At 42.2% G+C, this 57,671-nt stretch carries 58 protein-coding genes and 4 pseudogenes (1 of these 62 running past the window's edge); 47 read left to right on the top strand and 15 right to left on the bottom strand.

Annotated elements, in window-relative coordinates; all coding sequences use genetic code 11:
* Together ACWA2B_RS09855 and glnA are read left to right on the top strand one after the other, a co-directional pair.
* Positions 1 to 34: the 3' portion of a MerR family transcriptional regulator gene (locus ACWA2B_RS09855; protein WP_007430683.1), read on the top strand. 380 nt of this gene lie to the left of the window's left edge; the window shows 34 of its 414 coding nt (coding positions 381-414); its start codon lies beyond the left edge, outside the window; the stop codon is at positions 32 to 34.
* A 116-nt stretch (positions 35 to 150) separates the two neighbouring features.
* Positions 151 to 1,479 carry a type I glutamate--ammonia ligase gene (glnA, locus tag ACWA2B_RS09850; RefSeq protein ID WP_013310575.1) on the top strand — a complete coding sequence of 443 codons (1,329 nt, stop codon included), beginning with the start codon at positions 151 to 153 and terminating at the stop codon, positions 1,477 to 1,479.
* Between the two features lie 248 nt (positions 1,480 to 1,727).
* On the opposite strand, the gene ACWA2B_RS09845 is transcribed toward glnA, so the two are convergent.
* Both ACWA2B_RS09845 and ACWA2B_RS09840 read right to left on the bottom strand, forming a co-directional pair.
* On the bottom strand, positions 1,728 to 2,132 hold the full coding sequence (locus ACWA2B_RS09845; protein ID WP_449291983.1) for a hypothetical protein: 405 nt from the start codon (positions 2,130 to 2,132) through the stop codon (positions 1,728 to 1,730).
* Complete coding sequence (locus ACWA2B_RS09840; protein ID WP_318627208.1) at positions 2,084 to 2,554, bottom strand: tyrosine-type recombinase/integrase; 471 nt, start codon at positions 2,552 to 2,554, stop codon at positions 2,084 to 2,086. Before ACWA2B_RS09840 ends, ACWA2B_RS09845 begins: the two co-directional genes overlap by 49 nt.
* Positions 2,555 to 2,904: 350 nt before the next feature.
* Between ACWA2B_RS09840 and ACWA2B_RS09835 the strand changes: the two genes are divergently transcribed.
* The 10 genes from ACWA2B_RS09835 (at position 2,905) to ACWA2B_RS09790 (ending at position 10,481) form a co-directional block, all read left to right on the top strand.
* Positions 2,905 to 3,060: a hypothetical protein gene (locus ACWA2B_RS09835; protein WP_449291982.1), complete on the top strand. Its 156-nt coding sequence runs from the start codon at positions 2,905 to 2,907 to the stop codon at positions 3,058 to 3,060.
* A 206-nt stretch (positions 3,061 to 3,266) separates the two neighbouring features.
* Positions 3,267 to 3,872 (top strand): hypothetical protein, encoded by a 606-nt coding sequence (locus ACWA2B_RS09830; protein ID WP_069010607.1) that lies wholly within the window; start codon positions 3,267 to 3,269, stop codon positions 3,870 to 3,872.
* A gap of 336 nt (positions 3,873 to 4,208) precedes the next feature.
* A complete protein-coding gene (locus tag ACWA2B_RS09825) occupies positions 4,209 to 4,802 on the top strand; it encodes a chloramphenicol phosphotransferase CPT family protein (RefSeq protein ID WP_449292240.1) in 594 nt (197 codons plus the stop codon).
* Positions 4,803 to 5,088: 286 nt separating this feature from the next.
* A complete protein-coding gene (locus tag ACWA2B_RS09820; RefSeq protein WP_318627212.1) occupies positions 5,089 to 5,343 on the top strand; it encodes a hypothetical protein in 255 nt (84 codons plus the stop codon).
* Between the two features lie 179 nt (positions 5,344 to 5,522).
* A complete protein-coding gene (locus tag ACWA2B_RS09815) occupies positions 5,523 to 5,678 on the top strand; it encodes a hypothetical protein (protein WP_245231628.1) in 156 nt (51 codons plus the stop codon).
* Positions 5,679 to 5,937: 259 nt separating this feature from the next.
* Positions 5,938 to 6,276, top strand: coding sequence for a phage terminase small subunit-related protein (locus tag ACWA2B_RS09810; protein ID WP_449291981.1), 339 nt, complete (start codon positions 5,938 to 5,940; stop codon positions 6,274 to 6,276).
* A 78-nt stretch (positions 6,277 to 6,354) separates the two neighbouring features.
* On the top strand, positions 6,355 to 6,615 hold the full coding sequence (locus tag ACWA2B_RS09805; protein WP_340932382.1) for a hypothetical protein: 261 nt from the start codon (positions 6,355 to 6,357) through the stop codon (positions 6,613 to 6,615).
* Between the two features lie 305 nt (positions 6,616 to 6,920).
* The gene (locus tag ACWA2B_RS09800; RefSeq protein ID WP_449291980.1) at positions 6,921 to 7,334 is read left to right on the top strand and encodes a nuclear transport factor 2 family protein; all 414 of its coding nucleotides are present in this window, start codon (positions 6,921 to 6,923) and stop codon (positions 7,332 to 7,334) included.
* 1,254 nt (positions 7,335 to 8,588) lie between these two features.
* Positions 8,589 to 8,987: a YmaF family protein gene (locus ACWA2B_RS09795; protein ID WP_449291979.1), complete on the top strand. Its 399-nt coding sequence runs from the start codon at positions 8,589 to 8,591 to the stop codon at positions 8,985 to 8,987.
* A 415-nt stretch (positions 8,988 to 9,402) separates the two neighbouring features.
* Positions 9,403 to 10,481 (top strand): IS3 family transposase gene (locus tag ACWA2B_RS09790; protein ID WP_152526729.1). Its coding sequence is split into 2 segments (ribosomal slippage): positions 9,403 to 9,604 and positions 9,604 to 10,481, totalling 1,080 coding nucleotides; the frame shifts between segments, so codons are not numbered across the junction.
* 715 nt (positions 10,482 to 11,196) lie between these two features.
* On the opposite strand, the gene ACWA2B_RS09785 is transcribed toward ACWA2B_RS09790, so the two are convergent.
* A complete protein-coding gene (locus tag ACWA2B_RS09785; RefSeq protein WP_029517855.1) occupies positions 11,197 to 11,631 on the bottom strand; it encodes a hypothetical protein in 435 nt (144 codons plus the stop codon).
* Positions 11,632 to 11,870: 239 nt separating this feature from the next.
* Between ACWA2B_RS09785 and ACWA2B_RS09780 the strand changes: the two genes are divergently transcribed.
* Positions 11,871 to 12,614, top strand: a complete 744-nt coding sequence (locus ACWA2B_RS09780; protein ID WP_340955641.1) for a BclA C-terminal domain-containing protein — start codon at positions 11,871 to 11,873, stop codon at positions 12,612 to 12,614.
* Positions 12,615 to 13,508: 894 nt separating this feature from the next.
* Here ACWA2B_RS09780 and ACWA2B_RS09775 read toward each other — a convergent pair.
* From ACWA2B_RS09775 to abc-f, 4 genes are all read right to left on the bottom strand, one after another.
* Positions 13,509 to 14,606: a GerAB/ArcD/ProY family transporter gene (locus tag ACWA2B_RS09775; RefSeq protein WP_165146704.1), complete on the bottom strand. Its 1,098-nt coding sequence runs from the start codon at positions 14,604 to 14,606 to the stop codon at positions 13,509 to 13,511.
* Positions 14,607 to 14,635: 29 nt separating this feature from the next.
* Entirely contained in the window at positions 14,636 to 15,862 is a 1,227-nt protein-coding gene (locus tag ACWA2B_RS09770; RefSeq protein WP_029517852.1) for a Ger(x)C family spore germination protein, read from the bottom strand.
* A 12-nt stretch (positions 15,863 to 15,874) separates the two neighbouring features.
* Positions 15,875 to 17,491 carry a spore germination protein gene (locus ACWA2B_RS09765; protein ID WP_029517851.1) on the bottom strand — a complete coding sequence of 539 codons (1,617 nt, stop codon included), beginning with the start codon at positions 17,489 to 17,491 and terminating at the stop codon, positions 15,875 to 15,877.
* 937 nt (positions 17,492 to 18,428) lie between these two features.
* Positions 18,429 to 19,916, bottom strand: coding sequence for a ribosomal protection-like ABC-F family protein (gene abc-f, locus ACWA2B_RS09760; protein WP_449291978.1), 1,488 nt, complete (start codon positions 19,914 to 19,916; stop codon positions 18,429 to 18,431).
* A 622-nt stretch (positions 19,917 to 20,538) separates the two neighbouring features.
* Here abc-f and ACWA2B_RS09755 point away from each other — a divergent pair.
* The 3 genes and pseudogenes from ACWA2B_RS09755 (at position 20,539) to ACWA2B_RS09745 (ending at position 22,261) form a co-directional block, all read left to right on the top strand.
* Positions 20,539 to 20,931, top strand: a complete 393-nt coding sequence (locus ACWA2B_RS09755) for a phage holin family protein (protein WP_238794834.1) — start codon at positions 20,539 to 20,541, stop codon at positions 20,929 to 20,931.
* Positions 20,909 to 21,861, top strand: a pseudogene (locus ACWA2B_RS09750) (GH25 family lysozyme). Before ACWA2B_RS09755 ends, ACWA2B_RS09750 begins: the two are co-directional and overlap by 23 nt.
* 64 nt (positions 21,862 to 21,925) lie before the next feature.
* A complete protein-coding gene (locus ACWA2B_RS09745) occupies positions 21,926 to 22,261 on the top strand; it encodes a hypothetical protein (RefSeq protein ID WP_449291977.1) in 336 nt (111 codons plus the stop codon).
* 967 nt (positions 22,262 to 23,228) lie between these two features.
* Here ACWA2B_RS09745 and ACWA2B_RS09740 read toward each other — a convergent pair.
* Entirely contained in the window at positions 23,229 to 23,546 is a 318-nt protein-coding gene (locus ACWA2B_RS09740; protein ID WP_449291976.1) for a hypothetical protein, read from the bottom strand.
* A 36-nt stretch (positions 23,547 to 23,582) separates the two neighbouring features.
* On the opposite strand from ACWA2B_RS09740, the pseudogene ACWA2B_RS09735 reads away from it, so the two are divergent.
* The 7 genes and pseudogenes from ACWA2B_RS09735 to ACWA2B_RS09705 form a co-directional block, all read left to right on the top strand.
* A pseudogene (locus ACWA2B_RS09735) lies at positions 23,583 to 23,717 on the top strand (NucA/NucB deoxyribonuclease domain-containing protein); the annotation flags it as partial.
* A gap of 170 nt (positions 23,718 to 23,887) precedes the next feature.
* Entirely contained in the window at positions 23,888 to 24,691 is an 804-nt protein-coding gene (locus ACWA2B_RS09730) for a discoidin domain-containing protein (RefSeq protein ID WP_449291975.1), read from the top strand.
* Between the two features lie 253 nt (positions 24,692 to 24,944).
* Positions 24,945 to 26,081, top strand: coding sequence for a hypothetical protein (locus ACWA2B_RS09725; RefSeq protein ID WP_342424936.1), 1,137 nt, complete (start codon positions 24,945 to 24,947; stop codon positions 26,079 to 26,081).
* Between the two features lie 50 nt (positions 26,082 to 26,131).
* Positions 26,132 to 26,491 (top strand): hypothetical protein, encoded by a 360-nt coding sequence (locus tag ACWA2B_RS09720; protein ID WP_449291974.1) that lies wholly within the window; start codon positions 26,132 to 26,134, stop codon positions 26,489 to 26,491.
* A gap of 441 nt (positions 26,492 to 26,932) precedes the next feature.
* Positions 26,933 to 27,031 (top strand): IS3 family transposase, encoded by a 99-nt coding sequence (locus tag ACWA2B_RS09715; RefSeq protein WP_416145682.1) that lies wholly within the window; start codon positions 26,933 to 26,935, stop codon positions 27,029 to 27,031.
* A gap of 139 nt (positions 27,032 to 27,170) precedes the next feature.
* A pseudogene (locus ACWA2B_RS09710) lies at positions 27,171 to 27,275 on the top strand (YjcZ family sporulation protein); the annotation flags it as partial.
* A 404-nt stretch (positions 27,276 to 27,679) separates the two neighbouring features.
* Positions 27,680 to 27,838, top strand: coding sequence for a hypothetical protein (locus ACWA2B_RS09705; protein WP_203055923.1), 159 nt, complete (start codon positions 27,680 to 27,682; stop codon positions 27,836 to 27,838).
* Positions 27,839 to 28,274: 436 nt separating this feature from the next.
* Here the strand turns inward: ACWA2B_RS09705 and ACWA2B_RS09700 are convergent, their stop codons facing one another.
* Positions 28,275 to 28,595 (bottom strand): hypothetical protein, encoded by a 321-nt coding sequence (locus ACWA2B_RS09700; protein ID WP_029517409.1) that lies wholly within the window; start codon positions 28,593 to 28,595, stop codon positions 28,275 to 28,277.
* Positions 28,596 to 29,173: 578 nt separating this feature from the next.
* On the opposite strand from ACWA2B_RS09700, the pseudogene tet reads away from it, so the two are divergent.
* Positions 29,174 to 30,576: pseudogene (gene tet, locus ACWA2B_RS09695) on the top strand (Tet(L)/Tet(K)/Tet(45) family tetracycline efflux MFS transporter).
* A gap of 221 nt (positions 30,577 to 30,797) precedes the next feature.
* Here the strand turns inward: tet and ACWA2B_RS09690 are convergent.
* From ACWA2B_RS09690 to lexA, 5 genes are all read right to left on the bottom strand, one after another.
* A complete protein-coding gene (locus ACWA2B_RS09690) occupies positions 30,798 to 31,337 on the bottom strand; it encodes a GNAT family N-acetyltransferase (RefSeq protein WP_449291973.1) in 540 nt (179 codons plus the stop codon).
* Positions 31,338 to 31,565: 228 nt separating this feature from the next.
* A complete protein-coding gene (locus tag ACWA2B_RS09685) occupies positions 31,566 to 31,706 on the bottom strand; it encodes a hypothetical protein (protein WP_165146693.1) in 141 nt (46 codons plus the stop codon).
* Positions 31,707 to 31,746: 40 nt separating this feature from the next.
* Entirely contained in the window at positions 31,747 to 31,911 is a 165-nt protein-coding gene (locus ACWA2B_RS09680) for a hypothetical protein (protein WP_013310546.1), read from the bottom strand.
* Positions 31,912 to 32,146: 235 nt separating this feature from the next.
* On the bottom strand, positions 32,147 to 32,449 hold the full coding sequence (locus ACWA2B_RS09675; protein WP_449291972.1) for a hypothetical protein: 303 nt from the start codon (positions 32,447 to 32,449) through the stop codon (positions 32,147 to 32,149).
* A gap of 283 nt (positions 32,450 to 32,732) precedes the next feature.
* Positions 32,733 to 33,359, bottom strand: coding sequence for a transcriptional repressor LexA (gene lexA / locus ACWA2B_RS09670; RefSeq protein WP_013310545.1), 627 nt, complete (start codon positions 33,357 to 33,359; stop codon positions 32,733 to 32,735).
* Between the two features lie 186 nt (positions 33,360 to 33,545).
* Here lexA and ACWA2B_RS09665 point away from each other — a divergent pair, with 186 nt between their 5' ends.
* The 4 genes from ACWA2B_RS09665 to ACWA2B_RS09650 all read left to right on the top strand — a co-directional run bounded on the left by ACWA2B_RS09665 (position 33,546) and on the right by ACWA2B_RS09650 (position 35,809).
* Entirely contained in the window at positions 33,546 to 33,914 is a 369-nt protein-coding gene (locus tag ACWA2B_RS09665; protein WP_039271343.1) for a LysM peptidoglycan-binding domain-containing protein, read from the top strand.
* Between the two features lie 108 nt (positions 33,915 to 34,022).
* On the top strand, positions 34,023 to 34,229 hold the full coding sequence (locus tag ACWA2B_RS09660) for a DUF896 domain-containing protein (RefSeq protein WP_029517413.1): 207 nt from the start codon (positions 34,023 to 34,025) through the stop codon (positions 34,227 to 34,229).
* 120 nt (positions 34,230 to 34,349) lie between these two features.
* The gene (locus ACWA2B_RS09655; protein ID WP_025724118.1) at positions 34,350 to 34,859 is read left to right on the top strand and encodes a hypothetical protein; all 510 of its coding nucleotides are present in this window, start codon (positions 34,350 to 34,352) and stop codon (positions 34,857 to 34,859) included.
* 155 nt (positions 34,860 to 35,014) lie between these two features.
* Positions 35,015 to 35,809 (top strand): HAD family hydrolase, encoded by a 795-nt coding sequence (locus ACWA2B_RS09650; protein WP_029517414.1) that lies wholly within the window; start codon positions 35,015 to 35,017, stop codon positions 35,807 to 35,809.
* Between the two features lie 99 nt (positions 35,810 to 35,908).
* Here ACWA2B_RS09650 and ACWA2B_RS09645 read toward each other — a convergent pair whose 3' ends face one another.
* On the bottom strand, positions 35,909 to 36,451 hold the full coding sequence (locus ACWA2B_RS09645) for a 1,2-dihydroxy-3-keto-5-methylthiopentene dioxygenase (protein ID WP_341070920.1): 543 nt from the start codon (positions 36,449 to 36,451) through the stop codon (positions 35,909 to 35,911).
* A 281-nt stretch (positions 36,452 to 36,732) separates the two neighbouring features.
* On the opposite strand from ACWA2B_RS09645, the gene metH reads away from it, so the two are divergent.
* The 19 genes from metH (at position 36,733) to ACWA2B_RS09550 (ending at position 57,497) form a co-directional block, all read left to right on the top strand.
* Positions 36,733 to 40,173: a methionine synthase gene (gene metH / locus ACWA2B_RS09640; protein ID WP_449291971.1), complete on the top strand. Its 3,441-nt coding sequence runs from the start codon at positions 36,733 to 36,735 to the stop codon at positions 40,171 to 40,173.
* Between the two features lie 79 nt (positions 40,174 to 40,252).
* Positions 40,253 to 41,182 carry a ribonuclease Z gene (gene rnz / locus ACWA2B_RS09635; protein WP_029517417.1) on the top strand — a complete coding sequence of 310 codons (930 nt, stop codon included), beginning with the start codon at positions 40,253 to 40,255 and terminating at the stop codon, positions 41,180 to 41,182.
* Between the two features lie 464 nt (positions 41,183 to 41,646).
* Positions 41,647 to 42,495, top strand: a complete 849-nt coding sequence (locus tag ACWA2B_RS09630; protein ID WP_080658623.1) for a TIGR01457 family HAD-type hydrolase — start codon at positions 41,647 to 41,649, stop codon at positions 42,493 to 42,495.
* Positions 42,496 to 42,568: 73 nt separating this feature from the next.
* Entirely contained in the window at positions 42,569 to 43,387 is an 819-nt protein-coding gene (locus tag ACWA2B_RS09625; protein WP_025724124.1) for an Fpg/Nei family DNA glycosylase, read from the top strand.
* Complete coding sequence (locus tag ACWA2B_RS09620; protein WP_185156338.1) at positions 43,377 to 44,225, top strand: deoxyribonuclease IV; 849 nt, start codon at positions 43,377 to 43,379, stop codon at positions 44,223 to 44,225. Before ACWA2B_RS09625 ends, ACWA2B_RS09620 begins: the two co-directional genes overlap by 11 nt.
* Positions 44,226 to 44,296: 71 nt before the next feature.
* Positions 44,297 to 44,635: a cyclic-phosphate processing receiver domain-containing protein gene (locus ACWA2B_RS09615; protein WP_029517420.1), complete on the top strand. Its 339-nt coding sequence runs from the start codon at positions 44,297 to 44,299 to the stop codon at positions 44,633 to 44,635.
* Positions 44,632 to 44,946 carry a thioredoxin family protein gene (locus ACWA2B_RS09610; protein ID WP_029517421.1) on the top strand — a complete coding sequence of 105 codons (315 nt, stop codon included), beginning with the start codon at positions 44,632 to 44,634 and terminating at the stop codon, positions 44,944 to 44,946. The genes ACWA2B_RS09615 and ACWA2B_RS09610 overlap by 4 nt, the downstream gene beginning before the upstream one ends.
* Complete coding sequence (locus ACWA2B_RS09605; RefSeq protein WP_029517422.1) at positions 44,943 to 45,716, top strand: ABC transporter ATP-binding protein; 774 nt, start codon at positions 44,943 to 44,945, stop codon at positions 45,714 to 45,716. The genes ACWA2B_RS09610 and ACWA2B_RS09605 overlap by 4 nt, the downstream gene beginning before the upstream one ends.
* Before the next feature lie 22 nt (positions 45,717 to 45,738).
* On the top strand, positions 45,739 to 46,797 hold the full coding sequence (locus ACWA2B_RS09600) for an SAM-dependent methyltransferase (RefSeq protein ID WP_029517423.1): 1,059 nt from the start codon (positions 45,739 to 45,741) through the stop codon (positions 46,795 to 46,797).
* Positions 46,798 to 46,976: 179 nt separating this feature from the next.
* Complete coding sequence (locus ACWA2B_RS09595) at positions 46,977 to 48,470, top strand: protein kinase domain-containing protein (protein WP_449292239.1); 1,494 nt, start codon at positions 46,977 to 46,979, stop codon at positions 48,468 to 48,470.
* A 42-nt stretch (positions 48,471 to 48,512) separates the two neighbouring features.
* Positions 48,513 to 49,499 carry an SAF domain-containing protein gene (locus ACWA2B_RS09590; protein WP_449291970.1) on the top strand — a complete coding sequence of 329 codons (987 nt, stop codon included), beginning with the start codon at positions 48,513 to 48,515 and terminating at the stop codon, positions 49,497 to 49,499.
* Between the two features lie 22 nt (positions 49,500 to 49,521).
* Positions 49,522 to 50,235, top strand: a complete 714-nt coding sequence (locus ACWA2B_RS09585; protein WP_341039423.1) for a hypothetical protein — start codon at positions 49,522 to 49,524, stop codon at positions 50,233 to 50,235.
* A complete protein-coding gene (locus ACWA2B_RS09580) occupies positions 50,232 to 51,089 on the top strand; it encodes a hypothetical protein (RefSeq protein ID WP_449291969.1) in 858 nt (285 codons plus the stop codon). Before ACWA2B_RS09585 ends, ACWA2B_RS09580 begins: the two co-directional genes overlap by 4 nt.
* Positions 51,090 to 52,925: an ATPase, T2SS/T4P/T4SS family gene (locus tag ACWA2B_RS09575; RefSeq protein WP_069011706.1), complete on the top strand. Its 1,836-nt coding sequence runs from the start codon at positions 51,090 to 51,092 to the stop codon at positions 52,923 to 52,925.
* Positions 52,915 to 54,999: a hypothetical protein gene (locus ACWA2B_RS09570; protein ID WP_449291968.1), complete on the top strand. Its 2,085-nt coding sequence runs from the start codon at positions 52,915 to 52,917 to the stop codon at positions 54,997 to 54,999. The genes ACWA2B_RS09575 and ACWA2B_RS09570 overlap by 11 nt, the downstream gene beginning before the upstream one ends.
* A gap of 50 nt (positions 55,000 to 55,049) precedes the next feature.
* Positions 55,050 to 55,529 carry a hypothetical protein gene (locus ACWA2B_RS09565; RefSeq protein ID WP_023988985.1) on the top strand — a complete coding sequence of 160 codons (480 nt, stop codon included), beginning with the start codon at positions 55,050 to 55,052 and terminating at the stop codon, positions 55,527 to 55,529.
* Positions 55,530 to 55,569: 40 nt separating this feature from the next.
* Positions 55,570 to 55,965: a hypothetical protein gene (locus tag ACWA2B_RS09560; RefSeq protein ID WP_029517431.1), complete on the top strand. Its 396-nt coding sequence runs from the start codon at positions 55,570 to 55,572 to the stop codon at positions 55,963 to 55,965.
* Between the two features lies 1 nt (position 55,966).
* Positions 55,967 to 56,521: a hypothetical protein gene (locus ACWA2B_RS09555; RefSeq protein ID WP_449291967.1), complete on the top strand. Its 555-nt coding sequence runs from the start codon at positions 55,967 to 55,969 to the stop codon at positions 56,519 to 56,521.
* On the top strand, positions 56,508 to 57,497 hold the full coding sequence (locus ACWA2B_RS09550) for a hypothetical protein (protein WP_449291966.1): 990 nt from the start codon (positions 56,508 to 56,510) through the stop codon (positions 57,495 to 57,497). The genes ACWA2B_RS09555 and ACWA2B_RS09550 overlap by 14 nt, the downstream gene beginning before the upstream one ends.
* Positions 57,498 to 57,671 lie beyond the last annotated feature (174 nt).

Genomic DNA, 57,671 nt, shown 5'->3' with positions numbered 1-57,671 from the left:
AGGCGAATTATCACGGTTCTTTAATAAGAGATAATGCTTGACTTAACTCTTGGTATAAGGTCGCCTTACATTAAAACCAGGTCTCATCATTTAAGTAATTTATAGAACAACGGATTCGTATATAGTCGTTACAGAAAGGGAGAGGTTAGAGTGAGTTATAGCAGAGAAGATATCCTTCGGATTGCGAAAGAAGAAAATGTTCGTTTTATTCGTTTGCAATTTACAGATTTGCTGGGCACTATTAAGAACGTTGAAATTCCGGTTAGTCAACTGGAAAAAGCATTGGATAATAAAATGATGTTTGACGGATCTTCCATAGAAGGTTATGTGCGTATTGAAGAATCTGATATGTATTTATATCCGGATTTGGACACTTGGGTTGTATTCCCTTGGGTAACCTCGGATCGTGTAGCTCGTTTGATCTGCGATATTTACAAGCCGGATGGAGTCCCGTTTGCAGGTGACCCGCGGGGCATCTTGAAACGTGTACTTAAGGAAGCCGAAGAGCTGGGATACACTTCGATGAATGTCGGACCGGAGCCTGAATTCTTCTTGTTCAAAACGGATGAAAAAGGCGAGCCAACTACAGAACTGAATGACCAAGGCGGGTATTTTGACCTGGCTCCGATGGATCTGGGTGAAAACTGCCGTCGTGAAATTGTACTTAAGCTTGAAGAGATGGGCTTCGAAATTGAAGCATCCCATCATGAAGTTGCACCTGGTCAGCATGAGATTGACTTTAAATATGCAGACGCGATTAAAGCTGCGGACCAGATTCAAACGTTCAAGCTCGTTGTTAAGACGATTGCTCGTCAGCATGGTTTGCATGCTACCTTTATGCCAAAACCTTTGTTTGGTGTAAATGGCTCCGGTATGCACTGCAATCAATCGTTGTTTAAGGACAATGAAAACGTATTTTATGATGAAACGGACGAACTCGGATTAAGCCAGACGGCCCGCCACTATATGGCTGGTATTCTGAAACATGCACGTGCAATGGCAGCGATCACGAATCCAACAGTAAATTCCTACAAACGTCTCGTACCTGGTTATGAAGCGCCTTGTTATGTGGCTTGGTCTGCAAGCAATCGCAGTCCAATGATTCGGATTCCCGCGTCTCGTGGTCTGAGTACTCGCGTCGAAGTTCGTAACCCTGACCCAGCGGCGAATCCTTATTTAGCCTTGGCAGTGATGCTGAGAGCTGGTTTGGATGGTATCAAACGTCAGTTGGCTCTGCCAGCTCCGATTGATCGTAACATTTACGTGATGTCTGAAGAAGAGCGGATTGAAGAAGGCATTCCAAGTCTGCCTGCAGACTTGAAAGAAGCTTTGTCTGAACTTATTCGGAGCGAAGTTATCTCTGACGCACTGGGTGACCATGCATTGGCCTACTTCTATGAGCTTAAGGAAATTGAATGGGATATGTACCGAACCCAAGTTCATCAATGGGAACGTGATCAATATCTGACGCTTTACTAAAATGGGAAATCCCTTGGCGCTCTAAGCGTTGAGGGATTTTTGCTTTGGGGGTAGTATATGGATATTATGAAGTTGAATTATAAAGCGCCCCCAAATTGCCCCCAAACTTTTTATTATCGAAATAAATTCTCAGTAAAAGACTCATATTTCCCCATGTTATTCGATTCTATTTTTTTTGAAATATGAGCATAGATGTCTGATGTTACTTGGATGCTACCATGTCCCAAGCGTTCCTGCCATATTTCATATCAGCACCAGCTTCTAAATGCAATACTGCGTGCGTATGTCGAAGAGAATGGATAGGTAAGGGGGGGGAGTGCCGTTCGTTTTAATATCCTAGAAAATGAATTGAACAAAGACGATTTCGGGATCGGACTTCCATCTGTACGACACATAATTAGATTAAGATCATGCCTATACATTTCGCCTAAAGTGATCTTGTTTTGATTTTGAACATTTAGGTGGTGTCTTAATGCAGCCAATAAGGTGTTACTTATTTTTAAGGTTCTTTTTGAGTTGAATGTCTTTGTATCACCAAATAAATCATCAGGATTCTCAGGGAGATCGTAATCTAAAGTTTTACTAACGGTTGCCAAGCCATTTTTTAGATCAATGTCTGGCCACTGTAACGTGCCAACTTCTCCTTTTCGCATACCTGTTCTAACATAAACATAAAGAAAAACCAATAAATATATCCGTATTTTTTTGCATTTGCTAGAAATTCAGGAATGTGCTCTGACTCAATAAATTTTACTTTATCTGATTTCTTAATCCCCCTGATAGTCACACCTTCACACGGATTCTTATCCAGTTTACCGAGCGTAACAGCCTTTTCTAGCGCGTCATGCATAGTGGAATGTATGAGTTCTACTATACGTCTGCTATAAACTTTATCCCCTCTACCTTTACTCTTAGAAAGCTTATTTATGAATTTTTGATACATGAGCGGCTTTAATTTTTGTAATGTGATTTTTTTGAAGTGGGGTTTTATGTGCTTTTCAATGTTGTACTCATGAAGATTCAACGTATTATGGAGACGTTCTTTGGTGGAACTTCCCGATTGAAGAACCACCATATTGCGGTACACCATTGGATGCAGACTGGCCGGATTATCATACACATTGGACGCCAATAACCATACCTATAATGGATAGAACGGGGCAAGGACATGCCGGAAGTATTTAAAATGCCGAAGTATCCATGTGCATTCTGTAAAAAGCGAAGGCGACACAGCTTTGTGATTTCATAATTGACCACTACTTCACAACAGCTAAGGATGAAAAAGGACGAATGATCGGTATGCAACATGAAACATGAAACATGAAACATGCAATAACCAAATGTGTACGGAATGCATGGTTATTTATGGCGGGCTTGAATTTTGCCCATGATGCAGCAAGCTTTGGAAATATATACAGGACAACCATGAAAGAAAGCCGGGAAGACTCTATGATACCGTATTTGGGAGGAACAACAATGACAGATAAACAACAACAGTATCCAAAATTGACGTATGAACAGCTTGAGGAATTGCATACAAGAATGGAAGAAAACAGCTATTGGCAATTACAACTGGGCTAAATATGAGGAAGGACGAGCTGACAAAGCAACAGAACGGCATGAGGCTGCTCTCCGAGATCGGGACGCTGTATATAAGAAATTGGAAGAGGCTGAATCCCTTATACAACAAAAGGATGCAGAGATAGCCAGGCTGAAAGCTCGCCTCCAAGATGTTTCTACAGTCTAGAAGAGCAGCGGAATATAAGCGATTCAGTAGAGCGTGACTCATGAATTACGCTTATACCTCTATACTAAGTGTTACTTCAGTTATCTTCTTTGATGATATAGATGCAGTAGATATAAGAAAAACAAAGTGGCTGCTAAACAAATATACTGACTTAATTGATGTAATCAAAAACTATGAACATTCATTAGAGCAAATTGAAAACGGAATGTCGGCTTATGACTTGCTTTCAGCCGAAGGCTCTGTAGCAAAAAGGGTAACAGGTCAAGAACTGACGGCAGACGTGACGGCAAATACTGTTTTGCTCAAGGATCAGCGTCACATAAATTACAGGTTTTATCTCCTCATTACAAACAATATCCGTTTTGCAATCTCTAACATTAGGGATGCGCATGAAAAGCTTGCTGCAAAACTTTTGTTCCTAGATGGGATGAAGTATCTAAAAGCTCAACAGTATATGAGCAGAGAGTATAAAAAAGGGATTCATGGTATATCAGCTACGACATTCGCTGATAAAAGACGTAAGGCCATAGAAAATTTAGCGAAAAGTCTTAAAGTCAACCGAACATTGGATTTTGTGATCATCGACTATGGACGGGGCCGTAATAAGGAAGGAGAAATTGGACTTAGAATGCCAGAAGTAAATTAGACCGTAAGGGCTTAAGCCTTTGCGGTCTTTATTGTTGATGTCTAAAGTCTAGACTGAAAAATAAAGTATTTTCTTAGTGCTTAGGTTAAGATAAGTCCCCTGTTTAAGCACTACATGCTACCCGCGTACGTTCTTTAATAGGTGATTGGAAATGGAATATAAATGAGGAGGACTTAGCCCAAGCGAAGGCGCGCGAGCGTTCTTTTTATTGAACTAACTGACAGGATAGCTCAATCGTTTCTCGAATATTTTCTGAGTTGGATAATTTAATGAACTTTGTGAATATAACGTTATCTGAAAGATACGAAATAATTATTTTTTGAAGGGATGATTAAATTGAAGCAAGGGATATTAGTTTTTCTAAATGGAACTTCAAGTTCTGGAAAGACCTCCATATCGACTGAACTCATAAATCAGAAAGAGATCCTTTTTTATCATTTATCAATTGATGATTTTTTTAATAATTACTATGATTTTATTAATAATAAATTTCCAGATGATCCTCCAAAAGAAATAGATCATCAAGTTGTCTCACAAATCCTTGATGATTCCATATTTTCAGTGTACCATTCGACAATTAAACTGTTATTAGAATTGGGTTTTAATGTAATAGCAGATACCATAATCGACAATGACAAGAGATTTAATGAGTTTCTTGATCAATTTTTCGATCAGCCTACGTTATTTATAGGTGTCATATGCTCGGAAGAAGAACTCATAAAAAGAGAGCAAAAAAGAGGAGATAGACAGATTGGACTAGTAGCTTCACAGTTTAGCAAAATATATTGCTTTGGTGAATATGACCTCGAAGTAAATACTGAAGAGATGAATCCAATAGAATGTGCCGAAAAGATAATAAGTTTTATTAAGTCCAATAAGGAATACTCGATTTTTAAGAAATTAAGTAAAAGAAATGTTAGTGTTTCCTAGATGGCGTATTCACCAGATAACACCATATTCAAACATTGGGCTACGCCCCTCGGTCTGCCCGAGGGATTTAGGGATTAAGCTAACGAGGAACGTTAGTTCAATGGAACAGCGACAGTCTAGGACTTTTTTTTCGTCCTTTGCTGTCGCTGTTTCAATTTCTAGGCTCAGTCTACTACTTTATTTTCTTCTGATAGTAAGAACTATGTATATCCGTAGTAGGTACGGAGTAGAAAGGATTTACACTCTATTCAGGAACAAATAAAATCCATTCTAGGAGGCAATAAACATGGCACATAGTTACGCTTACTTGGACAAGGAAAAAATTCTCCATCTCCATCCGTTGGAAGATGAAGCAGTTAAGTATGGCAAGTATATGGGTTCAAATCTGGATTACGACGAAAGTGGCTTCCCGATTATCGGCGGTGAAGGTGTAGTTTACTATGTAGACAAAGACACAGCTTATGTAAACGGAAATGAACATGATGGCAAACAAATTGCTGTACCAAGTGGCCTTAAAACACTAGCTGATCAACTTCTGTAATCGTTAAGATTTAAACGTGGTGGCGGAATAGACGCAAGACCGTGATACATGCCTCGCCCACATCGAAACTAACTACAACTAATTCGAGACAGCCGTAAAGAGAGTCATAATACCCCATCAATAAGGGCGGCAGTGGCAAGCGCATGACGGAGGGTTAGGGCGCATTCAAAACTAAATCTATGAGAAAGACATTCGGGTACTATTTTTATAACGAAACGAAGGATATAGCGTTACTAATGGATCTGTTCAATCACACTGAACAGAAGGTGACATTACGTTATGTAGGTATCCTTCAGGACACTTTAGACGATGTTTTGAAGGATTTTGAGTTGTAGCAATTCTCTACAATAGGGTAACCGTGAATTCAAAATGGGAAAAGGACAACAAAACAAATAGCACCAAGCAATCTACGTGTTTTATGAGTTACCGAGAATATATAGTATAGTGAATTAGTTTTACATTATTTAGTTTAACAAGTGCTAGTTTTCTAGTAGTTAGAACAACATCACGAATAAATGCAAGTGGAGCGCTAGATTTATTTTTAGGCCTCCGCGTTAAAACCAACTCGAATACTTTGGTGGTGGTGAAAATTAAGTGAGCAGAGAACGAAATCCAAACCGGAAAAAGGCGCTGAAAATGTGGTTGGATAGCGGACGTGAAATGAAACTTAAGGATATAGCGTTAAAGCTGGGTGTGAGCGATTCCAGCATCCGCAAATGGAAGGCACTGGACAAGTGGAGCGAGCTTCCCGAAAAAAGAAAACGCGGGGGCAAACAGGTAATAGGAATGCAAAAGGGAATAAGGGCGGAAGTGGTGGCCCTCCTGGGAACGACAAAGCAGTCACACATGGATTCTTCCGTAAATTTATGCCTCAGAATCCTGAGTTTCTTGAAATCATGGACGCAGTTCAAGAAATGGACCCAGTTGAAATGATCTGGTACAACATAACAACCCAATTCCAAGCCATCGTATGGGCACAACGAATTATGTTTGTTGAGGATAAAGGGGGAAATGATTAAAGAACTTAAAAAAGTCGAATATGAAATACACAATAAAGGCACTAGGAAAGAGAAGAAGCTTGAGCAAGTAGCAATTAAAGAAGAACATGAATTTCAATTTTCATGGGACCGTTATTCCGGGGTTTTATGGCACGCGCAGGCGGCAAGGAACCAGTTAACCAGCGGAAACATGAAACAGCCTGGTCAGAACCCTTGCGCGGTTCAATTCCGCAGCGTGTCTTCTATTTTTCCATCGATGGGAGAGGTATTGTGAAAAAGAGTCCGAAAACAGGAAAATGTATGCTTTGCAATGACCCTAATCCGAACCGGGAGAACACAACAATGGGCGCATCCTTTTGTAATACGTGCTGGGAAACTATGAAGTCCGGTGATGAGGATAAACTGGGTGAGAGAATTGTCTGGGACGAGTGTTTGATGGAAATAAAGTGTTAGACCGTGAAAATATAGTTCTAGACTGGCAGCTGCGGCGTTAAGCCAACGGGCAGGATGGTAGATAAAATATGTTATTATTGGATTGTGCAAAGTTTATTCCGCCTATTCGAAGGGAGATTAGTAGAAATGCAAAGTGCTCAACAGGTGCTAACAAATTATTTTCAAGCATTAGGAAGCAGACAGATTGATAAAGTGATCGAATTGGTTCATGATGAAGCGAAATTTATTATTCTTAAAAAAGAGCCTTCTAATAAAATTCCTTTATACGGCACATTTCATGGAAAAGAAGGTGTTAGAAATTATTTAAACTTATTAGAAGAAGCAGAACAAATAGAGAGTTTTGTCCTTCACAAACTCATCGGTAATAAGGAAGCAGCGTGTGCATGGGGGAATTTCCGCATCAAGGTCAATGTAACCGGGAAAGTGTTCGAGAGTGATTGGGCAATTATTTGCGAAGTAGAACAGGAGAAGATAATGTTTTTTCAAATCTTCGAAGATACTGCCGCACTAGAAGAAGCTTTTGATTTAAGAGACTGTTGATGTTAGTGCACCTACACATCACTATGCTGAGTAATCATACGAAAACGTAGGTTATTGGCCGGTAACATATCGAATTTGGTCAAGTATGCGCTACGCTAACGAAGAACGTTAATAGAATGATAACAGCGGCAGTCTAAGACTAATATCGAGAAAGTGAGCAAAAGCCAGCTTATAATGGTTTAATTGCCCATTTTCCGGTATTGTCCGGTCTTAGTTCTTTGACGGCCATTTTCTAATATCAGTAAAATGGTCTTGTTTGTTACTAAGTACAAATGCTTTTATGCAACAGCGTAGCGTTTTGCATCCCGCTTGCGGGAATAGAACCTATCGCTGTTTCTTTTTTCGGGTTTTAAATAAGCGCCTCGGTTCATTTGGTGCTCTAAATACATAGGCAGATACAAGTCACTCATTTGGGTGGCTTCTTTTATTGCCTTGAAAGGATTTTTGGTTTGAAGAAGAAGCAGAAGAAAGGAATTTTGCTATACATGAAAGGACCACCAAAAAAGCCAAAAAAATGAAAAGGTTGTGTATGGGGGAAGTGGGATGGGGTTAAGCAGTTTTGTTCCCGTACAGCTTGTGTGAAAGAATGAATTAATCCCATCTAAAATATCTTGCCTTACACAACGTTACACTTCTATGCATAGGCTATCAGGAAGTAAAAACTTTCTGAGGAGTGTGACAAAAATGTATTATACCCACGGGGGAATACAGTATTACCCAGCAGGTAGACCGCCACAACAGCATATTATAAATCCAAATCAGGTTAAAAATTACCTAAATCAAGCCGTTGATATGAGGATGAGTAATGGACACCGTCTTTGTAACGTCTTTATTACGTATGTGTCTCCGCAGACAGATAAAACACAACCAGACTATGGAGATATGACTTATGTAAGAATTATTGATGGGAAGTTCGTTTCTTTATCAAATAATACACAAAACATTGACGAGGTCGGACCTGCTGGTTCCTTATGTGGTCATCGACCATCGTGGTAGAATGTTAAGCACCCATTGAGGTGCTTTTTCTTTTGCTCTTATACGCCAATATGTGAGTTGTTCTAGGCACTTTTTCCGTTATCCGGACGAATACCGGAAAGAGTACAGCAAAGAGCAGAGAGAGGGCATACACACGCTCTGACAGCCTGTTATCCTGCTACCCGAATAGTGGAAACCAACTCAACTCAAATAGCCTTTTGAACATTTACACTACCTCTTTCATAGTATATGGCAGTTGATAAAGAGAGGTGGCTACTGATGGAAATACCAATAACAGGTTTTGTTGTTCATTCCCGTGATTCCGAATCTAACCATTCGCATAAGCTTTTTATTAGTTCGTGGGACGGTAGACCAGTTAATGTTCACGTACATCCTTTTAGTGGGAATACATCACTTGATGTAGGACACTACCACCATTACGCTGGAGTAACAGAACCAGCTCCAAGTGGTGTTCCGCATGTTCATAATTATTATGCAGAAACATCATTTAACGATCAACATACGCATCTAATTAGAGGTACTACAGGACCAGCCATTCACTTGACAGGTGGTGGGCATTACCATCATTTTGAAGGGTATACAACAGTAAATGGTAGAATTACTCACGCCCATAGGTACAGTGGAAATACTGGAGATGAGAAAGACTACCGATATTAATCAATTTGAAAAACTCATCCCCATACAAATAGTGGGACTGATGGAGTTGGTTATGGCGGCATGTTTACCAGTGTCGGGGTTATTCTCGTACTATTTATACTGCTTATGATACTTGGGGGTTGTAATGCTTAAAGGACTCAGCCACAGGTTACTGAAGATTCGACTTTATGAGTACAGTGTAATTGGCCAAACAATTTAAAATCAGTAGTAACAATGACGAGCTACTACTGGCTCGTCTTTTCTTGTTCCAAGGTGCTGACGCTTAGAAAGCAATTTGGATGGGATGGATCGGCTACACTCTTCTAGACAGAAAAATTGTGGTCTAATATAGTAGACTACAGACCAACCTAGAAGGAGCAAACGGATCATGACTAAAAAAGAAAGACGTACCTTTAGCGCTGAATTTAAAGCGTAGATGGTTCAGCTCTATCAAAGTGGCAAAGCACGAAAGGATATCATTCAAGAATATGATTTGAATCCTTCATCGTTGGATAAATGGGTGAAACAGAGTTCCACATCTGGATCCTTCAAAGAGAAAGACAACCGGATTCCAGAGGAATTAGAACTGCTCGAACTTCGAAAACAGAACAAGCAACTGCTCATGGAGAATGACATATTAAAGCAAGCCGCGCTGATCATGGGACGAAAGTAAATGTCATTCGCCAGAATAAACATAAATACTCGGTATCAGCAATGTGCGACGTCCTAAAACTCCCGAGAAGCACCTATTATTATGAAGAAAACAAAGTAGAAGTGACATCGGAGGGTGAGCTTCCCTCCCTGATTATGGACATTTTTCAAAGCAGCCGTCAAAACTACGGTACGCGTAAGATCAAAAAAGCGTTACACCAGCAAGGCTCTACGGTATTCAGGCGGAGTATTGGACGAATCATGAAGGAATACGGGGTGGTTTCCTCGTATACGGTTGCTCAGTACAAGCCTCATCCCACGAGATGCAATGAAGCCAAGCAAGCGAATGTACTGGACCGGAAATTTGAACAAGAGCAAGCGTTGTCTGTCGTCGTAAGCGATCTGACGTACGTCCGAGTGGGTTCATATTGGAACTACGTATGCTTCTTTGTAGTTCTGTTTAACCGCGAGATTATTGGCTACAGTGCAGGCCCTCACAAGGAGGCCAAGCTGGTTTACCGTGCTTTGGCTTCAATTAAGGGCAACCTGAATGACATTCAACTCTTCCATACCGACCGAGGCAATGAATTCAAGAATAAGCTCATCGACGATGCGCTAAAGGCTTTTCAGATTGAGCGTTCTTTGAGCATGAAGTGCTGTCCCTATGACAATGCCGTTGCGGAAGCTACTTTTAAAATTTTCAAAACGGAATTTGTGAAGAAACGTCATTTTGAAAGTCTTGCTGAGCTAACCACAGAATTACATGGCTATGTACACTGGTTTAACCATATTCGGATTCACGGTTCTCTGGATTACTTGAGTCCAGCTGAGTTCAAGCAGAGACACCACAAAAAAATTGTCTAGTTTAGTGTTGACAATCCATATGTGTTGGATGCCTTGAAGACTTAGAAAGAAAACAAGTCATTACACCCGGGTATACTGGCACTTCTAAACCACTCACTCTCAAGAGTGACGAGTCGAGTTTTACATTGTTCTTCCTTATAGGATGGCTGGTTTGATGACTAAATACTATGCGAGAAAAATGATCTTTACTACTTACTACAGCTTACTACAGCGGCAGGTCGGTCTCAGAAGATTAAGGAAAATCGATTACTGGAAGCTTTGGATGAGAGACAGATTTCTGTTTTGAAAATATGCTAAATGATATTTGAGGAGCATCAGCCAAACAGCAAATTCCGTTTCGATATGGTATTTTGGTGATTGGTAACAAGTAGTGGAACTTATAGGAAGATAACCAAAAGTCCACATACTTAAAAGAAGGACCCAAAGAGTATAGATACAGAGCCTCTAAATTTCATGCCGTCAATGTAAGCGTCGCTTGGTTCTGAGTCACCTTTGATCTTCCAGGCTTCGTTTGCACGCCATCCTCAAGTGGGGTTTCATTTACTCAAAATACCAAGTGAGAAAAAAATAATCGCAATAAAAATAAGCATGAATCCCATTTGATCAACTCCTTAAGTAAACTATACCAAAAAAAAGAACGACAGATGGAAAGTGTCGTCCCTCAAGGACAGATGGAAAAAAAAGAGGGCTTTGCCCTCCATATGATGGTGTAATTTTAATCTGAATAGGCAACCGCATTAAAACTTTCTATTCCTATTCGGGTGGCATCCGCTGTGCAAAATAAATATAAGGTATACACCAATTCATTTGATGGTGGTAGAGGGACATTGTAATCGGATGCATTAATGGTAACGACCTGTACAGCGTTTGGGTTTGCTTCGGAGACACTAACAGAGTAAAGGGCGTATGCAACAGGAGAGTCGAGAGTGCCTCTAACAATAGAAATAGCAATAACGGAGTCAAAAGGTGGAGTAGTGGGAAATGAAAGCTCAGCAATCCCTGATAATTGTACACGCATATTTTCCCCAGCGCCCGTCACGTCTAAGCCAAGCTCTGCGATGGCAACAGGAGTATTGGCTGGCATGGAGATTGAGATCGTATTACCGTAACTTGCGTTTTGAGATGTTCGAGCATCTAACAATCTAGTCATTATCTCATCTCCTTTTTTGGGTAAAGATTTTGCAAGCTGGAAATAGAAAGATACATACTGTGCAGGGGCTGGATCGGTTGATAGTAGGGCTATTAAGCTTTAGAAGGATAAGCAGTAATAATCTAACACGATAGGGTCAGACCTATGCCTATTTTCCCAAGATCAAGTCAACAGCCCAATCTTTTTGGTTAATTGCACAATAAGCTACTTTGACTAGACTTTGGAGGTGATCATTAATTATGTTTAGACATTATTATTGGCAAAAGAAAATGCATCGGAGAAAATTTAGAAGATGTGTAGTTAAAAAAGTCAAAGTTTTACCGAAAGTTATTGTTAAAGGGATCCGAGGACCTCAAGGACCTCAGGGACCGCAGGGAGCGCAGGGACTGCCGGGTCCACAGGGAGTTCCAGGTGCTCAAGGCCAGCAAGGGCTACAAGGTTTTCAAGGAATTCCCGGACCAACAGGACCCGCAGGAGCAGTAGGGCCAGCAGGAGCAGTGGGGCCAGCAGGACCAGTGGGACCGGCAGGAGCGGTAGGACCCGCAGGAGCAACGGGGGCAGCAGGGCCAGCAGGCGGCGGGATATCAGACTTCTTAAGTGTCTTCCGAGCAGATCCTGGTACGGGAACGGACACAGTTCCGGGTAACTCACCAATTACCTTTACTGGAGTTCTGGCTAATGTTGGTGGTGCATTTACTTTCACTCCTCCATCTACAACGATAACAATCAACGAAACGGGAAGCTATCTAATAGATTTTACAATTCATAACCAAGGTGATGCTGCCTTTAACCTTACCGTAAATGGAATCCCTGTTACTCCTGTTCCCTTCACGGGTAACGGTGGCGGACCAATTTCGGCAGAAGTCATTATTACTGTAGGGGTCGTTCCTACAACTATTCAATTGGTAAATGCAAATGCAACCCCAGCCCAACTTCATAACTTTACCAATACTACTCTTACTATATTAAAGTTGACCGTTTAAGCCATTTTTAATGATATATAGAACATTATATGTAGCCGCTTTAGAAAAGACTGTACGATTTCATATCGTCAGTTTGTCTAATTCACTTATAGTAAGCAGACGTATTTATGGGGGAGGGATTGTGTAGCATGGCAAGAGGACGTAGTGGCAGGAATAAGATCCATTAAACACTATCACTACTCCAAAGCCTATCTTTAAAGTTAAAATGGTAAATACGCAGTAACATTGTAAAAAACAATGATATTATTCAAACATTGAAATATGAATGCTAAGAAGGTTGGGGAACTTTTCCTACCTTCTTTTTGTTGTGACATTAAAAAAAGAAGTTTATTCGCTCGAAAATCAATAGTAAATCTGGATAAGTCAGACGTTATTCTGTATTTATAGTAGTTTGCGAATGTAGTCCATCCGGCATCGGTTAGCGTCAAAGATGGACATTGGTAGGGCGAACAGTTCCAAGTAACTCCAATCAGTGAGGCATTTTTAACTGGCTGTCAAAAAAGCATCAGCGGGCGTAAATAATTGACCTGAATCACACTAATGGAGATTTGCCGGAGCTACTTGTATCTGTATCGCACACAAGTTCACCAGTGGGAACGTGATCAATATCTGTACTTTACTAAATAGTGAAACCCCTTGGGGCTCTAGGGGATATGGCCCATTGGTGAGATAAACCAAGACACCTTCAAGGTAAATGGAAATTCTCTTTCTGAAAATGCCATAGTGGTAAGCGTAAAGGCACAGCATAGTAAAACAGCAAAGGCAATCGAATCATGAAGCTAAAGATTGCTGACAAATTGTCGAAAACATCAGTAAGTTCTTCAACATTAGTCATTAGAGAATCCAATGTGGCTAAGACAAAGAAGAAATTAGACAGTGTTGAGAAGGCTATAGCTAACTATAAGTCCTTCTCTTTTTCTTCCGAATTAGCATGGTCAGGAAAAGGAGGACAGGCAGAGCAATCTGAAAGATAGGCCAAACTCGAACCAAGGCTACATGAAGACCGAACCACAAAAATTCGGTTAACCTAGAGGAGAGAAACGTAAGGGCGTATATGATGATACTTAGCAACAGTAAAGCAGGCTTATATCTAAAGGGGGTTATCGTTTGAAGCCCAATGACGGCACCAAACATAAAACCAGCCGTTTTGATTCCGATTCCAATAAATAGAATCATCGAAAACAGGACATCAGCTCTCTCAACGATCTTCGGTAGCTGAATTAGTTGTGTAACCTCAAATAAGGGATAGGTGCTTGATGCTGCCCATTCCGGACCTAAAACCAGGATTGTTAGTTCATTCATTACAATGAGGAACACAGCAGTGATCCAGTAAACAATGACGATTGACCGCTGTAATTTACGTTTATCCGTAACAATCTTGAACAGCACAAGAAAAAGAACCGTCTGCCCGAAGGGAAAAGACACGATCTCGGGAATGGCAGCCTTCACTACGGGAGTTAGACCATTCTCCAATACAGGAAATAAAAATTCAAAGTGAATGAGTCCTGTAAAAGGAGTAAGCAATAATAAAATGCCATAACCAAAAACCAATAGAAGAAGGAAGATATGACATAGAAGGAACCAGACCCTCGGTCCAAACCACACTACATCGGCACAGACAATTAACGCTATAAACGTAATAACTTCGGTAGGAGTTCTGTTAAGTAATGTCAATGCGCCGAGCTCACCAATGTCCCTGACACTCCTGGAAGCTTCATAAGCAAAGTAACTGATGAACAGAAGACCACCCAGACTACCTATCCATTTTCCCCAATAACGGCATAGGAGCTCGTACAAATCTCGATGTGGATCAAGTTTATGCATGTATAAATACATGATTAGCAAGACGAAGCCTACAAGTGCGCCGATCAGCATGGCTAGCCATGCATCCTGCTTGGCTGTAGCTCCCAAGAGGAATAAGGTTGTACTGCCAACCTGAAACAAGGAAAAAGCGATAGCTAACCCGGATACCCTGGTGACGGTTTTATTCATACTTTTTAAGCCCCTTTATACAAAATGGGTTAGGTTTGACTTCCGATATGCTTCTGTAGGAGGCCAGGACGCTGAATCCGTGCATCCACTCGAATGTCCAGTTCTATCTTCTTGAATTCCTGATCCCAGTCTTTTTTCACCGTTCCCCACTCCCTTGGGAACCTCCGGTGAATCCGGTCAGCAAAACCAGTTGCGTCTACACCAAGTTCCTGAAGTTTAGCCCAGCCCTTATTTATCGTACTGGTCACTTCTTTTGCAATCTCTTCTTCCAGATCATGTATGGTCTTCGTCTTGGAAATATCCTTAGTGCATGTAGTTTCATTTAAAGTCCCATTAATTTTCACTCCAACCTGCATAGTGTAATGAGAACTGGTTTTTCTGGGTGTAAGCTTTACATTAGCAGAGTTTACTAGTATGGAAGAGTACATTTCCCTACCGGGCTGTTTGCTGCATGGGAACGAAATTTCGCTGTTGTTAATCTTTTGAGACAGATAAGATACACCCAGACTCTCTTCCTTGTTGAGAAACCCTTTGAGCTTTCCTTTTTGGAATACCGCCAATTTAGTCAATGCCAGTTTGAGCGGGGCCGAGGTTTTTTTGAAGACATCCAGACTCTCTGCTTCCTTCACATCCTGATAGTCCCCTTCTCCGGTCAACTCGGCGACCGGTACTCCAATAGATTTGGAATCCGAGTTCATGCTTAATACGAAATCATAAACCCTAACTTTCGGAAACACCGATAAAATATCACTCTCTTTGTCGACTAATTCAGCCATGGCGACGCCTTGAAGTTTTTCAGGCGGCAGTAATTTCTTTAATAGATCGGATGCTAAGCCGTCCGTTACAATCATAGTTACCATCTCCCTTGCTTCCGTATTACGAAGATAAAAATCAATTAAACGGTCCATTCCTTTCTCAGCCGCTCTCTTACCGATAAATACAACACGATTATGTGCTATGTAGATTTGTCTTGATGTTTTTAAATTGCTGTACGATAACGCCTGGTTATAGGTTTTGGACTTTACTGAGAATACATGGGATGCCGGTTGAGAAGACCCTCCCGTTCCTCCTCCGGTACCACTTGCAAGGGCGGAGGGAATAATAATCTGATAGGACATCATCCACTGTCCGTCGTCCATCATATCTACTCCTGTAGCCGCAGTTACCCACAGCTCATTCAGTTCGACTCGGTTCCAGCAACCCGCCAAAATGAATAATATGACCAAGGCCAAAATAAATCTACCTAATTGGGACATATCGGTTCCTCCTTACGCCATGGGATCTCGGCTGTGTTCCCCCGCTTGTTCTGCAAATGATTCCTGTTCCGTTGCCTGTCTTACTGGATTGACATCCCCAATCATTTTCGGCCGTTTCTTCATCTTCCACCAAGGTACACGCACAAACAGGTCTTTCATATTGCTCGTATAGAAAGGTGCGAGCGGCATCATATAAGGAACGCCGAACGAATTCACAGATACTAATCGAACGAGGATGGGAACCAAGCCCGCCAAAACGCCGTATAATCCAAATAAACCCGCTAACAGCATTAGTCCAAATCTGAGCAAACGAACAGCCCCCGCCATATTGATCGCAGGTAGTACAAAGTTGCAGATAGCTGTGAATGAAACCACAATCACCATAGCTGCAGAAACCAATCCCGCCTGTACAGCAGCTTGTCCAAGAACCAATGCCCCAACGATAGAGATTGCAGGCCCTACGGCGCGCGGCATTCGTACTCCTGCTTCGCGAATAACCTCAAAGGTCAGCTCCATTAGCATTGCTTCAAGCAGGGCTGGCAATGGTGTATTCTCTCTCTGCGCAGCCAAAGTGATGAGCATTGTTGTAGGCAGCATTTCCTGGTGAAACGTTGTTGTTGCAATAAAGAATGAGGGTAATAGCAATGCCAAGAAAAAGGATGCCATTCGAACGATTCGAAGAAAAGATGCCAGATCATAACGTTGGTAGTAGTCTTCACTGGATGCGATGAACCGAAAAAAGGTTACAGGAGCAATCAATACAAATGGAGTCCCATCAACCAATATCGCTACTAACCCCTCAAGCAAGCTGCCTGCTACAGTATCCGGGCGCTCAGTGTTATATATGGTTGGAAAGGGGGTCCATACCCCATCTTGAATAAATTCCTCGATATATCCACTTTCGAGAATACTGTCCGTGTTAATGGAATCTAATCGTCTGGAGATTTCCTTAACCACCTCTGGATCTGCAATGCCTCGAATATATGCCACCGATACCTTCGTCTGCGTGTATGATCCGATAATTCGAGAATCAAAGTGGAGTTCAGTTGATTTGATCCTTCTCCGGAGGAGTGCGATATTGGTGGATATATCCTCTGTAAACCCCTCTTTAGGACCGCGAATTACTGTCTGCGATGTTGGCTCCTCAACCGCTCTTTTAGCCCCCCCGCTCATAGAAGCAGCAAAGGCCTTGGTGCTGCCTTCGACAAGGAGAACCACCTGTCCATAAAGAACGGCATGGATAAGTGCTTTCTCATTTTTAAGGCAAGTGATGCCCCCAATAGGAATACGATCCATCAACCAACTTTCAACATTACGATCGGAGAGATCCCCATTTCGAATACCTGCAGTAAGTTCCTCCAGCAGTGTCGTTAAAATTTGCTGATCAATCAGGCCTTGAAGAAAACCTACAGCGAGAACCGGATTGCCCTGTTTATCGTTCAAACAACGAAGAATGAAATCCGTGCTATGTCCTATTTCCTGCTTCAGCAAGGTCACGTTGTCCTTAAGCGTGCCACTCAGTTCCTTGGATAACTCAGTCGATTTTTTATCATTAACTGGTTCAGAGCTCGTGCCATTTTTAGATCGTGAAGGCTGCTTAAACAGCCATTTTTTTAACTTGTCAACCATAGCAATACAGTTCCCTTCTAGATAGCGGTTAACTGTAATATGTTGCTATTCCACGATTTATATGTACACACCTTCCAAAAGATGTTTTTATATCAATTTATTTCAACTATGTTTACAATAGTAGAAGCTTTTTTAGTGGCATACGGCAAAAATTGTTGGCCGGTATAGACACAGTCTAAGAGAAGGGCTTGCGGATGTCGTTTTTGTATTGGATGGATTCGTTGTAGCCAAAGACCTTCATTCAGAGTTTTTAAAAGATGAGTCATTTCGAATGGTGGTATCTCCAGATCATCTGCTGGCATCTCGTTCCTCATTGATTGTTGATGACTTTCACAGAGAACAAATTTGGTTGCTTTACCATAGGATTTACCGGATATATCATTTTCTGCGCAAATGCTCTGGCATCGGGAAAAGTGGATTTTCACATCGTTGGCTGCTCTAATACATGTTGCAAAAAATGAATTAAAATCAAATGAAGCATCTGGCTCATAAGAGGAGCACTTGCGAAGTTATTTAAAGCACAAAAAAGTCCTCCGGAAATCACCATTTAAAGATATTCTTGCCAGATGTCATTTTTCGTTGGCTACCGTGAGGGAGGCAGAGCACTTAAATATTGCTTTTTGATAGCTGTCCACTTGACAGGGGTCGCTTCAGTTTGGAGAGGTTTTTACTCTTTTATAAGGGGAGACGATATTATGGAAGCAAAACCCGCTGTAGAATAATATAGCTCTCAGTCTTAGTGAAATAACTATTAGAATGCCCCCAATAGAAAGAATCGGCAGCCATGGATAAGAAAATAAAATAAAATCCTAGACTGCCGATGTTCTATTGAACTCTCGTGTCCCTTAAGTTCAATCGCTTCCCTTTTCATAAAAGTTGTTGTGCAAAGCTTTCTGCCGTTTAAATCATGTCTTACTCCAAGTCACTTTGTAAATTTCTAATCTCCACCGAGTTCAATCGTTTTCGTGGCGACACGGTCATGAAATTCCCGATCATGTTCCACGAATACAATGGTCGGCGTGTACTCAAGCAACAGCTCCTCAATTTGCATCCGGGAAATCACGTCGATAAAGTTGAGCGGTTCGTCCCAAATATGCAGATGAGCCTCCTCACATAGGCTTCTCGCGATTAGAACCTTCTTCTTCTGCCCGCCGCTAAACGCCGATATATCCTTCTCAAACTGGATGCGGGCGAAATCTAGCTTACGTAACACGGCCTTAAATAAGCTTTCGTCAATTCTGTGCTCTGCTGCATAATCGGAAAGCGTTCCTCGCAGATGAGAAGTATTCTGGGATACATAGGAAACGCGAAGCTGCGGCTCCCGCTGAAACGTACCTGTATAATGTAGCGTCTCATCGTTCAGCAGGCGAAGCAAGCTAGACTTACCTGAACCATTTGGACCTGAAATTGCAATCCGATCTCCTGGTTCGATCGTCAGACAAATGTTCTTGCAAACCGCTCTTTCCCCGTAGTAAATCGTGACGTGATCCAGCATAGCCAGTTCCGATTTGGGATACACGAGCTGAGAGATCGCAAGGCTTTCTGACTGTTCGATATTTCGGAGCAATTTCGATTTTTCCTCTAAAGCGGCGTGTTGCCGCTGTTCGATGGCTTTCGAGCGTTTCATCATTTTCGCTGCCTTATGCCCGACGTATCCCTTGTCAAGCTTGGAGCCGGAGTTTCGTGTGCCGTTCTTCGATTTTTCGGTCTCGAAAGACCAGCCGCTAGTACGTTTAGCAGAAGCAGATAAACGCTGTATGTCTTTGTACAGCTTTTCGTTTTGTGCCATTTCGAACGTATCTTGGCGAGTTTTGTTCGTCCACCAACTGGAGAAGTTGCCTTTTTGGATTTCGATATTCGTTTTGTTGATCGATAGAATATGATCCACGCAGCGGTCGAGAAAAGCCCGGTCGTGTGAAACAAGAATAAAACCGCGCTTCGTATTCAGATAATCGGCGACAAGCTTGCGTGCGTGCAAGTCGAGATGATTGGTCGGTTCGTCGATGAGCAGAAATCGATTGTCTTGGATGAATAGCACGGCCAGCAATACCTTCGTCTGTTCTCCTTGGGACAGCGATTCGAATGGCCTGTACAACACGTCTTCTGAAACCTTAAGCAGGTTCAGTTCGCGCATCAACTTCCAGCTCTCATAGCTTGGCACGATCTCTTCGACGACGTCTAAGGTCAAATACTCCGGGTGATCGACGGGAAACGGAAAATAATCAAAGGCGACTGGTGTGGAGATCGTACCGCTGTATTCGTATTTCTCCTGCAACAGGTTTAAGAACGTCGTTTTCCCCCGACCGTTTCGCCCCGTAAAGCCCAACTTCCAGTCTGTATCAATTTGAAAATGAACATTTTCGAATATGGGGTCATAGCTGCCTGGATAGGCAAAAGTAAGATTGGTTACCTGAATGGCGGGCATGGCAGTCATCCTTTCGTTTGGAAATAAAAAAGAGCCGCAAGAAAGGTGCTATCTTGCGACTCTAATCCATACGAGGAAATACGGCCCCATTTCAAGGGGCCGTATGACTGTCCGGAGAGGGAGCGCAAACGAAACGCAGACCTTTCTTGCAGAGATGAATAAAACGACCACAGCCGATCGCTGAGTCCGTTCTTTTCGTGATCTCAAAGCAAGAAAGTTCTACATGTATCCGTTCAACTCCCGTCATCAAATTACATCCAGTTTATCACAATAGTAATTTAACTACAACCTGCTAGTCCTGTTAGGCTGAAGCTTCGCGTAGTTCGACATGCTCCTTAGATTGATTACTGTTATTTAACTATCCTACTCGTTCGTATTAGGTTAATAACATATGGGTTTTTAAAATTCCTAGCGCTATAGCAGCAGAACCAATTTAATATTTAAGTATGGAAGTCTCTGATAACTCAGGGCCTTATTTTGCGTCTTGAGGAGGTGACGAAACCCGTGGCAAAAATAAAGTCAACATGGATATATACAACTGGATCTAACAAGACCAGTTGAAGAATTGACTGTTAGTCATTTCTGCTGTCATTGCTTCACAGCCAGCACGCCGGAAAGAAAAATACTTAAAGGATTGTATATAGTATTGGGGGTGTTGCTCGCGCTGGTCATTATTGATTATGTGACCAGATTATTTGCCGCTGGCGCAGAAGGTAAGAAGGGAACCGGACCCGGCTTAAAAAGCAAGATTGGTCTTATCGGTATCGCTCGAGAGGTATTTATTTTTACAATAGTTGCTGTATCTCATCTAATCAATGGAGTCTTAGGCGATTCGCACCTTTTCCGGGATGCGGTCGCCTATTTTTATATGGCAAATGAACTGCTGTCCATTTTGGAGAATGGCGGCAGACTCGGCGCTCCTATCCCGCCTGTGATCCGACAGGCCGTAGAAGTTTTGAAAAGTAAAGGTGGTAAGGAAGGAGAGAAAGAGGATGCAACGACGAAACAGCCGTAATGCAAGAGGGATCGACGTATCCCGTTATCAAGGAAAGATTGATTGGAAGGCGGTCAAGGCAGATGGTATATCTTTTGCTTTTATTAACGCCAGCCAGGGGCAACGTTACGTTGATCCTACATTCACCACGAATGCAAAAGGAGCCAGAGCAGTCGGGGTATTGCCGGGTGCATACCACTTTTTAGATGCCACCACTGTTGAGGCAGCTAAAGCGGAAGCGCGGCATTTTGCCGAAGTATTGGAACAGGTAGGTGGTGGGAAAACGCTAGACTTGCCGCCTGTAATGGATTATGAAAATAATCCCGGTAACCTGTCCAAAACGCTTATTAGCGCTGTAGCTTTGGCTTTTCTTCTCGAACTGGAGCGACTTACAGGACGCAAGCCCATTGTCTATACAGGTAATGCATTTGCAGCGAATTTTAACGCCTCTTTGGGTGGTTACCCATTATGGATAGCTCGGTACAGTGATACTCGTGTCCCAAGCGACACAGTGACGTGGAAACGTTGGGATATTTGGCAATACAGCGACAGCGGCAAGGTAGCAGGGATAAAAGGGAACGTGGATATGAATGAGTATGATGGTACGGCGGACGAGCTGCGTGAACGTTTCACAAAGCCCCCTGAGCAGCCGGAGACAGTCACGTCCGGTACGTTCGTCGTAAATGGCAAACAGGTGTAGGGAAGACGCTGCTCTATAGTGGCAGGACGTATGTTCCGCTGCGTGTGCTTGCTACTGTGTTAGGCTTATCGTGTCATTGGGACACCAGTCTCAAGGTCGCTTATTTAAATGGAGCCAAGCTGCAATTTATCCAACTGGTCGAAGGAGTGGCATACGTGCAGCTCAGACCCGTTGCGGCGGCATACGGTGCTGTAGTGTCCTGGGATTCAAAAAATAAAATCGCATCGTTGAAAACGAAAGGGGAAAAGTAATCATGCAAACAATTATCGAAACTGTACAGCCTATGTAAATACCATTGTCACAGCCGCTGCGGGTGTGCTTACAGCATTTGTTTTAGGAGGTCTGAATAAACTCAAGACTAAGGTTAACGTGTGGCTAGAAGCGCGTACAACGGCAGCACAACGTGAGGTAATCCATAAAGTAGCAGGAGAGGCTTTTGCATTTGCTCAGACTACGTTTAAAGATGCTGGTGGGGTTCATAAGATGCATGAGGCTTTACAGTATGCATCCTTACGGCTTACGGAACAGGGCATTGTGTATCGTCTACGGAGTTACAAGCAGCAATTGAGAAGGCATATCTGGAGTATAAGGCTAAAACAAAAGCGGTACTCGCTACTGAAGCACAGCCAAATGAGGAAGCGGCACAAGTAGCAGCTAAGGAAGCTGTATCGGATCTGGCTGCAAAGCTTAATGATTTCTTGGCACAGGCTAAGGCTGAGGTAATGCCAGACGCTCAGGTTCAATCTGCACCCGAGCCTATTTCTGCATCAGTAGATTCCGTACAAACTCCAGTCATTACGGAGTAAATCTAAAAAACTAATGCCCTGCTGGTTTCGGCTGGTGGGGCTTTTTTTGTTTTTGCTCATATAGGATGTACCCATAAGATTTGGTATGTAATATAAAAGCCCTCCATTTAAGGAAGGCTCTTGTTAAACGCTGAGCATGCAAATCATAAATCAATGTGATTTACTACGTCTTTTCAAAAAAATTACAAAAAGCATAACAAGCAGTATACAGAAAAATATTGCAAAAGCAATCACGATCCACCACTGAGGGTCAATTATATACAACACGACTCCGACAAGCAGGACTGTTGTTGTTATTGCAATTCTCACTTTCAACATTGTGCTTTTACTTATCCGAGGCTCCAATTTTCGTATTGTAATTTGAATTATTATAGCAAGTACAACGAAAAATATTGAAGTGAATGAATTATAGATAATATCAGCTCCCTTTACTCATTATGCCTATCTTGTACTCCGATGGGGGCTGTTAAAGATGGGAATTAAGAGTTGTTTGTGATGGAATATCCTGTACGCATCAAGTTAATCGTAATTCCTTTGCCCTTATCTTGGTTTTTAAGGATTTGTGCAATAAGCCCTGCTCCTGCCCCTATTACTGCGCCAAAAACACCCGATCAAATGACTGTTACTACCGAATAGACTAATCGGATACAATTTCAAAGTAAACACTAAAAGCTCTACTGGCCAAGCTAGTAAGAGAAGAGTGCTCAAAGGTGCGACTGGTGGGAGAAGTTGCGCAATAGGTTTAGTGATTGGAATCAGATAAAGAAAGCCGGAGAGAAAGCGTAAGCTTCTTTCCGGCTTTTTGGCATAGTTCAACAGAATGAGTACTTGTTCAGCAGTATGAAGTTATGGATAAAACCCTCTTCTTGTATGAAAATGGGGGGTTGAATTTTCGATGTGAAATCATAATAATATACGCCGCGTCTTTCTGCCTGATTTTTCTGAGAAGTGCTGCCCAAATAATAGACCCCCTTGCCGTCCGGGGACATATAGACAAATTGGCGGGATAAAAAGGGCAACTTTATTTTGGTGCGTTTACCTGTTGCAATATCAACCAGACTATACTCGGGATTGCCGTGATTAATGAAACGAGTGGTTATGAGGAGCAGCTTATCATTACTGCTGGACATTGAAGTTATTTTCTCTTTTTTTAGTGTGACGATAGAATGTGTGGAGAAGGTGGCGTAGGTGCTGATATCAGATACATAACCCCTAGTGATAACCGGGGAGCAGGATCATGGGTAAGTCATCAGTTAGAAAAGTATGCTGATGGAATCAAAGTGAGGTTTATCGTGAAATAAAAACAAGGACTCAACCAGTATAGAAGCTGGAATGAGTCCTTTTTAATACCCAATAAAAAATAAATATGCAAAAATATAGAACATATTTATAGATAAGCAAGTTTATGTTTAGACACATTTCCTCAATTAAATTATTCTTAGTTCTATCAAACATATTGGAGGATCATTTAATGAAGAAAGCATGTATAACGATTTTATTTTTAGTTCTTTTATCTTTACCCATATCGAATGTTTTTGCGGCTGAAGCAGAGTATTCAGAAAATCTGGTTCCGCATATGACAACTAACATTTTGCCATCTGGAGTAGCAAGCGCAAGTAATGAATATTCATATGCATATGAGGCGTTTAACAAGGAATTTGCGACAATTGCTAGTGCATGGACATCAAGTACAACTTCTGCTTGGTTAAGATATGATTTTCCTAAAGCCGAAGTTATTGAGCAATATGTTATATATCCACAGACAACGGCAACTGATCGTGCCCCTAAAGACTGGACTTTCGAAGGCTCAAATGATGGGGTCACTTGGAACGTGCTAGACACTCAGTCAAATATCAGTGGATGGGTAGATAGTACTCCAAAAAAATTCGCTTTCTCTAATTCTAATTCATACAAGGATTATAGAATTAATATTACAGGTAATAATGGAAGTCAGTATCTAGCTCTTAGCGAATTGGAGATGATGTCTAAAGTATCAAGTTCCACTCCTAACCCAGGAACAGAGGAACCGACTCCAAACGGGGATCGTGCAATTCTGGTAGTTACCATGACAACTGGTTTGGAAAAGGAATTCGACCTAAGCATGAAAGAAGTCAATGACTTTATTGCCTGGTACGAAAGCAAGCAGGCTGGTTCTGGATCAGCATCATATGCTATCAATAAGCACGATAACAATAAAGGCCCATTCAGTAGCCGTAAGGATTACATGCTATATGATCGTATCCTAACGTTTGAAGTAAGTGAATACTCTAAATAAATAAAAAGCTCTGCTAACCTTAATTGGTCGGCAGAGCTTTTAACGTTTCTAACAGGTTCGTGTTAGGCTGAATTATATTTCGTTTTAGCTTCTTCATATAATTTGCCGAGGTTACGAAACTCAATTGATGTCCTTTATCACGTTGAAAATATGTTTACTATTTAATATTTTTCGTATATATTAATATTTGGAAATTAGTTTTCATAAATTTTTCCTACAAAACCAGATTAAATTAACAAAGGAGATTATTTTAATGAGTATTTCATTAAGAATAGAACGCAAATCCGGTGGTGAGCCAATTGAGTTTGTAAAAGGTGAAATCACTGGCTTTACTTATAAGAATAATAGTTCCATAAACCTTTCAGCTAAGTCTACAAACTTGGCTCATTCGCTACATATTCGAAGCAAGATTCCGCTTCATTCGCTTCCTTCAGTTATAGACAATGCGGATAATTCCAACATGCTGTATACATGGGCAAATACAGAATATAAACCTGATAGTGAGGATTACTATCGCAAATGTAATATCCAAATCGATAGAAATGAAAACACAATCCGAGATATTACGTTTACACATGCTTATGTAGTTAAGTATCAAGAACAGATTGATACCAGTAAAGAGATCCTTGAGTTTGAACTTGTTCTAAAACAAAAAGAAGATCAATTGAGAAAAATTCAATACAGTCCTCAGTTAGAATCTAAGGAAACAAGAGAAAAGGATCAGTCTGATGTCTCGCCAAAAGTACTGGAAGGTGCATATAGTAAGAATATGTTAGTGTATGCAGGAAATATTACTTTTCCGTTTGAAAATCCGATGGTAGAACTAGAAAAGACTTGGGTACGAGGCGTAGAGAAGGTAAAAGATTCGACAGACACTGTAATACATTATCCTGATCGTAAAGCATTTGCATTAGTAGCTGTTCCTATAGCTCGAAAGAAGTACGGGGACATCACAGCCCATTTACTTCAACATTCACTTGACTACAAACCAGGAAATTTACACTTTAACGAGTGGTCATATGAGGCGCAGCAAGTTAAAAAATCTAAAGAGCACATCGCAATAGTTAATGATGAAGTCAAAAAAGCTAATGGTAAAAAAGTTAAAAGTTTTTCTTATAATGGATCTGCGCAATTAGAAAGTGATAGAGATTTATATAATGCTTTTCACAACATGTATTATGAAATAAATGGGGATTACGTTGACGGGCAATGGAAAATTACTACAATATATTATGATAAATATAATTTCGAGTTTAATTTTAAACGAATGTTTACTGGGAACAACAAACTCGGTTGGGCTGCGGCCAATCTAACAAATATAATGGAATCATGGGGAACACTCAATGAGTATACGTCTTATGTAACAGTAACTGATACAAGAAAAGCCTAGAAGTGAGGTATGAATTGCAGATGAAGTTTAGATATATCTTTATTTTGATCTTGGTCTCTCTACTAGTTATAACTACTACTATAATTTTTCTAGTAAATTTTGCGGATAATACGAACTATAAATACCCAGATGGAAAAGATACCGTAGAATATTTTGGTGACGGGACTTTTCAAATTTTGAGAGGGGGGCGGGACAACTGTTTAATACTTTATAATCATCTTGCTGCTCCAACGGAAAAAGCTGTTGATAATATTGTGTCATATAAGATAAAAAAAAATATCGTATATATGGTTGGGGAAAATGGCTTCATCAAATTGGATTCAAGTACCAACACATACGTGAAAAAGAAACGGATTTCTGACTTTACTTCCGAAGATAGAGAGATATTTAATAAATTAACGGAAAAATAGAAGCTATCATAAACAAATGTGGTAGCAAGGGAGATTTAACTTGTTCACAAAGGTTAACTTAACATGCGCTTTAGTTGAGCTATTGTTATGTAAGTATTTTAAATTTATAAAGAATGGTTACCACCAGTGGTGATATTATGATTATTAAAATTGAAGGTTTCTTTTTTCAGAATTTGATTACTGGTCCCCTATGCACACAAGAAGAACTATATCAAAAGTATATACAAGCAAAAATGCTGAGTCTTAATATTAGAGATTTACCTGATATATTTTGTCGACTTCATAATTTTGATCGATTACGTTTTGAAGATGACACAGAGGTTGGTTTCGTGATTGATACAGATACGGACAGGATATATAGACCGATATATTGATGTTTAAAGCGATGTATTCGAAAGATATCTTCCCATCTCCTTTAATTACAAGTAATGAAGGACTCACATAACTGGCTACTATATTCGATTTTATAATCAAAGTCGATCACAACGAAAGTTAAATAAGTTGCCTCCGAAAGAATATCGAAAGCAGCTTATAGTCTAGGGGCTTTTTTCCGTGTCTATAAAATGGGGACTTGACCACTAGCTAAGCTAGTGTTTTTTTATTTACCTGCATGCCCTATCATAGAACGTATTTAAACATATATTAAGGTAACGACAAATAAAGGAGGTTAAAAGAGAGGGGTGCCTATGAAAATACAGGTGGCGGCGGTGTATGGACTTCTACAGCGGCAATTTTAGTGCTCTTTATTCTCTTAGTTATCATCACTAAATCACTTTGGGTTTAGTTTGTAAAAAGAACTGTTGGAAAATATCATTTCACTCATGGATATTCAATAGTTGAGCCCATTGAGCGCATAAGCTATTTGGCAATAGCCACCGTATTCGCTTCTCTTTCGGCAAATACTTGGTGGATTCCTGCCATAATAGTTTTGCGCTTATTGTATTTCATTTTATCTTTTCAGTAGCGAGTCAAGACCACTGCTGGCTTATCAGGCTTCTGTTAGATAAAATTCTCAAAGAGGTGGTAGGATGAAGGTTGAAGTAAATAAATGTAATTGCAGCATCAAAAAACCAATATATCTAAAGAGTAATGTTACTATTACCACAGTGGGTAAGGGGGCTACAGTGCTGCAAATTGATGCTAACTAGGGATAATGGAGCTTTAACTTCGAACAATTCAAACCGGGCATTGAATGTAATTATTAAAAATTTAACAGTGCATGGTGTAGCAACAACCGAGCCTGATAAAGTGCCAAGTTATGTTAGCATTACAAATTATGGTATTCTGTTGGAAGGTAGTAGCTATGTGAACGATAAGGTACTCTTTGAGAAAGAACATAGAGATTAAAAATACAAATATGGGGCTCCATATAAAAGGATTTTCCGACGTAACGGTACAGAATAGTGAATTTCACGACAACGGTGGGGGTTCTAAAAAATCTAGCCAAAGTCCATACATGTATTGTGACGATACGTGAGCTTTAGCTTTAACTAATTGCCCAAAAAGTACCAATAACTCACAATAATGACCTTGCCAGTACGAAATCACAACTAATACATATGGAGAAGTTAGTACCTAGCGAGTGAAAGTTAAGACTATGAAACTGCTATTAACGGTCGGCAAACCACTTGACGACGATTGATCCACGCCGGATCGTAGCCTTTTCCACTGCTCTAAAGTCGGCTTGATTCCAAAAGTGTATTTAAGTAAGTGAATACTCTAAATAAATCGAAAAGCTCTGTTACCTTAATTGGTCGGCAGAGCTTTTAACTGTTCACGGTTTTTAAAATATATCCAGGTATTCTTTCTGGAATTTGATGAAATCTTGCACACTGTCGTGATAGGTAAATCTACCGCCATTTTTATCAATAATCCAGTTGATATTCTCGTCATTTAACAAGATTCCATACATGCAGTGATGAAGCAGTTCAATTTGCTTTTCATCCCTAATTCGGATCAAATGTTTTTCTTGTTCGATAATGAGGTACCATTTCGTTTCTGTTTCATCTACATCCGCATCCACATACAGTATTGATACCGACAAGGGGAATGGCCAGTCAAACCATTGTCCTCGCTTGTCTTCTCTATAACCTTCAAATGCCATGGTTATTCCCTCCTACTTGGATAATTTCCTGATTAGTTTAAATGTATCTAACGTGCTGCGATTGTACGCTTAATTAGGTTCTTGTCTTATCCTACTGGCACAGGAATATCGCCCCCATATTCTTCTCCTTGGCTTCACGTACACCATCATAAACATCTGTAAAAGTTCAGTGTCACTTTGGCAACCGTCTAATTCCGCTATTGTTGCACAATAGTTGTATCCGCTTTTATCGTTCATTGTTCTGATCTGTACAGTATACGGAAAACGACAGGTAATAAAGAAGCTGAACGCTTTGTTACCCGATATCAAAACGCTATTACCAATACTGTACAATTATTCTACTGAGCAATGATGTGGTCCAACATGAAGGACTGGAGATAAGAACAGGTAGCAGTGTAATGGACATAAAGGCGCGTCTGCTGGTTTTGGAAGAGGGGACCACAAGAGCGATATACGCTCTATATTGTAATCATAGGGGGCTGGGATGGTGACCAAAAGATCATTACATTTTCTCGTATGGAAATAGGCGCTGTATTAAACCTCCAATGATATGGAGCAAGGATACACTCATGTCTTGAATGTATCTTGTTTCTGGAGGGTCAAAAGTGAAAACCCCTTATTCACAGTCCGTTTTGAGCTATAACCAAATTTTAATGTGGCTTTGTGTTCTTTCGTTTTTAGTGTGTTAAATGAAATGGTTCTTAATATCTCTTTACCTGATATTGCTGATGAATTCAATAAGACACCAGCCATTACAAATTGGGTGAATACTGCCTTTATGCTAAGTTTTTCTATAGGAACAGCTATATACGGAAAGTTATCTGATCAGTTAGGTATTAAAAGGTTGCTCCTGTTTGGAATCATAGTGAATTGCGTAGGATGATTAATTGGATTTGTGGGACATACTTTTTTTCCAACACTTATCTTGGGACGATTTATACAAGGGATTGGTGCAGCTGCATTTCCTTCACTTGTGATGGTCGTAGTTGCTCGCATATCCCAAAAGAAAACAGGGGAAAGGCAATATGGCCTCATCGGGTCTATCGTAGCAATGGGTGAAGGGATAGGGCCGGCTATTGGTGGGGTGATTGCTCATTATATTCATTGGTCTTATTTACTGCTTCTTCCTGTTTTAACGTTTGTAACTGTTCCCTTCCTGATAAAATTATTGAAAAAGGAAGTCATTTCAAAGGGCTCGTTTGACAATGCAGGAATCGTGCTTATATCTCTAGGTATTGTATTGTTTATGTTGTATACAACTTCTTACAGAATTTCTTTTCTGGTGATAAGTGTTCTATTTTTCTTGATCTTTTTAAAACATATCAGACAAGTAACCAATCCTTTTGTTGATTCTTCATTGGGGGAAAATACTGCATTTATGATAGGAATCCTTTGTGGGGGGCTTATGTTTGGTACCGTAGCTGGATTTGTTTCTATGGTCCCTTATATGATGAAAGACGTTCACCACTTAAGTACCGCAATGTTTGGCAGTGGAATTATTTTTCCTGGAACGATAAGTGTTATTTTCTTTGGTTTTCTTGGAGGAGCACTTGTTGATAAGAAAGGTTCCTTACATGTGCTAGCAGTCGCCGTTGCATTTCTTGCCGTCAGTTTTTTGGTAGCTGCTTTCTTTATTGAAATGACACCTTGGCTGATGTCTATTATTCTAGTCTTTGTTTTCGGTGGTCTTTCTTTTATTAAAACAGTAATATCCACTATTGTTTCAAGTAGTTTAAAACAAGAAGTAGCTGGCGCAGGAATGAGCTTGCTTAATTTTATAAGCTTTTTATCAGAAGGAACGGGGATTTCAGTTGTAGGAGGCTTATTGTCAATACGTCTTATTCATCAAAAATTTATACCAATCATTAATTTTCCATCTGCTTATTTATATAGCAATATGTTATTGATTTTTTCAGTGGTCATTATAATTAGCGGGATTTTATCTGTTATTGTATATAGACGTTCAGTTTCAGATTCCTGATAAGAGCAAAAAAGGATTACATGCTGAAAATGATCGCATCCTCACGTTTGAAGTAAGTGAATACTCTGAAAATAAATCAAAAGCTCTGCTAACCTTAATTGGCCGGCAGAGTTTTGTGTGCTGATCAGTTTGATTTTACTAGATACGGGAAAAGTAGCAATGCAAAGTGTGCGTACAAGATAGTATTGTTTTTAAATTCGGCCTTATTACAGAAGGATAGGCTAATTTGAATACTTAAACTTATAATACCAAAAAATCGCTTTCTCATGGGCTGTGGAAAAATTAGAATATAGCATAGTATCAACTCCGCCGATTACAAAGTTATTTTTAGCATAGAATCGACAAGCTAAAATATTCACATCCTGTGTTTCAAGCATAAGGCCAACAAGATTATTCTGCTTAGCCCACTCGGTTGCTTTACTCAATAAGGCTGCTCCGATTCCCTTGTGTCTCCAGTCTTTAGCGACGGCAATATCCTCAATTAGAGCATAGCCATTCCAATTAGTACAAAGTTTAATTTTCCCAACACAGTCGTTCTCATCATAATATAAAAAAATAGATTTTCCTTGTTCATTAATATAACTGATATCGACGTCATCATCCTCATACTGTTTAAAATATGGTTCGGGAAAACTTTCTTCTATATATGACCAAATGTTGTTCTCGTATTTAGGTATAATTTTTCCTGACACAATAAAGCCGTTATTCTCATTTGACTTTTTAAAATCCCCCATATTTGAAAGTGACATTTTAATTATCATGGCTTGTCTCCTTCTGGTTTAATTTCTCTATGCACATTATTCTAAAAGAGAACCACTTTTTCCTGTCTGTTAGATTTATAAAAGAGTAAAATAGTAGCGACTGTTCAACTATGTGTGATATTTACGATCTCGTCCGCTTGCTTAAACGATTCATAGCAGTAGTTAGGTGTGCTGCTTAACACAAAAAAGCAGGAAGAATTTCTCCCGCTTTTTGCATGAAAACGATTATTAACGTCTGCGTTGTCTATCGTTTACGCTAAACAAATTAACAGCCAGTGCGTTACCTCTTGCACGCGCAGTGGCTCTTTGATTGGAACGGATGTTCAATCTTCTTCTTCTTAAATCACGTCTGCAATGTCTTCTGCTCATAATATCACCTCCCTTCAAGAAATGAAGGTGCGGTTGAATCTTAGTGGCGTTTATGCTTACGCTTGGAAATTTTGATATTCAAGGCATTGGTTGCTAGTGCATTTCCGCTTCCTGTTTTAGCAGCTGCGGCTTGAAAGACTTTAACGACCAGATATCTGTTTTTCCCGATGCGATGCTTATACGTTTTAACTCTATTTCTGATCATCTGCATATCTCCTTTGCTTAGTTCTGCTATATATATATGTCAATTGTGATAGTAATGTATCAGCATAAATCTATTAGAAGCAAAAAGAAGCTAGTACCTATATCCCTAAAGGTTAACAAAAAAACTCATGCGAACCTGTCTTCGCCTTTTCAACTTTACGTTGCAGGAGATGTTACAGGCAGGTCGGCATGAGTCTAATGTGTAGAATAAAGATAATATGCAGTTTGTATGAAAATTATTTACTATTAAGGGTGTTAAGTTTTTTTTCGTAGTACGCCTCTTGGACAAGAATATGATTCAGTTGTTCTGAGAGCTGTTTATATTCTTGGCTGGCCTCTGGGTAATTATTTCTTTCGGAAATTACAGCTTCAAGTTGCTTTTCTAAATACCTGAAATGGATGAGTATTTGTATGTACTGAATACGATCGTAGGTTGTTATGTGTGATTTCTCTTCTGCATACAAATGATCCATTGTTGGAACTGCACAGCTTACGACGATAAATATCATAACAAACGCTGAAATTATTATTTTTTTCATTTAATTCCTCCTACAGGGCTATGAATAATTAATATACCATATTTAGCTAAAAGAAAGAAAGATCTATTAGTTTTGCCCACAACAGTATAGCTGTTCAAGATCAGTGGGGGATTATTTGAGACGATGAGGCTGATTTTATAGTAGATACAATAGGAATAGGTTGCTAAAAGGAAAGAATAGTTGTGAGATACATAGTAAGCATGATAACAATACAAAACCGGCTTGCCCTAGGCAGCCGGTTTTGTATTAGGGGATAGAATAACGGGGAAGGAAGAACGAGAAATCAGTGGAAGTCCCGGAAGAGTCCTACAACTTTGCCCAAAATACTGACGTGTGTCAGACGAAGCGGTTCAAAGGCTGGATTTTCAGGTTGAAGCCGGATATGATCTTTTTCTTTGTAGAAGGTTTTAACTGTAGCTTCGTCTTCATCTGTCATAGCTACAACAATATCGCCATTATCAGCGGTCTGCTGCTGACGTACGATTACATAGTCTCCGTTAGCAATCCCAGCCTCAATCATGCTTTCGCCTACAACAGATAACATGAATATTTTATCCTCACCAACAAAGTGTTGGGGAAGAGGAAAGTAATCTTCAATATTTTCTGTCGCCGTAATAGGAAGACCAGCGGTTACTTTGCCGACGACGGGGACACGACTAATGGAGTAATTAATCAAGTTGCTGTTATCCGATTCGTCTTGACCGAGTAACTCAATAGCCCGTGGTTTTGTAGGATCGCGGCGAATGAGTCCTTTTTTCTCTAAGCGATCCAAATGACCGTGAACCGTAGAACTGGAGGCCAATCCGACAGCCTCGCCTATTTCGCGTACAGAAGGGGGGTATCCCTTTAGACGCACTTCATTGCGGATAAATTCAAGAATGGCCTGCTGGCGGCTCGAAATCTTAGACATACCGTATCAACCCCATTTAGTAACGTTTGGGAAAATTATAGCATAGAACCTCCGTTCGTACAAACATAAGTTCTAAATAATCCCTAAAAAAATTGCGAACTTTTGTTCTCTTTTCTATTGAACAAAACAAACGTTCGTGTTATATTGTGAAAACATAAGAACAAACGTTTGGAGGACACAACCATGATGAAATATAGCACCTATCAAAGTATTTTTCCAATGAATATAGAAAATTTACAGGAGACCCGAAAAGAGGGTAGGGCGCGTTTTATGCAGATTATTACCCATACTCTTTTACTTAAGCTTCTTATTATAGTGATTGTTGCTTGGATTGCAGGAGCAGGTGTACTTACGGTTTTCGCGGCTCCTTCAGCTTCCAAGGAAGAAGTGACTAAACTGACAGTACAACCTGGGGATACGTTGTGGCAGATTGCCGCGAATCATAAACCGGAACGAATGGATACACGAGTATATATAGAAGGAATTGTGCGGATTAACGGTTTAGAGGATCGGGGAGTGCAGGCAGGTCAGGTACTCAAGCTTCCTGACTTATGATCTATAGACTATTAGAGCTTGTCAGGGAGCGTAATGCGGGAGCCTTGACAAGCTCTTTTCTACATGTCAAAGTGTATTATATCTTTGCTTTTATGGAGGGGACACAATTTGGATATAGACAGCTTGGTACAGCGCATTAATGAATTAGCGCGCAAAGCAAAATCCGAGGGATTAACAGAAGAGGAAACCACAGAACGTGCCAATCTTCGGGAAATTTATTTAGGTAACATTCGTCGTAATTTTCGGCAGCAGCTAGAAACGATTGAATTTGTGGACGATGATACATCGAAGGGAAATGACGGGCTGAAGCATTAATGTTGTTAAAGCGCCCAAGCCTGCAATTTGCCTTTTGTTTTAGGTACCTCTCATGGTATCTATATAGATCAGCTTTGAGGCAATTGTTTTAATGTAATATATCTGGGAAGGAATTGAGAGATGGCCCGATCATTTGAAAGAAAAGTACGCAAAAACACAGCGCATTTAAATAAATCGCGCAAAAAGCAAGGTATTCAAACCATTAGCGGCGCAGGTTCTGCAATGGATATTTTTCGTGGCCGTAATATTACTGTGCCAATTATGCTGGCTGGTCTTTCTGTATTGTACATGCTTATGAGTTACTTTTTGACTAAGACCGGTATGCGAGGGATGGATTGGCTTGTATTCGGCCTGTACTTGATGCTGGCTGTTATCTTTTTTATCCGTCGTCCTTATCTGAAAGTGGGAAAGGATACTCTCTATATGCTGAAAGGTGGTAGAGAACGTCCAATGACGGCAGGGGACATGAAAGCCATCAAGATTGAAAAGGGTTACGTAACCGTTGAAAGAAAAGGTAAGGGTGGTAATTTCATTTTCACAAAATCATTAGGTCGCTATGACACGGATGCCATTGCAGAGCGACTTGAGAAGTTTGCGCTATCCAATCAGATACAGGTTGACAAGAAATAACTGATTTAGCCTGTAGCTCTGTAACAAAGGCCGTATGATGTTATTTCATATAACATGCTGCGGCCGCTTGCTTAATATGGGCACACATAACGATTCAAATGCTTAATCAAGCAAATAGGCGTACATATACTGTGGAAAGAGAGTGGATAATTCAGATGACGATTCAGGCGGTAATGTTTGATCTTGATGATACCCTTTTGTGGGATGAACGTAGTGTAGAAGAGGCATTTGATGCAGCGTGTCAAACAGGCTCCCGTGAAGCAGGTGTTGATCCAAAAGCTCTGGAGGAAGCCGTACGTAAAGAAGCACGCGCTTTGTATGAATCCTATGAAACCTTTAGTTTTACTCAAATGATCGGCATTAATCCGTTTGAAGGATTGTGGGCGAATTTTACAGCGGGTGAGCAACCTGAATTCCGTCAATTGGAACAGTTGGCCCCTGTTTATCGAAAGGAATCATGGCGCAGAGGACTCCAGCAACTAGGGATAGATAATGAGAAGTTGGCGGAAAAGCTGGCTACCCAATTTGCTTCGGAAAGACGCGCACGTCCCCATGTATATGAAGAAACGTTTGAAATTCTAGAACAATTGAAGGGACAATACAAGCTGTTATTATTGACAAACGGTTCCCCTGATTTACAACAGGAGAAACTGGATGGAGTTCCTCAATTAGCTCCTTTCTTTGATCATGTGGTCATTTCAGGTTCATTTGGTCGAGGCAAGCCGGATCCGTCTATATTCCAGCATGCGTTGGGGCTTCTTGGTATTGAGCCTGAACATGCTTTAATGGTAGGAGATAAGCTGACGACTGATATTCAAGGAGCGTTGGCAGCAGGTGTTCACTCGGTGTGGGTGAACCGAAACGCCAAAACCAATACCACAGAGATCAAGCCGAAGTTTCAAATCAAGCATCTGTCTGAATTGGATGGAATTATTCAGTCGTTAAAGTAAGAAATCTACACCTTTAGAAACGAGTATTAAGAAAACTCCCTTCGCTCGATTGTCACAGAGCAGAGGGAGTTTTTTATTTACACAAGGATAAATTCGTAATTATGCTTTAATGAAGGTTGGATCTTCGAACGGTTCCGCAATCCAGCCATTTTCTTCAATGAACAAGCGGACTGCTACGATCTTTTGATTCTCCATTAAAGTGAAGAAGTGAGGTATATTTTCGGGTACGGAGATAACGTCCCCCGGTGAAAGCTCTACGTTAAAATAGTCGATCTCTTCAGGTCCTTTAATAATAAAGATGCCTTTACCAGCGATAATGGCACGGATTTCATCCTCGGTATGGGTGTGAATTTGCTCAAACTTGGCCAGCAACTCGTCCAAATTCGGCGTTGCTTCAGATAGAGTGATAACGTCCCATATTTTATATCCGCGACGTGCGGCTAAATCCTTGATTTCGGGTTCAAATGTTTTGAGAACAGCGGCCTTTTGATCATCTGTTAAGGTAAAGTTCTCTTGCAGCTCCCCGGACAATTTGGAAGCATCCCAATGTTCATACAATATCTCGTGACTCTCCAGAAATTCACGTACTTGTTCTTCACCGCTAATTCTTTCATTCGTATTACGTATTAAGATTTCGGCCATGTATTTATCCCCTCTTTTCCACTTGGATTAATGTTATATAAAGAATACCATGTCTTGAAACGTTGTACAATACAGGATTTCAACATTTTATAATGCAAATGAACATAGCTAAAGGATGCAGGGTTAAGTACGTTTAATAATGCTACAAACTATAAAAATGGATAAGAGAAGTCGTTTTTACAAAGAACAACCTGTATAAAACGTATGTTTTTACTTCAATCTATCTAAATGATACGGTTTCTGCTAAACTAGGATTTAACGTTTTGCGGGGGTGAAGAAATTTGGATAAAGTTAGCTTGCAGGATGCATTACAACGAAGAATACTCCTTCTTGATGGGGCCATGGGCACCATGATTCAACAGGAAGACCTTTCCCCCGATGATTTTGGTGGGGAAGAGCTGGAGGGCTGTAATGAAATGCTGGTCTTAACGAGACCAGATGTCATTCAAGGGATTCATGAAGCCTACTTGAAGGCTGGGGCAGATCTAATTGAAACGAATACATTTGGAGCAACATCCGTCGTTTTGGCGGATTACGATATACCGGAACGTGCCCGTGAAATTAATCTGGTGGCGGCCAAACTGGCGCGTAACGCGGTGGATAAATACAGCACTGCGGACAAGCCTCGCTTTGTAGTAGGAGCTATGGGCCCAACCACGAAAACCTTGTCTGTCACAGGTGGTGTTACATTTGCTGAGTTGATTGACAGCTATCAAGAGCAGGCCTTGGCGCTTATTGAAGGCGGCGTGGATGTACTCCTTTTGGAAACCTCACAGGATACGCTTAACGTCAAGGCTGGAAGCATCGGAATTCGGCAGGCTTTTGAGCAGACAGGTATCGAGCTTCCACTAATGATTTCAGGCACGATTGAGCCCATGGGAACGACGTTGGCCGGACAAAATATCGAATCCTTTTGCATATCACTGGAACACTTGCATCCAATTTCAATTGGGTTGAATTGTGCTACAGGTCCAGAGTTTATGCGTGATCATATTCGCTCTCTGTCTGAAATGTCCTCTGCAGCTATTAGCTGTTATCCAAATGCGGGCTTGCCCGACGAAAATGGTCAATACCATGAATCGCCTGATTCATTAGCACGTAAAATGACTGCTTTCGCTGAAAAAGGCTGGCTGAATATTGCTGGGGGATGTTGTGGTACCACGCCTGAGCATATTCGAGTTATGAGTGAAAGTATGGCGCAGTTTGAGCCGCGTCCGCTGGTAGGTCATCATCCCCCTGCCGTATCAGGCATTGAGCCTGTATATATTGAACAGGACAATCGTCCGTATATGGTTGGTGAGCGAACAAATGTTCTGGGCTCCCGCAAATTCAAGCGTTTGATTGTGGAAGGCAAATATGAAGAGGCGTCTGAAATTGCCCGTGCTCAGGTAAAAAGCGGAGCGCATGTCATTGATATTTGTGTGCAGGACCCGGACCGCGATGAAATGACGGATATGGAAGCGTTTTTGAAACTGGTTGTAAACAAGGTAAAAGTACCTTTGGTGATAGATACAACGGATATTAAAGTCATTGATAAAGCACTTCAATATTCGCAAGGTAAGGCGATTATTAACTCCATTAATCTGGAGGATGGTGAAGAGAAATTTGAGAACATGGCTCCTCTTATTCATAAGTACGGCGCCGCTGTTGTTGTTGGTACGATTGATGAACGCGGACAGGCTATTTCACGTGAGGATAAGCTTGAGGTAGCTAAACGTTCTTATGATCTGTTGGTGAACCGTTACGGTTTGGCAGCGGAGGATCTAATTTTTGATACGCTTGTATTTCCAGTAGGAACAGGTGATGAGCAATATATCGGTTCAGCTAAGGAAACGATTGAGGGTATTCGCATTATTAAAGAGGCGCTTCCCGGAGTGCATACTATCTTGGGCATCAGTAACGTTTCTTTTGGTTTGCCGGAAGCGGGTCGTGAAGTGCTCAATTCCGTCTACTTATATGAATGTACCAAAGCAGGTCTGGACTATGCGATTGTAAACACTGAGAAGCTTGAGCGTTATGCATCCATTCCAGAGCATGAGCGGAAACTTGCGGAAGACTTGATCTATAAAACAAATGACGATACTTTATCCGCTTTTGTAGCAGCTTTTCGTAACAAGAAAGTGGAGAAAAAAGAAAAGATATCAAACCTTTCGCTCGAAGAAAGACTGGCTTCCTACGTAGTGGAGGGAAGTAAGGAGGGACTCATTCCGGATCTGGAGCAAGCGCTTGTGAAATATTCTTCGCTGGAGATTATTAACGGCCCGCTGATGAAGGGGATGGAGGAAGTAGGACGACTGTTTAACAATAACGAATTGATTGTAGCAGAGGTGCTGCAAAGCGCTGAAGTGATGAAGGCGTCCGTGGCTTATTTAGAGCCGTTCATGGAGAAGAATGAATCCTCAGTAAAAGGTAAGATTTTGTTGGCTACAGTCAAAGGTGATGTGCATGACATTGGTAAGAATCTGGTGGAGATTATTCTATCCAACAATGGTTACCATATTGTGAATCTGGGTATAAAAGTACCACCAGAACGCATTATTGAGGCTTACCGTGAAGAAAAGGCCGACATGATTGGCTTATCCGGGTTGCTTGTTAAATCGGCACAACAAATGGTGCTGACCGCACAGGATTTGAAAAATGCGAATATTGATATTCCAATAATGGTGGGTGGAGCTGCTTTAACACGTAAGTTCACTAAAAATCGTATCCGTCCTGAGTATGATGGTCTGGTTGCCTATGCAAAGGATGCTATGGATGGCCTAGATATTGCCAATAAGCTTATGAATCCTGAGTCCCGTAAAAAAATGGCCGAGGAGATGGAGGCTGAGCGAGAAGCTGAAGCGGCAATCGTCGTGGAAGCCAAGCCGCTCCCTAAACTCACTCGAGCTGTACGCTCTAACATTGCTCAGGATCTGCCCGTCTATATTCCACCAGATACGGATCGCCATGTACTGCGTAACTATCCACTGAATTATATTTTGCCTTACGTGAATATGCAGATGCTAATGGGGCATCATCTTGGTTTAAAAGGCAATGTTGAGCAGCTGCTGGCTTCGGAAGATCCGAAAGCGATTCAGTTGAAGGAAACCGTGGACAGCATCATGTTTGAAGCTGTGACAGACGGAATCATCCAGGCACATGCCATGTATCGTTTCTTTCCAGCGCAGTCGCAAGGGAATCAAATTCTGATCTATGATCCGTCGGATGTGAGCAAGGTACTGCACACATTTACATTTCCGCGCCAGCAGGTAGAGCCTTATCTGTGTCTGGCTGATTTCTTGAAATCAGTGGAATCCGGAGTTATGGACTATGTGGGTTTCATGGTCGTTACAGCTGGTCATGGGATTCAGCAGATATCTACCCAGTGGAAAGATAAAGGGGATTATCTGCGCTCGCATGCACTTCAAGCGGTAGCACTCGAAGTAGCAGAAGGGTTAGCGGAACGGCTTCACCATATTATCAGGGATAGCTGGGGTTTCCCGGACCCTGCCGATATGACAATGAAACAGCGGCACGGTGCCAGATATCAAGGCATTCGGGTATCCTTTGGCTACCCTGCATGTCCAGATCTGGAGGAACAGGGGCCGTTGTTCCAGTTGTTAAAACCTGAGGATATTGGCGTTGAGCTGACGGAAGGGTTTATGATGGAACCGGAGGCTTCTGTATCAGCCATGGTGTTCAGCCACCCTCAGGCGCAGTATTTTAACGTCGAAAAGGTTTAACACCTTTATCAGATGGGATAGCAAATACCCTCCGAGCTTCGGAGGTTTTTTGCTGGTCAGCAGGAAGAAGGTTAATGTTATGGAATTTTATTTTCTCGGTACAAATGCAGGGGTGCCTACGATTCAGCGAAATGTAACGTCCATCGCTCTTCGTTTGCTGGAAGAACGAAGAAGCATGTGGCTGTTCGACTGCGGTGAAGGCACTCAACAAGAGGTATTGCGTTCGCCGCTCAAACTAAGCAGACTTGAAAAAATATTTATCACCCATTTGCATGGGGATCATCTTTTTGGTCTGCCGGGGCTGCTGTCGAGCAGAGCGTACCAGGGGGGAACGACACCACTGACGGTATATGGACCACCTGGAATCCAGCAATATATCGAGCTATCTTTAGGGATCAGCCAATCGCGTATCAATTACCAACTACATATTGTGGAGCATACGGGTGGGGTTCTGTTTGATGACGGTCAATTCCGGGTGGAGTCAGCTTTGCTGGATCATCGGATCGACAGCTATGGCTACCGAGTTGTAGAGATGGATAAGCCCGGTAAGCTTAACCAAGAACTGTTGGAGCGATATGGAATCAAGCCCGGCCCGGTGTACGGTAAGTTAAAGCGTGGGGAAAGCGTGGAGGTAGAGGGTGGAGTTATTTTGCACCCTCAGGATGTTTTGGGTTCGCCGAAAAAGGGGCGTATCATCACGATTTTGGGGGATACGAGACCTTGCCCGAATACGGTAGTGCTGGCTCAAGATGCAACTGTCGTCGTTCATGAAGCCACTTTTCTGCATGAACTGGCAGATACAGCGTACGAGTATCATCATAGTACGGCGCTTCAGGCAGCGGAGGCTGCAAAAGCCGCAGGTGCGGGTCAGCTAATCATGACACATTTTAGTTCTAGGTATAAAGATCAGGAGCAGCTTCAGCCATTGCTGGAGGAAGCGCGAAGCATATTTCCCAATTCATTGCTTGCGGAGCAGCATGTGTTGTTACCGGTACCCGATATCGGTTAATAAACGATTGGAGAAAGATATGTGCATGGGTACCGGGGCTTGCTCCGGTGCCTTTGTTTTTCACCGAAATTATTTTCCGGGAAAGCGCAGGATGCGACAAGAGATGAGAACCCGTACACGGTGGTGGGGATGAATTTGTTCTACCACATATGGAGGTATGTCATATTCGCGTTTCTATATATCGAATTTAAAGGATTTTATGTCTTGAGCATGATCAGGAAATACAGAAGATTTCCTTTGAGGAAATAGCGCCTTCGATGGATTTCGACGAAGATGTGAACTTATGTCATGTGAAAGCGACGGCTTTTAGCGAGGAATGGCGCTATTTTGCACGGTTTACCAGCAATTCATGGACTTCATAAGCATTTTTGACTTAAGATAGATGGGATGAATGGAGACAGCCGATTATTTTATAACCTGAATCATTAAGGTGGTTAAATAAGAAGGAGAACATCGTTCATAGGATGAATTATAATTTTCAATGCTATGATGTGAATGGATTTGAAGTGGGGGAGGGGATTGCGATAAAATCGTTACTAATTGATCTGGATGGAACCCTTTATCATGGAAATCGGATGATCAAGGGTGCGGATCTGTTCATATCCCGATTGCGTACAGACCAGATACCTTATGCTTATGTTACAAACAATGCTTCACGCACACCCGAATCGGTGGCTGAGCATTTGGTTGGTATGGGAATTAAAGCGGCCAGCCATGAAGTATATACTTCGGCGTTAGCAGCTGCACAATATGTAGCACAGCAAAGTCCTGGAGCTCGTGTATATTGTATTGGTGAGACAGGATTACGTGATGCACTCACAGGAGCCGGTTTGCAGCTTGTTGAAAACCATCCTGATTATGTGGTGCAGGGGATAGATCGTCAATTTACATATGATGCGCTGGCCGCTGCCATGCGTTGGATTCGGGAAGGAGCCACTTTTATTTTGACAAACCCGGATCTCCAATTGCCTTCACATGATGGGCTAACGCCAGGAGCAGGTACGATTGGAGCAGCAATTGAAGCGGCTTCACAGGTAAAGCCTATTGTCATCGGTAAGCCTTCAAGCGTATTGATGAATTATGCACTGAACCGCTTAAACATTAGGGCGGATGAAGCTCTGGTTGTGGGCGATAATATGCTTACAGATATTGCGGCAGGTGCAGCAGCAGGTTGTAAAACAGCTCTGATCCTGTCGGGCGTGACGACCCGCGCTAATATGGACGAACATGTGCGTACCGTTGGAGTAAAACCTGACCTGATGTTTGAAAATCTCGCTGAATTGCAGGACTGGATGAAAGAAGAGCTGAAATAATAGAAAAAAGTATATGTTTTAGAAAACTTGCGAGCATTAAAAGCTATGTAGCTACGAAAGGAAAGATGTTGAAATGCCGGAACTTCCTGAAATGGAAAACTACAGAATCTTATTATCCAAACAAATTTTGGACATTCCGATTACTGGAGTGACGGTTAGCCGTGAAAAGTCCATTAATACTGAAGTGGAAACGTTTGAGAAGCAATTGCTCGGAACGACCGTTGTATATTTAGAGCGTCGAGGCAAGCATTTGATTTTTCATTTAAACACGGGCGGGAGGCTCGTACTTCATCTGATGTTGGGAGGGCTGTTATTTCTGGGAACGGAGGAGCAGCGTCCAGATCGTACAGTTCAGATCGAATTAGATTTTAGTGGAGTAAAGCTTTATTTTATCGGACTGCGCTTAGGTTATCTGCACTTGCTGACGGCTAAAGAAACAGAGGAGGCTTTGTCAGACCTGGGACCTGACCCGTTAGACCGCCGCATGACGTTGGAAAAGTTTACAGCACGGCTGAAGGGACGCCGGGGGATTTTAAAAACAACACTGGTGAATCAGCAGATTTTTTCAGGTATTGGCAATTGTTATTCGGACGAAATTGCTTATATCGCCGGATTTACACCGGGTTCCAAAGTACAAAACATTGTGCAGTCGCCAGAAAAAGTGGAAAAGCTATACCATGCCACTCAATCCGTACTACGTGAAGCTACTGCGGAAGGCGGGTACATGGAAATGCCTCTAATGGAGGGAGACACGCTAACAGGTGGATTTGATCATCAGTGTCGAGTATATGACCGCGAAGGAGAAGAATCTCCAAGTGGCGGAAAAATTGTAAGGGTTGAACTGGCGGGGAAAAAAGCATTTTATTGCCCGGTACAGCAGCATGATGCCTAAATTGCTCATCGGCTCCCATGTGAGTACGCGTGGTGGCTTTTTCAAAGCCGCTATGCGTGCGCGAGAGCAGGAGGGGCGTTCATTTCAATATTTCCCGAAAAATCCTCGTAGTCTGAGACTGAAGGAATGGAGTGCTACTGATGCTGCTGCTTGCAACGCTTACTGTGTAGAGCACCAGCTTCAATCCATTGCTCATTCGCCATATCCCGTTAATCCGGCTCATGGGTCTGAGCGTGGTCAGGAACTTTATGAGCTGACGATTGCTTCATTACGCAATGATCTGGATATTGCTGAAGCCTGTGGGTCAAAAGGGATTGTCGTTCATTTTGGTCACATGCATTCGTTAGACCCTCTAGAGGGCTATCGTAACATCATTAACTGTTTTAATGATGTGCTGGAAGGCTGGCAGGGAAATGCTAAAATATTGATTGAAAATCAGGCGGGGGATCATGGACCTATGGGAACCACGCTTGAGGAAATGGTGCAAATCCGTCAGTTGTGCCGGTATCCTGACAGTATCGGCTTTTGCTTGGACACTTGTCATGCGTATGCAGCAGGATTGTGGAACGGTGGAATGGACGAGGCTTTGATTGATAAAGGAAACCGTCTCGGCTATTGGTCAGCTCTATGCGGAGTTCACTTGAACGATTCTAAATACCCGTATGGCTCTAAAAAAGACAGACACGCTCGTGTGGGGCAAGGTTACATTGGTACTGAGGGCATGCGCTGGATGACAGATCAGGAGGCTGTAAGAGGCATTCCTATCGTTTTGGAGAGTGAGACGGGACCTGATGGAACACATCAGGAGGATATTCAAATGATTCTAAGCTGGGAGTAAATCAATCTGATTGATAATAACTATCTTTGAGGCATGTGAGCTTGCATATATGGGAAAAGGAGGAGAAGTTGATGTATTTGTTTATGGACGATTATCGGCCTTGTCCTCCGGGCTTTAAGCTGGCAAGAGATGCGGAAGAGTGTCTGCTGCTGCTTCATGAATATCCTATTACGATACTATCGCTAGATTATGATTTGGGTTCAGGTCAACCCACGGGAAAAGATGTGGCTGCTGCTATCGCAGGGAAACGGTTATATCCGCGTGAAATTTACTTGCATTCCTCCAGTCCAGAGGGGCGGCGAGCCATGTATGAGCTGCTCTATGCGAATAAGCCAGAGGGAGTCACCGTGCATAATGGGCCCATACCCGAGGAGCGTATGCGAGAGATCAGAAAAGGGTCTGAACAATGAAAGAGATCGGACAAAAAGACGCGCGCCGTGCCATATGGGAGGGATGCAAGCTGGCTTTGTTTGTGTACACTCCCATGTGCGGAACATGCGCGGCTGCCCGTAAGATGCTGGAGGTAGCAGAGCATTTGCTCCCCGAAGGAGCAGTGGTGCAGAGCAACATTAACTATATTCCTGAACTGGTACAGGAGTACCGGATATCCAGCGTTCCCGCGCTTCTTATATATAATGGTGAAAACAATAATCCTGAAATCATCTACAAAATGGAATCTGTAGAACACTTGCTGAGCAAAATAAGGAGCGTGATGGAATGATATCCATGAAGAGCATTACGTTGCAGCGGGAAGAAAGACGGATATTGGACGATGTAAGCCTGGATATACGAGAAGGTCAACATTGGGCTATTCTGGGTCGCAATGGTTCCGGTAAAACAACTTTGCTGGAAATGATGACAGGGTATATGTTTCCAAGTCGTGGTACGGTTGAAGTGCTTGGGCAAATGTATGGTCAATGTGATGTGCGGGAGGTCCGCAAGCAGATCGGATATATCAGTCAGACCTTATTGGAAAAGCTGGCGCTAAAAGATCCAGTTTGGGAAGTAGTCGCTACAGGTGCGTATGCTTTTTTGCGCTTTTATCAGGAAATTCCAACAGAGGCAAAAGAAAAGGCCATATCTTTGCTGGAGGGTATGAATTTAGGTGACTTGATTCATCATCCGCTGGGGACGTTATCTCAAGGAGAACGTAAAAAGGTGATGTTGGCCCGCTCACTGATGGCGGAACCCCGTCTGCTAATTATGGACGAGCCTTGTGCTGGGTTGGATCTATTTGAGCGGGAAAAAATGCTGGTCGAGATTGATCGGCTCCGCAAGCGGGACTTATCAGTGGTCTATGTGACTCATCACATTGAGGAGATTGTCCCCCTATTTACACATGTTGCATTGATTCGTGATGGTAAGGTTGCAGCAGCTGGACCGAAAAAAGAAGTTTTAACGAAAGAATTGATTATGCACACATATGAAGTTTCGGTTGAGCTGGATTGGGATGGAGAACGTCCCTGGATTCGGGTGTGCGCTGGAGGGTAATGTTATTTTGGAGGAACTATATATGAGTACAGATGAACAAAGTGAATCTACTTTGTCATCATCAAGATTTATTTGTACGGCCAATCACGGTTTTGCACCCTATGCTCAAGAGGAGCTTAGAAGAATATTTGGCTCTGTGAAAAGTACGATGCTTTTACCTGGTGAAATTTTTCTGGCTACATTACCTGCGGAAGAAATTGAGACAGTGAGGACAATTACAGGTCAGCCGCCGATGTTTTTACGTCACTTGTTTCCTGTTCATTTTCAGGAAGAAGGAACGGATCTGGTTCAGGTGCAGGAGCGTCTGGTTGCATTCATCCGTAACCGCAAGGAACTGATGGATCAACGTGTTTCTTTACAGGTGCGCAAAGGATCTAATAGCAGCTGGACTGAAAGCGCAGGTGCACTTAAGCAGGCTTTGAGTGAACAATTAAGTGATCTACCTATGGAGCAAACAGTACAAGGCGCCGATGTTATTGTGTCCGTTTTTGCAGATACAGATACGTGGTATGCAGGTGTATCACGTCCTGAGGACAACCTATCGGATTGGAGCGGAGGTGCGGTTCGTTTTCAGAAAGAAGACGGACAAATTTCCCGTGCCAAATTCAAGCTATTGGAAGCAGAAGTAACGTTCGGCATAGATTTTGGCGCTTTCCATCAGGGACTGGATATTGGGGCAGCACCGGGTGGATGGACTTCCTTCTTACTGGAGCGGGGACTGAAAGTTACTGCGGTTGATCCGGCAAAGATGGAGCCATCACTGATGAAGTACGCCAATCTGACTTTTTTGCGTAAAAATGCAAGTGAAGTCAAATTTAAAGAGAATTCGTTCGATCTGCTGGTTTGTGATATGAGCTGGAGTCCTAAGCAAATGGCAAGGCTTGTTACTGATTTACTATATAGTTTGCGAAGTGGTGGTACTGCTATCGTTACGGTCAAGCTAATGCATAAAAAGCCCTTGGCGCTCATTCATGATGTAATTGCTTCATTTGAGGAGTCCGGCATGCAGATTCAGCGAGCTAAGCAGCTATTCCATAATCGAGATGAGATTACCCTGTACATGATTAAGTATGGAAAATAACACTTTACAATAGATACAGGTGTGCTATATAATAAATCCAAATTGTTCCTTAAAAATAATAATGATGTTTAAATCAAGGGAAAGCATCCCGCGAAACGGTTTTCATGGCGACATGGAAATTTGATTTTGCGGCAGCTTTCCCTTTTTTGCGTTGTTTGCTTAAGAAAGGAGGTAGGAGAATAATGAAGCAACCATCACAGTTGGAATTCGGATCAATTGTTGGTGAGCGTTACCGTATTGTGCGCACATTGGGTTCGGGAGGAATGAGCCGCGTGTTCATGGCAGAGGATTTAAAACTGCCAGGCAAGCAATGGGCAGTGAAGGAGTCGGTTGCCGAGCCACAAGTGATGAAGCTTGTACGCACGGAGGCAGAGATGCTGATTTCACTAAGCCATCCACGTTTACCAAGAATTGTTGATTTTTTTGAGCATCCCCCATCTGGTGCGGTATACCTGGTTATGGATTACATCGAAGGAATTACGCTGGAAGCATATATGAAGGGTTACCAAGGCTATATTCCACAGGAGCAAATCGTCCCATTCGCTTTGCAGGTACTGGATGTGTTGGATTATTTGCATACCCGTCAACCACCAGTCATTTACCGGGATCTGAAACCAACGAATATTATGCTGACACCGGAAATGGAATTTATACTGATTGATTTTGGAATAGCGAGGAGCTACAAGGCTGAGCTGGATCAAGATACGGTAAAGCTGGGCACAGTGGGCTTCGCTGCCCCGGAGCAATATGGAGCAGGTCAGACGGATGCTCGTTCAGACTTATACAGTTTGGGAGCGCTGCTATTGTATCTCTGTACAGGAGGCAAATATAGCGAGTGGACTGCGGGAGTAGAAGGATATATACGCGGGGAATTGTCTCGTCATTTGATTCCAGTAATTCGAAAACTGCTGCGTGAGAATCCTAAGGAACGATTTCAATCCGCCGGGGAGGTCATTGGAGAACTGCGTCGCAGTGCTGATTTTCAACCTGCTCAACAAGGAATATCCGTTAATGATGCCTCAATGGATTATGCAGGTACAAGGGTAGTGGCTGTACTGGGTGTCTCTGCCGGCTCCGGTGCTACGCATACAGCAATTATGGTGAGCCACTATCTGGCTCGAAGATCCCGCTCCGTAGCTTTGGTTGAGCTGCACAGCACAGCCAAAGCATTTGCCCGACTTCAAGAAGTCGTAGAAGGCACATCCGTTGGACAAATGAGTTCAAGTCGGCGTTTTGAAGTCGATGGAGTACATTACTGGCGACAAACATCGCGTGCGGATGTCATTTCTTTGTTGGGTGGTTCTTACAGATTTATCGTACTGGACCTGGGGAGTGGGCAGGATAATGAACGTCTGGAAGAATTCTTGAGAGCCGATTATCCGCTCGTCGTTGGCTCAGGGGCCGAATGGAGGGTTCAGGATATAGCAGGGCTAGCCCGATCTCTTCAGCGCCACCCACAGCACAAATGGAATTACTGCTTGCCATTGGCAACTTCGGAGGCGGTTCGCAGGCTTCGTAAGGAGCTGGATCACGATAAAGTATTTGCTCTACCGTTCCACTCAGACCCCTTCGAACGGGATGATGAGATGGATCAGGTGCTGGACGAGCTGTTTCGCGGAGTTATTCCAGACACCCGGAGAAGACGCTTCGCATTCCTTAAGCGACGGCGCTAAATAGAAAAGGTATATATCAAAAAGAGGCAGGGGAGAAGTTGTGTGTCCAAGCTAAGAAAGAGCAGTAAACAAAAACTGTATGCCGGTTGCATTGGCGCTGGGATTGTGGGCATTATCTTTGCCGGCTACCTTATGGTTAATATCCATCAAATGAATGAGGTCAGGAAACAGGCTGAGGTAGAGGCAGAACTGAAATGGAAAGTGTATGAACAAGAGCAACGAACCGCGAAAAAAGGCTGGGCGGTTGTCCGTGATATTTCTCCAGGTGAACAGATTGCATCTAATGATTTGAAGGGAATTAAAGTTCCCGGTTCTCAGGCTCCATCAAATTTGCTGGCAGATAAAAGTGAAGTTTCCGGAACCACAGCCAAGATTGAGCTTAAAAAAGGATCTGTGCTTACATCGTCTATGATTACTGCTGATGAACCCACACCTAAAGATTTACGCAACCGTGAGCTAAAGGTGGTGGTACTACCCAACAGTCTAAAGTCGGGGGACGAAGTAGATATCCGCATACAATTTCCAACAGGTCAGGATTACATTCTATTATCCAAAAAGAAGATTTCCCGACTGGAAGGTCCAATTGTCTGGGTTACTTTGAATGAGCAGGAAATATTATCGCTTTCGAGCGCGATTGTTGATGCCTATCTGCATAAAGCATCCATTTATGCTCTGACGTATGTTGATCCCCAATTTCAGCCTAAGGCAATCCCGACCTATCCACCTAACGCGCAGGTGTTAGCGTTAATGAATAGTGATCCGAATTTGATACACATTGCTGAACAAAAGCTGTCTAAGCAGCTGCGGGATTCCCTTGAAAATGCAATTAGTTCATCAAACAGTGTAATTTCAACACCCGTGGAAAGAAGTCTGAGTGAGGAAATTGCAGCTCAACATGCGGGTGCTACTATAGAAAACCCAACAAGCGGGATTGATGTTACAAGAAATGAATATGAGAATGAGCAGGATCATCAAGAACAAACAAAGATTCTGACGCAGGGTGGAAGCTCTGACCCGTATGCCAAATAAATGAGAGAAAAGGAACGGAAGTATGAAAACATGGATATTTGCCGGGCTTTGTGACAAAAGCGATACCTTGTTATACATCAGCAGCATATTAGCAGCTTCCGGCCAACGAGTACTGCTTGTAGATGCTACGCTGCGGGGACGGTATCGGTATAGCATAGGGATGCTTGACAAACCACTTCCCATTACGCAGTTTAGTGGTTTTGATGTAGCAATTGGATTTACAGCATGGGAAGACCTGCATATAGGTATGACGGCTGATCAGAAGGCAGAGCAGGTTTATGACATTGTTATTTTAGATGTAGAGTTACTTGATTTTTGTCCAATTTCTGTTTGGAAAAGGGCAGAACTGCGAGTTTGGGTCAGTGATTATAGCCGCATGCTAATGCATAACGGACAGAATTGGCTTCAGCATTTATTCAGTCAATCTGAATTTCCCAAAGATCTTGTATTTCACAAGCTATTTTTACAGGCCGTGGATTGTGGTCTGGAGGAGCCGTATCTGTGGGAATACATGAACCATTTCCCGGCATCTTGGCAGCGAGAGCCATATATACTGCCATGGGATGAGGGGTTGCTTGCTCTGAAACTGGAAAATGAGCATAAAAAACAGCTAATACTAAAACCGCTATCCAGAATGTATAAGAAAGAACTATGCCGTTGTATTGGGGAATGGATGAGTTGGGAATTAAAGGTGATTCGTCGTGCGCTAAAGCGTGCGGAAAGGAGTAGAGCATGAGTACCATTTTGTTTTGGAGCCCCATTAAGGGGGCTAGTGGAAGTAGCTCTTTGGCGGCAGCAATAGCAATTACCATAGGCAATCTATATAGAGGAAGACTATTATTGACTCATTTGGGTCGTAGACATACCGGTATTGAATCAGGATTACCTATACAAGAGTATGGTATGGATGATCCAACCCTACAGCTTCAGGAAGGGGGCTGGGATGCTGCCGCACGTTTAGTTCTGCGAGGGACACTGTCTAAAGAAAATATTTGTAATTATACGACACCTGTACTCGAACATACTTTGGATGTACTTGAGGGAACCTCCAGCTTTGGAGCTGCACCGCCGTTACTGTCTCCAGGGCTTGTACGGGCAGTAATAGATACAGCGAACCAATATTATGATTTAACGCTAATTGATGCAGGAAGTGGAGCAGGATGGGGGGCTGTACAGCATGAAGCATGTGCACGAGCCAAACTGGCTGTTCTTTCACTCACTCAGAATATGCGAGAGTTAGACGCTTATTTTGAATCCGTGTCTCCGTTATCTACCTACTCATCGTTACCCTTATTAATAGTACTTGGAAAATATGATGTGCATTCTCAAGTGAATGAAGCGAATATTCGCAGGAGATATGGCTACAAAGGTGCTCTGTATACAGTCCCTTATAACACCGGATTTATGGACGCATGGAACCGCAGGGATGTGATCGGCCATGTGCAGCGTGAGGTACGAAGTGGAAAAGGGCAGCCTCGCAAGCTTTTTATGACTGTAGGATGGGCGCAGAGTATACGTCATATCAGCAAAGCTATTCTGGAGGCGGCAGAGTCCGATCTTCGGCTCAAGGCTTTGGAGAGGGGCGCTTAAATGCTGTCCGCTCAAATGATCAACGGATTGATTCTTACCTGTATAGTATTGATGTGCATCGTACTGATTATTGTTAAATATCGAGGGAATTTTCACTCGCGACATTCAACCCTTCGAGTAGAAAAAAAGAATGAAGATGCCACATTCGAAACATTAATAGAGTATATCAAAAATGCACTTCATGAACTAAGTCATAGCCAGATGGCGGATGCCGGATTGCATGAAGAGGAATATAGACGGCGTATCCATCAAAGGGCGGAACTACGCAGGGCATTAAAGGACTGTGCCAATGGTAGCAGTGGAGATAAACGTTTTGTTAAAAATCTGATGGCTGAGCTTCTGATTCACGGTTACGGCTTGAACGAGAAAATCGTCGATACTGTTATGCCATTCTCCAGACCTGAGTTGTTTAGCATACAGGATCAATTCGAAATTATATTTTACCAATACCAGCAGAAGTTTGGCGCTGATGCACTATCACGTTTACTGGATACTTATGACTTGGCCGAAATGAGATATTCACAGCAAGGTGAAGAAGATGGAAGTTATCTCGTTACCGCAGAGGACATTCGTTATATCTATGATTGTGAGTACCGGCCCCTTTCCTTTTTGGAGAAGGTGGATATTATTGTCCAGCGGATTTATCAGCATTATAAAGGCTTTTCCGTCATTGATGATATTCGTGACCAGCGGATCGACGGTGTAAGTGGGGGCGTCAGTGGTATGCCGGAAGGTGGGATTCCTGCATCATCAGACTGGCCTTCCGATGGGTATGTATTTGAACAAACAACTATGCCTACTGCCAATAGTTATGAGAGCGTATGGATTTTTTATAAAGGTAAAACGATCCATCTTTCGTTCCTTTCCTTCGGATCTGAGCGTGAACTTAAAAGGGTGTGCCAAAATATTTACAAATACAATTACCCGGGACAGCTTTCCGAAGCAAATGGTTATAAGGTCAATGAAATGAAGGATGGGTCACGGGTAGTGGTGGTACGACCTCCTTTCTCAGAATCGTGGGCTTTCTTTGTCCGTAAATTTGATATTCAAAGCGCATCGCTGGAACAGTTAATTAAGGGACAAAATGCTGATTTTCCAATCCAGCTACTTTCTTATTTAATGAAAGGCAGCCGGATTACTGCTATCACAGGCGCGCAGGGCTCAGGTAAGACGACGTTGTTAATGGCGATGGTCAAGCACATTTATGCTTCGTATACGCTTCGCGTTCAGGAAATGGCTTTTGAACTGCATCTACGCAGCATCTACAGTCGCCGTAACATTCTTAGCTTTCGAGAAACGGATCATATTTCAGGACAACAAGGGCTTGACTTACAGAAAAAAACAGATGGAACCGTCAATATTCTAGGCGAAGTAGCAAGTGATGAAGTAGCTGCTTGGATGATTCAAATGTCGCAGGTTGCCAGTCTGTTCACCATTTTTACTCATCATGCCAAAACATTTCGTGATCTCGTGTTTTCACTTCGTAATTCATTGCTCAAAACAGGAGTATTTCAGCATGAAGGCATTGCTGAGGAACAGGTAGTTCATGTCATTAACTTTGATGTGCATCTCAAACGTGATGCGGAAGGGCGACGCTACATCGAACGGATCACAGAATGTGTGCCGCGTGACCCGGATCATACGGATGCAGGCTCCAATGCTTCAACGAGCTACAGTTATCGCCACGTTATGGAATATCAGAACGGAAGCTATATACCGATGGAGCCCTTAACAGCCAAAAATGTACAAGAAATGTGTGAGCAGATGAATGTAAATGATGCCAGAGATTTCCGCAGTTTTTTGACCCGCTATTGGGAGGAAGACTATGAGTCTTAAAGAAATTTTATTATGGATTTTACTTATATCAGGTGGGGGCTTTACGCTTCTATATATAGCTTTATGGGGGTTGCGTAAGCGCAGTAGTCATGCAGTTCGCACAGGACGAATTTATTCTGTGAAGGAAGGTCGCAAGGGAAAAGCGGTACTGCAACGTGAGCTACAAGCCTTACTGCATAAGTTGTACACGCTGTGTATGAAGGTCCCTTTCTTGTCCGGATACATCACGAGTATACGTAAGCGACTAGCTGGTCAGCATGCCTACGATGAGTACAAGCTTCGCCTACAGACGATGAAGATGACACTGTTCATCTGGGGAGCTTTTGCTTGCAGTGGTGTTGTGCTGGTCATGATGAAGCCAGGAATAGAGTTTGCTATATTAGCCGTTTTATGCGGAGTGGTAATCAACAGTCTTATTTTGGATATGGCCATTAGCCGGATGGAAAAAAGGCTACTTGCACAGATGATCGAATTATTCGCCAATGTGCGTCACTATTACCATCAGCACGGTATGGTGGAGGAAGCTATATCCGAAGCGGCCGATTTGGCGGAGGCAGAGGCCGGAAGACACGCACGACTCATCCATGAGGCGCTAACAGATGTTGATCCGCACGAAGCATTGGAAAGATACTATGAATCGGCTCCTAATCGATTTTTAAAAGCTTTTGCCGGTATCTCGTATATGGTAATGGAGTTTGGTGATCGGGTTGAGGAGGGTGGCTCCATTTACTTGAAGGGGCTCGGCAGTCTCGCACGCGAAATCCAGTTGGAGTTGCTGCGAAGAAATAAACTGGACTATCTGTTAAAAAGTCTAAACGTGATCGCACTAGCACCTGTTTTCTTTACCATCCCAATCGAGACATGGGCGAGATCCAGCTTTCCCTCCATGGATGAGTTTTATCAGGGAAAATTGGGTTATATCACAAAATTATCCGTTTATATTGTGATAATCGTATCTTATTTCCTATTACAGAAGCTACAACAGACCGACGAGACAGGATATCGTGCGGGTAGAGGACGGAGGGTTTGGGAGCAGAAGCTATACCGTTTTCCTATCATTCGTAATGTGGTGGATTCTTTAATTCCGCGTCAGAATATGTCTTCTTATTTTCAAATAACCCGCCTATTAAAGGAAAGTGGTGCGGAGATTAGGCTGGAGTGGCTCTACATACGCAGAATGGCTCTTTGTATCATAGGATTGGTGCTCAGTATCAGTACGATATTTTTTTTACATGAAGCTGAGAGAACGCATATCCTTCACGCACCAGTGCAATCGGGTCAAATGTTTGGACGTTTAAGTCCGGTGGAGCAAAAAGAAGCTTTGAAGCAGAGTGAGATTGATCGCAAAATCATGCATTCGCTGAACATGAGGTCGAACAGCACATACGAACATACGTACGCTGTTTTAGAGCATAATGCTAATGGAACTGCTACTCCTGAACAGTTATCCACAAATACTTGGCGTATCCTCCAAAAGCTAAAAGATTGGAATGATGAATACATCAAGTGGTGGGAAGTGCTGATTAGTTTGATTGTTGGGTACGCAGCCTATCAAATGCCTATGCTTTTATTATATTTGCAACGAAAAATGCGTCGGTTGGATATGAGGCATGAGGTGTATCAATTTCAAACAGTTATTTCCATTTTACGGGTTATGGAACGAATGTCTGTCGAGGAAATATTGGAGTGGCTGAACAGATTTTCAGTTATATTCAAAAGACCTCTGCAAAAATGTTTGCTTCATTATGAACATGGGCCAGAGGCAGCTCTCGACTTGCTAAAAGAAGAAGCGCCTTTGCCGGAATTTCAACGTCTCGTGGATAAGCTTCATTTGTCTTTAGGTAAAATTACGATTCGAGAGGCCTTTGATGATTTGGAATCCCATATGTCCTACTATTTCGAACAAAGAAAACAGGAGTATGAAAAAATAATAGACAGTAAGGCTATCTGGGGAAGGATGATTGGTTTTGCCCCGATGTATGGTCTTATCTTTTTATATTTGGTGATTCCGTTGATCGGCATGAGCTTTGTTCAAATGGATAACTATTATGAACAAATACAAAAAATTCAGTAAGAAAGTTAACCTATGACTAATACAAAATAACAAGCTAGGGGAGAAAAATAATGAATAACGCATCAACAGCTTTAAAGGTAGCCGCTGGGATATTTTTGACCATCGCTCTAATTACGATTGTAGTTATACTATTTATTTCAGCCCAGGAGGCGACTAAAACGGCACAAAATAATTTTGCTGATATTCAGACCGAATTGTCTCAAGCCTCTTTTACGGTATATGACGGCACAACGATTAGCGGTTCCCAGGTGACCAATGCGCTGCGGAAGTTTCAGGGGAAGGACCAATTCGGCATTCAGATTAAAACCGGCAAAAATATGGCAGGCCAGTGGTACGGTAATGCTCTGAACATTAGCCCAGACAGTGAACAGTATGGCGCCGTGAATGGTGGCAGTGATAAGACAGGTAAAATCACGAATACACTTAATGAGAAAGAGAATGAATACGTAAATCCGAGTGGTAAATTTAAAGCTGAAATCGTCAAAGACAAATCGAACGTGGTACGTGGGTTGTTGTTTACCCAGTCCTAAGCACTACAGCAGAGATAATAATCATAAAGGGGATGAGAGTATGTCTGATCACGCTTCAAGTATGCTGCGGCTTGGTGTGTCAGTTATTCTGTTCATAACCGCATGTGTAACGGCAGCAGACTTGTCCAGCCAGCTGGATGGTGCACTGGAATTAAGATCACAGCAAGAGGAGCATTCTGAAGGGCGAATAGCCCGTACTGCTGGGGTGGGGTTGCCGGAGCGGATTAAAGGAACTCAGGTCATACAGGCAATTCGCATGAACTTACAGGAGGGGATTTCGATTCAAGTCGACGGGACAGAGTATGATGTATTTTCTGAACCGTTTGAGCCTGATGTATCGACCCTGGATGCTTCCTCATTATATTCCATGTACCCCCAGCGTAATGGGAATGGGGACATAACATCTGTACGTTTTGAGAAATTGGGGGAAGACTGAAGTGGTTCAAACAATATCGAAGCTGTTGGGGGCGCTGCTCGCTGTATTGCTTTTGTACATCGTACCCGCAGCTCAAGCTGCTGAACGGCAGGATGATATATCCGGGTTAAATACATATCATGCAACTGTACGTTTTGTTGATATGGTAAGAACCAAGGGTTACATTACACCGACGATGTATAACGATTTTATGCGTGATCTGGAATTGACAGGCAATACGTACGAAGTTGACTTGGAGCATATGCACAAAAAGTATGTACCGGACTATGCAGATGCCGCGAAGCCAGACAGTTTTCTGGGCAATTATGAAACTGTATATGATGGGTACTATAATCCGCAAATCTTGCCTGTACTGTTTCCTGACAATCAGCAGCCAAAATCAGATCAGACACGTCGGTATACCTTGATGGCCGGGGATTATTTTACGGTCCGGGTACATAATACGAATCGGACTCCTGCGGACTTGTACAAATCATGGCTTCTTGGTGGGGCAGGTAGCGGCAAGCCGGCAGTTACAGCTTCTTACGGGGGCATGGTTCTGAATGAAGATTACTGATTTTGCGGTCATATTTATACTTTTGTTTTTGCCCTTTGGTGTAGTTAGTGACTTACGGGTGCAGAATCAGCGTGAAGTGCAGCAGTTAGAAATGAAATATACGTCGGCTCTCCGTACCGCAGTTCAGGATGCAGGGGTTGTGCTCTCACAGAATGAACGTCAGGAACGCGAGGCCGGATACGGATCGGATAAGTTTTTTCGGGTAGATAAAGAAGCAGCGCTGAACACGTTCCTGCACACCCTTTTTCTTAATGTAGGCATTGATGGGGATATAGTAGCACAACGTGCATTATTGGATTACATACCGGCTATTGTAATTCTGGATTATGACGGTTATTATGCGTTTACCTCAGAAGCCTATACAGACGAGCATGGACAAGCTGCTATTGGCCACAAATGGAGCGAAAAAAAGCCATATGCCTATGTTGATTCAGTAGGCAACAGTGTGGGGTTCACCTTGGATAATTATGTGCACGCATACGATACTCGAAATCACAGGTGGGTAGAAGGCTTTCAAAAGGAACTTCAGGATCAGACCGCTATATCTTTGCTGAATAATTCAGAAACTTTTGAGCAAATACGTCGTTCCACCATTGTTCGCATCGTTCAAGAGGACTTGGCGCGAATTATTAATGTCCATAACGAAAAAGCAGCGCGTAACGGCATAACTTATTCGTTCACGCTACCGATCATTCCGCAAGAGGAGTGGTACAACACGGTAGATGATGTGGGGCTGATCGCGTTTATCCAAGGCATTCCGGTTGGAGACAGGTATTACAATAACTATGGATTTGGTGGTGGGAGAGTCGTTAGAAAGCAAGACATTATCGGTGGCATAGAACCAGATACTGGAATAAAGTATTTTTATAGAGATTCATGTCCAGCTCCCTTTAAAGCGAGTGAACGTTTCACGGATGAAAAATCTGCAGCAGCTGCGGGTTACTTTGAGTACAAATGTTATAATGGCTTAAAATAATCACCCTCATGGGTGGTCAGGCTGTCGAGAAAGTCTCGACAGCCTATTTTATGTTAATTTTGTTTAAGACGACACCGCGTTAATGTTGTATAATATAGGTAACTATTGTAGAACGGATGGTGTTGATATGCTACGCTCCAACCGCGAAAAACAACAATCCTACGAATTTGTTTC

Source organism: Paenibacillus sp. CMM36, assembly GCF_053570945.1.
This window is presented reverse-complemented; position numbering and strand designations above follow the sequence as displayed.

Coding starts and splice junctions, on each gene's coding strand:
- ACWA2B_RS09800 (WP_449291980.1), top strand. CDS start 6,921: ATGCAAAGTGCTCAACAGGTGCTAACAAATTATTTTCAAGCATTAGGA.
- ACWA2B_RS09625 (WP_025724124.1), top strand. CDS start 42,569: ATGCCGGAACTTCCTGAAATGGAAAACTACAGAATCTTATTATCCAAA.
- ACWA2B_RS09630 (WP_080658623.1), top strand. CDS start 41,647: ATGAATTATAATTTTCAATGCTATGATGTGAATGGATTTGAAGTGGGG.
- ACWA2B_RS09815 (WP_245231628.1), top strand. CDS start 5,523: ATGAGAAAGACATTCGGGTACTATTTTTATAACGAAACGAAGGATATA.
- ACWA2B_RS09725 (WP_342424936.1), top strand. CDS start 24,945: ATGAGTATTTCATTAAGAATAGAACGCAAATCCGGTGGTGAGCCAATT.
- ACWA2B_RS09665 (WP_039271343.1), top strand. CDS start 33,546: ATGAAATATAGCACCTATCAAAGTATTTTTCCAATGAATATAGAAAAT.
- ACWA2B_RS09685 (WP_165146693.1), bottom strand. CDS start 31,706: ATGAGCAGAAGACATTGCAGACGTGATTTAAGAAGAAGAAGATTGAAC.
- ACWA2B_RS09700 (WP_029517409.1), bottom strand. CDS start 28,595: ATGGCATTTGAAGGTTATAGAGAAGACAAGCGAGGACAATGGTTTGAC.
- ACWA2B_RS09580 (WP_449291969.1), top strand. CDS start 50,232: ATGAGTACCATTTTGTTTTGGAGCCCCATTAAGGGGGCTAGTGGAAGT.
- ACWA2B_RS09610 (WP_029517421.1), top strand. CDS start 44,632: ATGAAAGAGATCGGACAAAAAGACGCGCGCCGTGCCATATGGGAGGGA.
- ACWA2B_RS09675 (WP_449291972.1), bottom strand. CDS start 32,449: ATGAAAAAAATAATAATTTCAGCGTTTGTTATGATATTTATCGTCGTA.
- ACWA2B_RS09690 (WP_449291973.1), bottom strand. CDS start 31,337: ATGATAATTAAAATGTCACTTTCAAATATGGGGGATTTTAAAAAGTCA.
- ACWA2B_RS09730 (WP_449291975.1), top strand. CDS start 23,888: ATGAAGAAAGCATGTATAACGATTTTATTTTTAGTTCTTTTATCTTTA.
- rnz (WP_029517417.1), top strand. CDS start 40,253: ATGGAATTTTATTTTCTCGGTACAAATGCAGGGGTGCCTACGATTCAG.
- ACWA2B_RS09620 (WP_185156338.1), top strand. CDS start 43,377: ATGATGCCTAAATTGCTCATCGGCTCCCATGTGAGTACGCGTGGTGGC.
- ACWA2B_RS09820 (WP_318627212.1), top strand. CDS start 5,089: ATGGCACATAGTTACGCTTACTTGGACAAGGAAAAAATTCTCCATCTC.
- ACWA2B_RS09550 (WP_449291966.1), top strand. CDS start 56,508: ATGAAGATTACTGATTTTGCGGTCATATTTATACTTTTGTTTTTGCCC.
- ACWA2B_RS09775 (WP_165146704.1), bottom strand. CDS start 14,606: ATGAATAAAACCGTCACCAGGGTATCCGGGTTAGCTATCGCTTTTTCC.
- ACWA2B_RS09570 (WP_449291968.1), top strand. CDS start 52,915: ATGAGTCTTAAAGAAATTTTATTATGGATTTTACTTATATCAGGTGGG.
- ACWA2B_RS09615 (WP_029517420.1), top strand. CDS start 44,297: ATGTATTTGTTTATGGACGATTATCGGCCTTGTCCTCCGGGCTTTAAG.
- abc-f (WP_449291978.1), bottom strand. CDS start 19,916: ATGCCCGCCATTCAGGTAACCAATCTTACTTTTGCCTATCCAGGCAGC.
- ACWA2B_RS09780 (WP_340955641.1), top strand. CDS start 11,871: ATGTTTAGACATTATTATTGGCAAAAGAAAATGCATCGGAGAAAATTT.
- ACWA2B_RS09765 (WP_029517851.1), bottom strand. CDS start 17,491: ATGGTTGACAAGTTAAAAAAATGGCTGTTTAAGCAGCCTTCACGATCT.
- ACWA2B_RS09655 (WP_025724118.1), top strand. CDS start 34,350: ATGGCCCGATCATTTGAAAGAAAAGTACGCAAAAACACAGCGCATTTA.
- ACWA2B_RS09575 (WP_069011706.1), top strand. CDS start 51,090: ATGCTGTCCGCTCAAATGATCAACGGATTGATTCTTACCTGTATAGTA.
- ACWA2B_RS09795 (WP_449291979.1), top strand. CDS start 8,589: ATGGAAATACCAATAACAGGTTTTGTTGTTCATTCCCGTGATTCCGAA.
- ACWA2B_RS09650 (WP_029517414.1), top strand. CDS start 35,015: ATGACGATTCAGGCGGTAATGTTTGATCTTGATGATACCCTTTTGTGG.
- ACWA2B_RS09785 (WP_029517855.1), bottom strand. CDS start 11,631: ATGACTAGATTGTTAGATGCTCGAACATCTCAAAACGCAAGTTACGGT.
- ACWA2B_RS09565 (WP_023988985.1), top strand. CDS start 55,050: ATGAATAACGCATCAACAGCTTTAAAGGTAGCCGCTGGGATATTTTTG.
- ACWA2B_RS09770 (WP_029517852.1), bottom strand. CDS start 15,862: ATGTCCCAATTAGGTAGATTTATTTTGGCCTTGGTCATATTATTCATT.
- ACWA2B_RS09605 (WP_029517422.1), top strand. CDS start 44,943: ATGATATCCATGAAGAGCATTACGTTGCAGCGGGAAGAAAGACGGATA.
- ACWA2B_RS09560 (WP_029517431.1), top strand. CDS start 55,570: ATGTCTGATCACGCTTCAAGTATGCTGCGGCTTGGTGTGTCAGTTATT.
- ACWA2B_RS09645 (WP_341070920.1), bottom strand. CDS start 36,451: ATGGCCGAAATCTTAATACGTAATACGAATGAAAGAATTAGCGGTGAA.
- ACWA2B_RS09840 (WP_318627208.1), bottom strand. CDS start 2,554: ATGGTGGTTCTTCAATCGGGAAGTTCCACCAAAGAACGTCTCCATAAT.
- ACWA2B_RS09600 (WP_029517423.1), top strand. CDS start 45,739: ATGAGTACAGATGAACAAAGTGAATCTACTTTGTCATCATCAAGATTT.
- ACWA2B_RS09830 (WP_069010607.1), top strand. CDS start 3,267: ATGAATTACGCTTATACCTCTATACTAAGTGTTACTTCAGTTATCTTC.
- ACWA2B_RS09740 (WP_449291976.1), bottom strand. CDS start 23,546: ATGTCCAGCAGTAATGATAAGCTGCTCCTCATAACCACTCGTTTCATT.
- ACWA2B_RS09805 (WP_340932382.1), top strand. CDS start 6,355: ATGATTAAAGAACTTAAAAAAGTCGAATATGAAATACACAATAAAGGC.
- ACWA2B_RS09835 (WP_449291982.1), top strand. CDS start 2,905: ATGAAAGAAAGCCGGGAAGACTCTATGATACCGTATTTGGGAGGAACA.
- ACWA2B_RS09680 (WP_013310546.1), bottom strand. CDS start 31,911: ATGATCAGAAATAGAGTTAAAACGTATAAGCATCGCATCGGGAAAAAC.
- lexA (WP_013310545.1), bottom strand. CDS start 33,359: ATGTCTAAGATTTCGAGCCGCCAGCAGGCCATTCTTGAATTTATCCGC.
- ACWA2B_RS09845 (WP_449291983.1), bottom strand. CDS start 2,132: ATGCGAAAAGGAGAAGTTGGCACGTTACAGTGGCCAGACATTGATCTA.
- ACWA2B_RS09585 (WP_341039423.1), top strand. CDS start 49,522: ATGAAAACATGGATATTTGCCGGGCTTTGTGACAAAAGCGATACCTTG.